Source organism: Thermostichus sp. MS-CIW-30 (assembly GCF_054058015.1).
In genome coordinates this window covers 1-57,218 of the sequence record NZ_JBSRZW010000016.1, presented here as the reverse complement: position 1 = coordinate 57,218, position 57,218 = coordinate 1, and the positions used below count along the sequence as shown (strand labels likewise).

The 57,218-nt window shown below is 58.3% G+C and carries 47 protein-coding genes, 1 rRNA gene, 3 pseudogenes and 1 CRISPR repeat array (1 of these 52 running past the window's edge); of the genes and pseudogenes, 17 read left to right on the top strand and 34 right to left on the bottom strand.

The window, feature by feature from the left end:
- Positions 1–658 carry the 3' portion of an SDR family oxidoreductase gene (locus ACVWXW_RS08615; RefSeq protein WP_457403544.1) on the top strand. Its footprint begins 71 nt before the window's first position, so the window shows 658 of its 729 coding nt (coding positions 72–729); the start codon falls outside the window, past its left edge; its stop codon occupies positions 656–658.
- A gap of 97 nt (positions 659–755) precedes the next feature.
- Here the strand turns inward: ACVWXW_RS08615 and ACVWXW_RS08610 are convergent, their stop codons facing one another.
- From ACVWXW_RS08610 to ACVWXW_RS08600, 3 genes are read right to left on the bottom strand one after another with little or no spacing between them, the layout of a single operon-like run.
- The gene (locus ACVWXW_RS08610; protein WP_457403543.1) at positions 756–1,040 is read right to left on the bottom strand and encodes a hypothetical protein; all 285 of its coding nucleotides are present in this window, start codon (positions 1,038–1,040) and stop codon (positions 756–758) included.
- Between the two features lie 24 nt (positions 1,041–1,064).
- Positions 1,065–1,355 carry a hypothetical protein gene (locus tag ACVWXW_RS08605; RefSeq protein ID WP_148202743.1) on the bottom strand — a complete coding sequence of 97 codons (291 nt, stop codon included), beginning with the start codon at positions 1,353–1,355 and terminating at the stop codon, positions 1,065–1,067.
- Positions 1,309–1,800 carry a hypothetical protein gene (locus ACVWXW_RS08600; RefSeq protein WP_414341729.1) on the bottom strand — a complete coding sequence of 164 codons (492 nt, stop codon included), beginning with the start codon at positions 1,798–1,800 and terminating at the stop codon, positions 1,309–1,311. Before ACVWXW_RS08600 ends, ACVWXW_RS08605 begins: the two co-directional genes overlap by 47 nt.
- Positions 1,801–2,121: 321 nt before the next feature.
- On the opposite strand from ACVWXW_RS08600, the gene ACVWXW_RS08595 reads away from it, so the two are divergent.
- From ACVWXW_RS08595 to ACVWXW_RS08585, 3 genes are all read left to right on the top strand, one after another.
- The gene (locus ACVWXW_RS08595; RefSeq protein ID WP_414341728.1) at positions 2,122–3,258 is read left to right on the top strand and encodes a citrate synthase; all 1,137 of its coding nucleotides are present in this window, start codon (positions 2,122–2,124) and stop codon (positions 3,256–3,258) included.
- Between the two features lie 79 nt (positions 3,259–3,337).
- The gene (locus ACVWXW_RS08590) at positions 3,338–4,393 is read left to right on the top strand and encodes a permease (RefSeq protein WP_457403550.1); all 1,056 of its coding nucleotides are present in this window, start codon (positions 3,338–3,340) and stop codon (positions 4,391–4,393) included.
- 355 nt (positions 4,394–4,748) lie between these two features.
- Complete coding sequence (locus ACVWXW_RS08585; protein WP_457403542.1) at positions 4,749–5,183, top strand: DUF29 domain-containing protein; 435 nt, start codon at positions 4,749–4,751, stop codon at positions 5,181–5,183.
- Positions 5,184–5,341: 158 nt separating this feature from the next.
- Here the strand turns inward: ACVWXW_RS08585 and ACVWXW_RS08580 are convergent, their stop codons facing one another.
- The 7 genes from ACVWXW_RS08580 to purB form a co-directional block, all read right to left on the bottom strand.
- A complete protein-coding gene (locus tag ACVWXW_RS08580; RefSeq protein WP_457403541.1) occupies positions 5,342–6,709 on the bottom strand; it encodes an FAD-binding oxidoreductase in 1,368 nt (455 codons plus the stop codon).
- 112 nt (positions 6,710–6,821) lie between these two features.
- Positions 6,822–7,619, bottom strand: a complete 798-nt coding sequence (gene pstB, locus ACVWXW_RS08575; protein WP_457403540.1) for a phosphate ABC transporter ATP-binding protein PstB — start codon at positions 7,617–7,619, stop codon at positions 6,822–6,824.
- 70 nt (positions 7,620–7,689) lie between these two features.
- Complete coding sequence (gene pstA, locus ACVWXW_RS08570; RefSeq protein WP_457403539.1) at positions 7,690–8,583, bottom strand: phosphate ABC transporter permease PstA; 894 nt, start codon at positions 8,581–8,583, stop codon at positions 7,690–7,692.
- A gap of 38 nt (positions 8,584–8,621) precedes the next feature.
- The gene (gene pstC / locus ACVWXW_RS08565; RefSeq protein ID WP_457403537.1) at positions 8,622–9,605 is read right to left on the bottom strand and encodes a phosphate ABC transporter permease subunit PstC; all 984 of its coding nucleotides are present in this window, start codon (positions 9,603–9,605) and stop codon (positions 8,622–8,624) included.
- Positions 9,606–9,753: 148 nt separating this feature from the next.
- Positions 9,754–10,815: a phosphate ABC transporter substrate-binding protein PstS gene (gene pstS, locus ACVWXW_RS08560; protein ID WP_457403536.1), complete on the bottom strand. Its 1,062-nt coding sequence runs from the start codon at positions 10,813–10,815 to the stop codon at positions 9,754–9,756.
- A gap of 508 nt (positions 10,816–11,323) precedes the next feature.
- Positions 11,324–12,304, bottom strand: a complete 981-nt coding sequence (locus ACVWXW_RS08555) for an aspartate carbamoyltransferase catalytic subunit (RefSeq protein WP_414355900.1) — start codon at positions 12,302–12,304, stop codon at positions 11,324–11,326.
- Positions 12,305–12,313: 9 nt separating this feature from the next.
- Positions 12,314–13,609, bottom strand: a complete 1,296-nt coding sequence (purB, locus tag ACVWXW_RS08550) for an adenylosuccinate lyase (RefSeq protein WP_414418723.1) — start codon at positions 13,607–13,609, stop codon at positions 12,314–12,316.
- A 133-nt stretch (positions 13,610–13,742) separates the two neighbouring features.
- Here purB and ACVWXW_RS08545 point away from each other — a divergent pair, with 133 nt between their 5' ends.
- The 3 genes and pseudogenes from ACVWXW_RS08545 (at position 13,743) to ACVWXW_RS08535 (ending at position 15,344) form a co-directional block, all read left to right on the top strand.
- Complete coding sequence (locus tag ACVWXW_RS08545) at positions 13,743–14,324, top strand: Uma2 family endonuclease (protein ID WP_011430559.1); 582 nt, start codon at positions 13,743–13,745, stop codon at positions 14,322–14,324.
- Between the two features lie 280 nt (positions 14,325–14,604).
- Positions 14,605–14,788 (top strand): annotated as a pseudogene (locus tag ACVWXW_RS08540) (hypothetical protein); the annotation flags it as partial.
- 106 nt (positions 14,789–14,894) lie between these two features.
- Entirely contained in the window at positions 14,895–15,344 is a 450-nt protein-coding gene (locus tag ACVWXW_RS08535; RefSeq protein ID WP_457403535.1) for a tetratricopeptide repeat protein, read from the top strand.
- Here ACVWXW_RS08535 and lipB read toward each other — a convergent pair.
- A complete protein-coding gene (gene lipB / locus ACVWXW_RS08530) occupies positions 15,341–16,096 on the bottom strand; it encodes a lipoyl(octanoyl) transferase LipB (RefSeq protein ID WP_457403534.1) in 756 nt (251 codons plus the stop codon). The genes ACVWXW_RS08535 and lipB overlap by 4 nt on opposite strands.
- A 13-nt stretch (positions 16,097–16,109) precedes the next feature.
- Positions 16,110–16,430 carry a thioredoxin gene (gene trxA / locus ACVWXW_RS08525; protein ID WP_011433516.1) on the bottom strand — a complete coding sequence of 107 codons (321 nt, stop codon included), beginning with the start codon at positions 16,428–16,430 and terminating at the stop codon, positions 16,110–16,112.
- A 226-nt stretch (positions 16,431–16,656) separates the two neighbouring features.
- On the opposite strand from trxA, the gene ACVWXW_RS08520 reads away from it, so the two are divergent.
- The gene (locus tag ACVWXW_RS08520) at positions 16,657–17,916 is read left to right on the top strand and encodes a hypothetical protein (protein WP_457403533.1); all 1,260 of its coding nucleotides are present in this window, start codon (positions 16,657–16,659) and stop codon (positions 17,914–17,916) included.
- Here the strand turns inward: ACVWXW_RS08520 and ACVWXW_RS08515 are convergent.
- The 4 genes from ACVWXW_RS08515 to ACVWXW_RS08500 form a co-directional block, all read right to left on the bottom strand.
- Positions 17,894–19,708 (bottom strand): SulP family inorganic anion transporter, encoded by a 1,815-nt coding sequence (locus ACVWXW_RS08515; RefSeq protein ID WP_457403531.1) that lies wholly within the window; start codon positions 19,706–19,708, stop codon positions 17,894–17,896. The genes ACVWXW_RS08520 and ACVWXW_RS08515 overlap by 23 nt on opposite strands.
- Positions 19,705–20,286: a rhodanese-like domain-containing protein gene (locus ACVWXW_RS08510; RefSeq protein WP_414330942.1), complete on the bottom strand. Its 582-nt coding sequence runs from the start codon at positions 20,284–20,286 to the stop codon at positions 19,705–19,707. Before ACVWXW_RS08510 ends, ACVWXW_RS08515 begins: the two co-directional genes overlap by 4 nt.
- A gap of 56 nt (positions 20,287–20,342) precedes the next feature.
- Positions 20,343–20,810: a DUF29 domain-containing protein gene (locus tag ACVWXW_RS08505; protein WP_414355907.1), complete on the bottom strand. Its 468-nt coding sequence runs from the start codon at positions 20,808–20,810 to the stop codon at positions 20,343–20,345.
- Between the two features lie 131 nt (positions 20,811–20,941).
- Positions 20,942–21,658, bottom strand: coding sequence for an MBL fold metallo-hydrolase (locus ACVWXW_RS08500; RefSeq protein ID WP_011433521.1), 717 nt, complete (start codon positions 21,656–21,658; stop codon positions 20,942–20,944).
- A gap of 129 nt (positions 21,659–21,787) precedes the next feature.
- Between ACVWXW_RS08500 and ACVWXW_RS08495 the strand changes: the two genes are divergently transcribed.
- The gene (locus tag ACVWXW_RS08495) at positions 21,788–22,168 is read left to right on the top strand and encodes an ArsR/SmtB family transcription factor (protein ID WP_457403529.1); all 381 of its coding nucleotides are present in this window, start codon (positions 21,788–21,790) and stop codon (positions 22,166–22,168) included.
- A 48-nt stretch (positions 22,169–22,216) separates the two neighbouring features.
- Here ACVWXW_RS08495 and ACVWXW_RS08490 read toward each other — a convergent pair whose 3' ends face one another.
- Both ACVWXW_RS08490 and ACVWXW_RS08485 read right to left on the bottom strand, forming a co-directional pair.
- The gene (locus tag ACVWXW_RS08490) at positions 22,217–23,164 is read right to left on the bottom strand and encodes a UDP-glucuronic acid decarboxylase family protein (RefSeq protein ID WP_457403527.1); all 948 of its coding nucleotides are present in this window, start codon (positions 23,162–23,164) and stop codon (positions 22,217–22,219) included.
- 24 nt (positions 23,165–23,188) lie between these two features.
- Complete coding sequence (locus tag ACVWXW_RS08485; protein WP_457403524.1) at positions 23,189–24,595, bottom strand: UDP-glucose dehydrogenase family protein; 1,407 nt, start codon at positions 24,593–24,595, stop codon at positions 23,189–23,191.
- A gap of 135 nt (positions 24,596–24,730) precedes the next feature.
- Between ACVWXW_RS08485 and ACVWXW_RS08480 the strand changes: the two genes are divergently transcribed.
- On the top strand, positions 24,731–25,636 hold the full coding sequence (locus ACVWXW_RS08480) for a cation diffusion facilitator family transporter (protein WP_457403523.1): 906 nt from the start codon (positions 24,731–24,733) through the stop codon (positions 25,634–25,636).
- 271 nt (positions 25,637–25,907) lie between these two features.
- Positions 25,908–27,123: a CRISPR direct-repeat array (repeat unit 36 nt; unit sequence GTTCCCCCTTCGGGGGGATTCCTAGAAATTGGAAAC).
- A 449-nt stretch (positions 27,124–27,572) separates the two neighbouring features.
- On the opposite strand, the pseudogene ACVWXW_RS08475 reads toward ACVWXW_RS08480, so the two are convergent.
- Positions 27,573–28,205 (bottom strand): annotated as a pseudogene (locus ACVWXW_RS08475) (metallophosphoesterase family protein); the annotation flags it as partial.
- Between the two features lie 135 nt (positions 28,206–28,340).
- Between ACVWXW_RS08475 and upp the strand changes: the two are divergent.
- A complete protein-coding gene (gene upp / locus ACVWXW_RS08470; protein WP_414329961.1) occupies positions 28,341–28,976 on the top strand; it encodes a uracil phosphoribosyltransferase in 636 nt (211 codons plus the stop codon).
- Positions 28,977–29,029: 53 nt separating this feature from the next.
- Here the strand turns inward: upp and ACVWXW_RS08465 are convergent, their stop codons facing one another.
- The 6 genes from ACVWXW_RS08465 to ACVWXW_RS08440 form a co-directional block, all read right to left on the bottom strand.
- A complete protein-coding gene (locus ACVWXW_RS08465) occupies positions 29,030–34,459 on the bottom strand; it encodes a response regulator (protein ID WP_457403522.1) in 5,430 nt (1,809 codons plus the stop codon).
- 192 nt (positions 34,460–34,651) lie between these two features.
- Entirely contained in the window at positions 34,652–37,144 is a 2,493-nt protein-coding gene (locus ACVWXW_RS08460; protein WP_457403521.1) for a methyl-accepting chemotaxis protein, read from the bottom strand.
- A 291-nt stretch (positions 37,145–37,435) separates the two neighbouring features.
- The gene (locus ACVWXW_RS08455; protein ID WP_011433530.1) at positions 37,436–37,954 is read right to left on the bottom strand and encodes a CheW domain-containing protein; all 519 of its coding nucleotides are present in this window, start codon (positions 37,952–37,954) and stop codon (positions 37,436–37,438) included.
- 115 nt (positions 37,955–38,069) lie between these two features.
- Positions 38,070–38,435 (bottom strand): response regulator transcription factor, encoded by a 366-nt coding sequence (locus tag ACVWXW_RS08450; RefSeq protein WP_011433531.1) that lies wholly within the window; start codon positions 38,433–38,435, stop codon positions 38,070–38,072.
- Positions 38,432–38,809 carry a response regulator gene (locus ACVWXW_RS08445; RefSeq protein ID WP_414328794.1) on the bottom strand — a complete coding sequence of 126 codons (378 nt, stop codon included), beginning with the start codon at positions 38,807–38,809 and terminating at the stop codon, positions 38,432–38,434. The genes ACVWXW_RS08450 and ACVWXW_RS08445 overlap by 4 nt, the downstream gene beginning before the upstream one ends.
- A gap of 188 nt (positions 38,810–38,997) precedes the next feature.
- Positions 38,998–40,140, bottom strand: coding sequence for a response regulator (locus tag ACVWXW_RS08440; protein ID WP_414350115.1), 1,143 nt, complete (start codon positions 40,138–40,140; stop codon positions 38,998–39,000).
- 238 nt (positions 40,141–40,378) lie between these two features.
- Between ACVWXW_RS08440 and ACVWXW_RS08435 the strand changes: the two genes are divergently transcribed.
- On the top strand, positions 40,379–40,663 hold the full coding sequence (locus tag ACVWXW_RS08435; protein ID WP_011433534.1) for a YggT family protein: 285 nt from the start codon (positions 40,379–40,381) through the stop codon (positions 40,661–40,663).
- A 22-nt stretch (positions 40,664–40,685) separates the two neighbouring features.
- On the opposite strand, the gene ACVWXW_RS08430 is transcribed toward ACVWXW_RS08435, so the two are convergent.
- The 3 genes from ACVWXW_RS08430 to ACVWXW_RS08420 all read right to left on the bottom strand — a co-directional run bounded on the left by ACVWXW_RS08430 (position 40,686) and on the right by ACVWXW_RS08420 (position 44,354).
- Entirely contained in the window at positions 40,686–41,804 is a 1,119-nt protein-coding gene (locus ACVWXW_RS08430) for an electron transfer flavoprotein subunit alpha/FixB family protein (RefSeq protein WP_457403519.1), read from the bottom strand.
- Between the two features lie 221 nt (positions 41,805–42,025).
- Positions 42,026–42,850: an electron transfer flavoprotein subunit beta/FixA family protein gene (locus tag ACVWXW_RS08425; RefSeq protein WP_414331223.1), complete on the bottom strand. Its 825-nt coding sequence runs from the start codon at positions 42,848–42,850 to the stop codon at positions 42,026–42,028.
- Between the two features lie 421 nt (positions 42,851–43,271).
- Positions 43,272–44,354, bottom strand: coding sequence for an ABC transporter substrate-binding protein (locus tag ACVWXW_RS08420; protein ID WP_457403517.1), 1,083 nt, complete (start codon positions 44,352–44,354; stop codon positions 43,272–43,274).
- A gap of 320 nt (positions 44,355–44,674) precedes the next feature.
- On the opposite strand from ACVWXW_RS08420, the gene argS reads away from it, so the two are divergent.
- Positions 44,675–46,471, top strand: a complete 1,797-nt coding sequence (gene argS / locus ACVWXW_RS08415; RefSeq protein ID WP_457403516.1) for an arginine--tRNA ligase — start codon at positions 44,675–44,677, stop codon at positions 46,469–46,471.
- A 283-nt stretch (positions 46,472–46,754) separates the two neighbouring features.
- Here the strand turns inward: argS and ACVWXW_RS08410 are convergent, their stop codons facing one another.
- The gene (locus tag ACVWXW_RS08410; RefSeq protein ID WP_011433539.1) at positions 46,755–47,120 is read right to left on the bottom strand and encodes a hypothetical protein; all 366 of its coding nucleotides are present in this window, start codon (positions 47,118–47,120) and stop codon (positions 46,755–46,757) included.
- Positions 47,121–47,157: 37 nt separating this feature from the next.
- A complete protein-coding gene (locus ACVWXW_RS08405) occupies positions 47,158–48,873 on the bottom strand; it encodes a hypothetical protein (RefSeq protein ID WP_457403515.1) in 1,716 nt (571 codons plus the stop codon).
- Between the two features lie 404 nt (positions 48,874–49,277).
- Between ACVWXW_RS08405 and ACVWXW_RS08400 the strand changes: the two genes are divergently transcribed.
- A complete protein-coding gene (locus ACVWXW_RS08400; RefSeq protein WP_457403513.1) occupies positions 49,278–50,306 on the top strand; it encodes a LysR substrate-binding domain-containing protein in 1,029 nt (342 codons plus the stop codon).
- On the opposite strand, the gene ACVWXW_RS08395 is transcribed toward ACVWXW_RS08400, so the two are convergent.
- Positions 50,188–52,602: a hypothetical protein gene (locus tag ACVWXW_RS08395; RefSeq protein WP_457403512.1), complete on the bottom strand. Its 2,415-nt coding sequence runs from the start codon at positions 52,600–52,602 to the stop codon at positions 50,188–50,190. The two genes, ACVWXW_RS08400 and ACVWXW_RS08395, sit on opposite strands and share 119 nt — an antisense overlap.
- Positions 52,603–52,731: 129 nt before the next feature.
- On the opposite strand from ACVWXW_RS08395, the gene ACVWXW_RS08390 reads away from it, so the two are divergent.
- The 3 genes from ACVWXW_RS08390 to ACVWXW_RS08380 all read left to right on the top strand — a co-directional run bounded on the left by ACVWXW_RS08390 (position 52,732) and on the right by ACVWXW_RS08380 (position 56,009).
- Positions 52,732–54,309: a cryptochrome/photolyase family protein gene (locus ACVWXW_RS08390; RefSeq protein ID WP_457403511.1), complete on the top strand. Its 1,578-nt coding sequence runs from the start codon at positions 52,732–52,734 to the stop codon at positions 54,307–54,309.
- 75 nt (positions 54,310–54,384) lie between these two features.
- Entirely contained in the window at positions 54,385–54,927 is a 543-nt protein-coding gene (gene nrdR, locus ACVWXW_RS08385) for a transcriptional regulator NrdR (protein WP_414374563.1), read from the top strand.
- Positions 54,928–55,190: 263 nt separating this feature from the next.
- On the top strand, positions 55,191–56,009 hold the full coding sequence (locus ACVWXW_RS08380) for a hypothetical protein (RefSeq protein ID WP_457403510.1): 819 nt from the start codon (positions 55,191–55,193) through the stop codon (positions 56,007–56,009).
- A 211-nt stretch (positions 56,010–56,220) separates the two neighbouring features.
- Here ACVWXW_RS08380 and ACVWXW_RS08375 read toward each other — a convergent pair whose 3' ends face one another.
- The 3 genes and pseudogenes from ACVWXW_RS08375 to rrf form a co-directional block, all read right to left on the bottom strand.
- Positions 56,221–56,442 (bottom strand): amidohydrolase family protein, encoded by a 222-nt coding sequence (locus tag ACVWXW_RS08375; protein WP_041436618.1) that lies wholly within the window; start codon positions 56,440–56,442, stop codon positions 56,221–56,223.
- A gap of 21 nt (positions 56,443–56,463) precedes the next feature.
- Positions 56,464–56,969: pseudogene (locus ACVWXW_RS08370) on the bottom strand (amidohydrolase family protein); the annotation flags it as partial.
- Between the two features lie 131 nt (positions 56,970–57,100).
- A 5S ribosomal RNA gene (rrf, locus tag ACVWXW_RS08365) occupies positions 57,101–57,217 on the bottom strand.
- Between the last annotated feature and the right edge of the window lies 1 nt (position 57,218).

Here is a 57,218-nt window from a genome sequence, read left to right as displayed (position 1 = left end):
GCCCATGCTGGCTCAGGCCGGATCCCATCTGGTGTTGGCCGCTCGGCGAGAAGAGCCCCTGCGAGCTCTGGTGGAGAAATCAGCCTCTTTGGGGGCTGCCTCTGGATTGGGGATCCCCACTGATGTGACGGACTATGCCCAGGTAGAGGCACTGGTCAACCAAACGGTGCAAAAGCATGGGCGCATTGACGTGTTGATCAACCTGGCCGGGGCCGGGATCCTGAAACCTGCTCCGCAACTAACCCCCGCAGACCTAGAGCGGATGATAGCGGTCAACCTGAAGGGCAGCTTCTACACCAGCCAACTGGCTGCCAACCCCATGCGGGAGCAAAAATCCGGCCACATCCTCAATTTCCCCGGCGTCCTTGGACGTCATCCCATGGCGATGGCCTCTGCTTACTGTGCGGCCAAGTTTGGGGTGGTCGGGTTTAGCAAGTGCATGGCCGATGAGCTGAAGCGCTTTGGGGTCAGATTTACGCTGTTTTACTTCGGGGGCATCGACTCACCCTTCTGGGATCCCATCAGCCTGAAGGTGCAACGAGACAAGATGCTCAGCCCTGCCACGGCTGCGGAAGCCATCTGCTTTGCCCTTACAGCGCCCGCCGGTGCTGTACCGAGCGAGATAGTGTTGCAGCCGGAAAGCCACCAATTCCTTTGACCAAGTGTTTTGCCGTCCTTTTGCTGGGGTTGAGGCAGCAGCAGCTTGTCTTTTGGTGAAACAAGCGCTCGAGTTTCTCTCCGAGGCTCCCCCCGTCTCAATTCTGCTCTCCGCAGCCCAAAGCGCCAGCGGGGATCCTCATTTCTCGACGGCAACGTTGGATCAGATCTCCCGACACCCCCACCAACCGTCCTAGCCATTCGTCCGGCACAGAAGCAAGCAACGCCGGCCCAAACTGCTGATGAAGATGCTGCCAGAGAAGGGTAGCCCGCCGCCGGCTGGGGTAAGCCTCTGTCAACTTTTGCAGGATCTCGGTGCTGCGAGCGCGACGACGATAGCCCCACTGACGCTCCAAAAAAGTGGCAGGGGCCTGCAGATACACTTGGCCAAAAGGACTCCGTCCCGCTTACGCGATCGGCAAAACCGCTCGGCAATCGCGATCGATGGCCAGGCCAACGGCTGCACCAAACTCCAGCAGCTCGACAATATGAGCTTTCTCCAGCAACAGCCCATGGGATCCCATTCCCTTAACCAGCCAAACCTGACCGCTGCGTACCTGCTCCAGAAGGGTAGAGGGATCCCGAAGCCTAGCCCAGAGTGGCGGTTCAACCTGCTTTCCAGGGCACGTCTGACCCGTACAGCCCAGTGAGTCAGAGCCGTTGATGGGTGTGGGGGTGCTGTTTGATGTTGTCGGCATCCTTCACCTCCACAACCGCGTTGAGGATCCGTCGGGGCTCAACGCTGTGATTGAGCTTAAACACCCCCCGCTCTGGAGTGCAGGTTTGGTGCAGGGGGATATGGCGAAACTGGGGCTTGCTGCGATAGGTGCGGGCCGCTGCTTGCACCCGTTCCACGAAGTCTTCTCCCAACAACACCCCTGGCGGGAAAACATCGGCAGGCAAAGTTGGGATCCCGTTGTTCACGATCTCGGCGTAGGTTGTGGCGTAGAGGAGAACATAGGAAGTGCTGCGGCGTTCTTGGGCTAGGCAGTCCAAATCGGCAGCAGGCACCGGCTCGGCCACCAAAACCTCTACCAGGCGACCTTCCTGATCCTGCTGGAAGCAAGTGGCCACTCCCAGCACCACGTACTCCAGTCCTTGCACTGGGCTGGAGCCAAGGTGAGTTTGAGCAGTATCGGACATCGATGCCGATCTCCAAGCGGGGGAGCGAACTTTCACGGCTCCGGCAGGCGCCAAGATCCCTCAAGCCGGGCGCAGTTCTCACCATAGCAACAATTTTTGCGTCGGGCAGCGGGAGCTGTTGCAAGATAGAAGGCGGATCCCAGCCTAGCTCTCTGTGAAGGATGACAGGGGCAGCATTTGGCTACAGGGATCCAAAATTTGCTTTACTGTAGCGAAGCGGGGTCAGTACTGCCCGAGGGGAGCAAGGGGTTGGGTTCCAGGCACCTTTGGCAACCCTTGATTCATCATTATCTAGGAAATACTTGCTCTAAGGATCCGACCATGGCGGATGGCGAATACAGACCAGGCTTGGAAGGCGTTCCGGCCACACGCTCCAACATTAGTTTTGTGGATGGCCAGGCGGGGATCCTGGAATATCGGGGCATCCCCATCGAGGAATTGACCGCCCACAGTACCTTTCTGGAGACAGCCTACTTGCTGATCTTTGGCAAGCTGCCGACCCAATCGGAGCTGGACAACTTTGATCAGGCAATCCGCAGTCATCGACGGGTGAAATACCGCATCCGCGACATGATCAAGTCGTTTCCAGAGTCGGGCAACCCGATGGATGCTCTGCAAACCTGTGTGGCGGGCTTGGGGCTGTTTTACCCGCTGCGGGAGATGGATCCCGACTATGTATTCGGCACCGTCACCCGCTTGCTCTCCAAGCTGCCGACCATGGTGGCCATGTTCCACCAGATGCGACAGGGCAATGATCCCATTCCCCCGGACGATAGTCTGGATCACGCTTCCAACTTTCTGTACATGCTCTCGGGCAAGAAGCCGGATCCCTGGTTGGCCCGCATTTTTGACATCTGCCTGATCCTGCACGCCGAGCACACAGTCAATGCCTCCACGTTTGCCCTTCTGGTGAGCGCTTCCACGCTGGCTAACCCTTACAGCAGCCTGGCCACGGCGGTGGGTACCCTTTCGGGGCTGTTGCACGGGGGGGCCAACCAACAGGTGATGATGCTGCTGCGGCAAATTGGCTCGGTGGAAAATGTGCGCTCGTTTATCGAGGAGAAACTGGCCAAAAAACAGCGCATCATGGGCATGGGTCACCGGGTTTATAAGGTGAAGGATCCGCGGGCCACTATCCTGCAGCGGCTGGCCGAAGAGCTATTTGAGCGCTACGGCCACGACAAGTACTACGACATTGCCCTGGAGGTGGAGCGGGTGTGTGAGGAGTTGCTAGGGCCGAAGGGGATCTACCCGAATGTGGACTTCTACTCAGGGTTGGTCTACGCCAAGCTGGGGATCCCAGAAGATTTGTTTACACCGGTGTTTGCCATTGCCCGAGCGGCGGGTTGGCTGGCCCATTGGCGGGAGCAGTTGTCCGATAATCGGCTTTTCCGACCCACCCAGGTGTACACAGGCGAACGCCAGCAACGCTACATCCCCATAGAAGAGCGGGGTTGAGAGCCGTTTGACAGGGCGCTGGGCCGAGATCCAAACTCAGTAAGGCCCAAGTCGTGCGTGAGGTGGTGTGTTGAGCCTCTTGGACTCTCCCCTTTGGCGAGACGGATTCACCCTGTTTCTGAGCCTTGTGGTGCAGGCCATGCCATTTCTGCTGCTGGGGGTGTTTCTATCGGGGCTGCTGGCGGTGTTTGTCGAGGGATCCCAGTTGGCCCGTTTCCTGCCCAAAGGCAAAATCGGCAGCGCGGTGGCCGGTGGCGCTTTAGGATTCTTTTTCCCGGTGTGCGAGTGCGGCAACCTGCCGGTGGCCCGTCAACTGGTGATCAAAGGGATCCCACCCCACGTGGCGGTGGCCTTTCTGTTGGCGGCGCCGGTGTTTAACCCGGTGGTGATCTTTTCCACTTGGATTGCCTTTCGCTCCATGCCGGAGCTGGTGATCTACCGAGTTCTCTTTTCCTTCGGCATTGCGGTTGTCGTCGGCTTGATCTTCAGCCTGCAAAAGGATTTCCAGCCTCTGTTGCAGCCGTCAGTCTGGCGGGAGCTGCAGCGCAATTGCTCCCAAGAAGCTGATCCGAAGAACATCTCCCGCTCGCCGTTGTTGCAGGGGGGCACCTTCTGGATTGGATCCCAGAGCCCTGCTCAAGGGGCCTCTGGCGGATCCCTGGCCACTTTACAAACGGCTGAAGACGTATATCGCTCTGCTCTGGCCGCTGCGCCTTCTCCCTCCAGGGGACAAAAAGGAGTTCTCCTGCTGCAGACCTGGGCCAGGGAGATCCGCGAATTGGGATCCGTGCTCATCTTGGGCTCGGCGATGGCGGCCCTGATTCAAACGGTGATCCCGCGTTCGTTTGTGCTGGATTATGGCCAAGATGCATTGCTCTCAATCCTGATCATGATGGCCCTGGCCGGGATCATCTCCATCTGCTCGACGGTGGATGCCTTTTTCGCCCTCTCCTTTGCCGCCACCTTCACGCCGGGATCCCTGTTGGCTTTTATGGTGTTTGGGCCGATGGTGGACTTGAAAGCCATAGGCTTGATACTCACTCTGTTCAAGCCCCGCGCCATTTTCTACTTCGTGATCTTGGTCTTTCAGCTTACTCTGGTGGGAGCTTTAGCCATCAACTACTATGGCAGTTAAAGCGTTTGTTTGAACCTTTCTCCACAGGGACACCCTCTCCATCCACTCTCCGTCAAATATTCGTCAAATATAGTTGCTTCAGTTTAGGGTAAGACGCCTGGGCTCCTGATCGCGCCAGCGGGACGGAGTCCTTGAAAAGCCTTCCGGCTCGGTGCACTTTAAGTGTGGGTGCAGTGTCCTGCTTTAAATCGAAATGACTATAGAAAGAGTTGCCTGGATAAGGTTTGTCACCAGAGGACTCTGCTCCCAGACGGTTGAGAACTCAGGTGTTACAGGTTTTATTGTAGTAAACTCAAGAAGGACGTAGTCTGGATTTCATAATTATCGCGACCCTATTTTTCAGCAGGACAAAGCTATGAGCAATCTATACTCGACAGACTTTAACTTGTGGATTGACCGAACAACCCGGCTATTGCGGGAAAGGCGCTGGCATGAAATTGACATAGCACACTTAATTGAAGAGGTTGAGAATTTGGGTAAGAGCGAACGACGAGGGATTGCCAGTCAATTAACTCGCCTTCTGCTGCATCTACTCAAGTGGCAGTATCAACCTCAGCGCCGTTCAGATAGCTGGCTAGATTCCATTACAGATGCGCGAACCCAAATCGGATTGGCCATAGAAGATAGCCCTAGCCTAAAAGGTTATCTGGTAGAGCAACTTGAAGAGAGTTATCAACGGGCGCGCCGCCAAGCAGCCAGGCAAACGGGGATAGAAATCTCGACATTTCCAGATGTCTGCCCCTACTCCCCAGAGTTGGTGCTTGCAGAGGACTGGCTGCCGGAAGTTTGACAGTCCACACCACAAAGCATTTAACGGTGGACAGCATTCCCACAGTACTGACTGTAGAGCTTTGGACTGGTGTTGTCCTGCCCAGACAATCCATCAGGGATTAAACATGGGCAATACAGATAGACCAAGGCCAATTGCTGTGCTACTGTTGCTATTCCTCAAGCAGAGGCGCGCTCCTGCCAGGTGCGCATCTTGCCCGGATTGAGCAGGCCATAGGGATCCACTTCTTCTTTAAAACGAATCTGGCGCGGATCCATCACTTTGCGCCCGCCGTCTTCGATGATGAAAGTGTGGGGGTTGGCAATAAATACTCCCTGCTCTTCGTGGTAGCGCATGATCTCGTTTAGACGCTCTTCGGTGGTAAAGCGGACAATTTGCAGGCCGACGGGGGTAGCTTGCCCGTTGATGCGAATCCACTCCAGGTGCATCAGCACTTCGTCGCCAAAATACTCGTACATGTGCTGCACCAGCTTCAGCTCCCGGTCGGCGGGAAAAGCCGATTGTAAATAAGTCAGGCTGGGATCCACGCTGCGGCAGTGCAAAGTGGTGTGGTTCCAAGAAAATTCCCCCAGCGAGATCCCCTTGCTGGCCTCCTGGGCCGTTTTGTTGTAAACCACTTGGCCCCCATGTTCCCGGACAAGCTCCAACAGCGGCTCCAGGCTGCATTCGGCCACCATCAACAGGGCCACAGCGGATCCTTCTGGCAAATGACCCCGCAGCGGCGCAAAGTAGCTGGGGATCGGCCAAGCGTGCAGGCTGACCAATTTCTTGATGATCCCATCCGCATCTCCCAGGGCTTGGCCAAAATGGGCACAGGGCATAAAGCCCACTTCAGTGGGAAAGGCCACCACCAGCTCCGCCCAAGGATAAGCAGGCGCCAGCGGGATCTCCACCTCGGTGATGATCCCATTGAGGCCCCAGGCATGGCTTACTTTGAATACCTCATCTCCCCGCAGCTCCAGCACCCGGGGCTCTTCCTCCAGGGTGACCACCCGCAGCCCCAAGATGTTGCCCCGATCCCGCAGTTGGCCGTAAGTCACAGAACCAATGCCACCACTGCCGCCGGCAATGAACCCCCCGATGGTGGCCGTGCGATAGGTGGAAGGAGCCATGCGGATCTCCCAGCCCATCTCCCGGGTGTGTTTGTCGATGGCCATCAACTTGGCCCCCGCCTGCACCCGCGCCAAGCCCGGCTTTGCCCAAAGCACCTGGTTGAGCTTGCCCATGTCCAGGATCACACCCCCGGCCAGCGGGATACATTGGCCGTAATTACCGGTACCGGCACCGCGCACCGTAACCGGGATCCGCAGCCTGGCACAGGCCGCTGCCACCCGCATCACCTCGGCCTCATCGGCGGGGCGCACCACCACATCTCCCCGCTTGTCGCTCAGTTGTCGGCTCAGCACGGGGCTGTAGTGGTAAAAATCCAACGACAACTTGGCCACCTGAGCCGGATCAGTGATGATCTCAATACCCTCTAAGTCAGAACGCAAAGCCTGCAGCTTGTCAGGAGCGGCAACGATCATAGGTATCCGTATTTGGGTGCAACGGTTCTTCAGACCCCATCATCGGCAGAAATTGCCTGCAAAAGGGTTTGCCGAGAACAGTATGGGAAGGATCCCTGTCCGGCCAGGTCGATTAGCCGAAGCGGCCCTCCACATAATCTCTTGTGGCTTGCTTGGTGGGGCTGTTGAAGATGACTTCAGTTCTGTCAAATTCAATCAGCTCGCCCACACGGTTGGATCCCACCAGCTCCACACTGAAGAAAGCCGTCATATCCGAGACGCGGCTGGCCTGCTGCATGTTGTGGGTGACGATGATGATGGTATATTCCTCCTCCAGCTCCTTCATCAGCTCCTCAATGCGGCGGGTGGAAATGGGATCCAGTGCCGAACAGGGCTCATCCATCAAAATCACATCCGGCTTCACCGCTAGAGCCCGGGCAATACACAGGCGCTGCTGCTGCCCTCCCGACAGCGACTGACCATTTTCTTTCAACTTGTCTTTGACTTCATCCCAGAGGGCAGCCCGTTTCAGCGAGGTTTCCACCACCTCGTCCAAGTCTACCTTCATCCCCAGCACCCGCGGGCCGTAGGCCACGTTGTCGTAAATGCTTTTGGGGAAGGGATTGGGTTTTTGGAAGACCATGCCGATACGCCGCCGCACCGCCACCGGATCGACTTCTTTGGCGTAGAGATCCTTGCCGTGGTAGGTGAGCTTGCCCTCTACACGAGCACCGGGGATCAAATCGTTGGTGCGGTTGAAGCAACGTAGGATCGTGCTTTTGCCACAGCCGGAAGGGCCGATAAACGCAGTAATCTGTCGGGCTGGGATGTCCAGAGTAACATTTTTTACCGCCAGATTGGAGCCATAGTAGACATTCAGGTTCTCGGTCCTGAAAACGTAAGAGGTCTGGTTAAGAGATTGAGTTTGCATGGCAGCACTCACAAAAAGAGCTAGAGTTCGACGAAGAGTTCGATTCAAGACTTTGTTGAGAATCCTCAGGCTATTTCCTGGTCTTGTACACCAAAAAGCGAGCGGTCAAGCTGGCCGCCAAAACAATGGCTAACAAAACCAAAGCGCCCGCCCAAGCCAGCTGCTGCTGCACCCTGTAGGGAATGATGGAGAAAAAGTAGACCATCACCGGCAAGGTAGCCACCGGGCCAAATAGATTAGTAGACCAGAAATTGTTGTTGAAGGCGGTAAAGAGCAGAGGTGCAGCCTCGCCTGCCGCTCGGGCCAAAGCCAGGATTAGCCCGGTTACGATGGCCGGTGCCGCTGCCGGCAAAACAACGCGCATTGTGGTCTGAAAGCGATTTGAGCCCAGGCCAAGGGAAGCCAAGCGCATGTCGGGCGAAACCAGCAGCAACGCCTCCTCGGTGGAGCGGATGACAATCGGCAGCATCAGCACGCCAAAAGCCACCCCTCCCGAGAAAGCCGAAAAGCCGGATCCCCTCACCACCACAGCATAGGCAAACAGGCCGCAGAGAATGGCCGGTACCCCCGTGAGCACATTGCAGGAAAACTTAACCAGATAAGCCAAGCGGGTGCCGCGACCGAATTCAGACAAGTACACTGCCGCCAAGATGCCGAAGGGAAAGCTCAAAGCCGCCCCCGTAGCCAGCACCATTAAATTGCCGACAATTGCGTGACCAAAGCCCCCTTCCGCCAGGCCAGGGGCAGGGTAGCGGGTCTGGGTGAGGACATCCCAATTTATCCGCTGGATGCCTTCCTTGCCCACATCCCACAGCACCCAAGATAGGGAAGCTATGATCACCGCCACAAAGAGGCCACTCAGCAGGGTTAGGACAATGCCTGTGTAATTGCGGACAGGGGCAATGGCGGCACGAGTAATGTCGATGTCAACCTTCTCAGGGGCAAGCTGTGCTGAGTCGGACATGATAACAGTGCTCCTTTATCTTCTTTCTGCTTCCCAAGTTACTGCTCCAAGTTTTGAAACTTGCGGATGATGATCTCGGCAACAATGTTGACCAATAACGTCAGCACCATCAGCACCACGCCGGCATACATGAGAGCCGAAACCTGCAAGCGTCCTGCCTCGCCAAACTGAGAGGCAATCAAGCCAGTAATGGTGGATCCCGGCTGCATTAGGGAGATATTAATGCGGTTGGCGTTGCCGGAAAGCATGGCCGCTACCATGGTCTCTCCCAGGGCCCGCCCCAGCGCCAGCATGATCGAGCTGACAATGCCCGACAGGCCGGCAGGGATCATCACCGTTAAGATGGTCTCCCAGCGGGTTGCCCCCAAAGCCAAAGCGCCCTCTTTTAGGCTGCGTGGTAGAGATTCAAAGGTACTGCGGGTAATGGAGATGATGATGGGAGAGATCATGATCCCCAGCACCATAGCCACAATCAACAAGCTGGGCCCCCGCGGAGCCGGGCCACCCAAGAAAGGGATCCAACCCAGCGTCTGGTTAATGGCTCGAAAGATGGGCCGCACTGCTGGAATCAGCACAAAGATCCCCCACAGCCCCAGCACCACACTGGGAGTGGCCACGATCAGCTCAATGGCAAAGCTAATCGGCTCCGTTACCCACTTGGGGGCAAAACCTTCCGTCAGGAAGATGGCAGTGCCAATGCCCAGAGGGATGGCAAAAATCAAAGCCACCAGAGAGGTTACCAAACTGCCATAAATCTGTGGTAGCACCCCGTAGATGTTTTCCACCGGGTTCCAGCGGGCAGTAACCAGGAAGCCCAAGCCAAACTGCTGAATCGCCGGCAGAGCCGCTTCGGTGGTTTGAAGAATCACCCAGATGAGGATAATGCCGGCAAACCCTGCCAAGGCCAGCGTCAGGCGGACAAAGCCCACATCAACAGCCCGAGACAGGCTCGCCTTTTTCTCAATGTCAACATCGATATCCGGGTTTGGTGGTGAACCATAACCCGTAGCCGCTGAAGTCATAGCCTCTCTCCCATGATCATCTTCGGTTCAAAATCTTTCCTAAAAATCCCACCGTGCAAGGTAAGCCCACCAGCCGACCGAGAAAGCCTCATCTGCCTCCTCAGCCGGCCACCAGCTCCACTCTAGTGGAGTTCAGGCTGCAACCCAGTCATCGCACCGCATTGGGGTTAACGGTGATGGCATCCAGCTCTGCAAAGATCCGCTGGATAGCCGCCTCAGGCATAGGGATGTAGTCCAGCTCCTTGGTGATGGCTTGACCCTCTGGCCCCTGGGTCCACTTCAGAGCCTCCACCAGCTTGGTCAGCTTCTGCTGATCGGGATACTCGCGGTACAGCATCACCCAGAACAAGCCCACGATTGGGTAGTCATTTGGCCCTTCAGGGTCGGGCACCAACAGCGCAAAGTTATCAGGAATGGGAGCATCAAGCGCCGAGGTAGCTGCCTCAGTCGAGAACTCAACAATGTTGCCCGCTTTGTTTTCCAAGCGAGCAGTGGTCATCTTTTCCAGCTTGGCATAGGACTGGTTCACGTAGCCAATTGCCCCTGGCTCCTGCTTGATGGTGGCGGCTACGCCCTCATTCCCTTGGGCTCCAATGCCAACAGGCCACTCGACAGAAGTACCAGCACCGGCTGTCCAATTAGGGCAGACAGTTCTGATGTGGTTGGTGAACACAAAGGTAGTCCCAGAACCATCAGAGCGGTGTACCCAGGTGATGTCCAGGGGTGGCAGCTTGTTTGCTATACGTGGGTTCTCGGCCTTGATGCGAATGTCGTCCCAGCGAGTGATCTCGCCGGTCACGATGCCGCAGTAGGTTTTCCGCTTCAGGATGAGCTCTCCGTCTTCAATGCCGGGCAGGTTATAGGCAAACTCGATGGACCCTCCCGCCAGAGGCAACTGTAGGGGCTCATAGCGGTATTTAGCTCGGAAGTTTTCCAGGCGAGCACCGGAGAAAGGCGCCTCGGAAGCGCCGAAGTCCACAGTGCCATTGATCACCTGCTCTAGGCCAGCACCACTACCGACAGACTGATAGCTGACTTGCACAGTGGGGTCTACGGTGCGGTTGTAGGCGTCAAACCAACGTTGCAGCAAAGGAGCCGCAAAGGTCGCGCCCGCCCCGGAGATTTGCACGGTTTGGGCTTGAGCCGAGGTCGCTGTTAGAAATCCTACTGTTAGAGCGGTGAGGGAGAAAGCAGAAAGCAGGGTTCGCATAGGTAATATCTGTGGCAAATCAACATCTTCAACCCTATAACCTCAAAGTTAACGGAGGGATATCTAAAGGTTAACTTTGGGTTAAGTCAAGAGAAAAATCGATATTTTTGAGTGTGCTGGCTCGTTTCCAAACCTCGATTTTCCATCTGGTGGTTTTGGCCAGTTTGGATTTCAGCAAAATCAGGATCCTGGAGCCCAGGATCCGCGAAAAGGCTTACACTGCTGAACTTCTATCTCATTTGACAACCAATCAAACGGACACAACTTGAATAAGAGCTAAGCTGGGACGGCTGCAAAAAAACTCGATCCAGATCCAAGATGTGTAAAATTTGAGACAAAGATGTTGCTCACCTCTCGGCAAGCTTGGACATGATTTCAGCAGGGCGGGAAAAGCCCCGCCCAGAGATTCTTTCGGCTTTTGGCAGAGAGAATTGGTTAGAAGATAGACTCCAACCTTCTAGACGTGGGGCAGCTCTACATGTTCCCCGAGCAGAGAAAGATCTGGGCTCTAAGCTGGGATCCGCCCGCCCCCCATGAGGTACAGCAGGGCCATGCGCACCGCCACGCCGTGGGTGACCTGCTGCTCAATCAGGTTCAAGCCGGGATCCTCCATCACCTCGGAGCTGAGTTCCACACCGCGATTGACCGGGCCGGGGTGCAGAAGCTTGACATCCGGGTGGCACAGGCGCAGTCGTTGCCGCGTGAGGCCGAAGAAGTGATGGTACTCCTGCAAGCTGGGGAGAAGGAACTCGCCCATGCGCTCCTGCTGCAGGCGTAGGGTGATAACAAAACGCGACCCTTCGAGGGCAGGCTCTAGCTGCCAATGGACAGGGAGCGTATGGCCGGGTACAAACTGGGCAAAATCCTTGGGCAACAGGGTGGGAGGGCCGGCTAAGTGAACCTCAGCTCCGGCGGCCACCAGGGCGTAGATATCGGAGCGGGCCACTCGCGAGTGGAGAATATCGCCGACAATGGCGATTTTGATCCCTTGCAGCAACTCCAGACGGGGACGCCGGGGATCCAGATGGCTGCAGAGGGTAAACAAATCCAGCAGGCCTTGAGTGGGATGTTCGTGCAGTCCATCCCCAGCATTGAGAACGCCCACAGGGGATCCGCGGCGGTCGATCTCGGCAGCTAATTGTTGGGGCACTCCTGCCTGGGCATGGCGAACGATTAAGAGATCGGATCCCATGGCCAGAAAGGTGCGGGCCGTATCCAAGAGCGTCTCCCCTTTGCTCAAGGAAGAAGTGCCAGGGGAAAAGTTGAGCACATCGGCCGAAAGGCGCTTGGCCGCCAGCTCAAAACTGGTACGGGTGCGGGTGGAAGGCTCGAAGAACAGCGTCACCACCACCTTCCCCTGCAAGGTGGGCACCTTGGGCAACCGCCGCGTCAACACCTCCTGGAAGCTGGCAGCGGTTTGCAAAACGATTTGATATTCTTCGGGGGTAAAGTCCGCCAAGCCCAGGACATGTTGCCGCTGCCAAGCCATAGGGGATCCTCAAATGCCCAGGCGGGCAAAGATCTCGTCCAAATGGGTTAGGTGGCGCCGCGGATCAAAACAAGCCTGCAGTTCTGCCTCGCTCAGGTGGGCCATCACTCGGGGATCCGCCAGCAGATTGGCGCGAAAGTCCCCCTGCGGCTGGTTCCAGGCGCGATGAGCATTTTCCTGCACCAGGCGGTAAGCTTCCTCCCGGCTCAAGCCCTTCTCCACCAAGGCTAGAAGCACCTGCTGGCTGAAGATGACGCCGCCGTAGAGGTTGAGATTGCGCTCCATGTTGCGAGCGTGAACCTGCAGCTGGCCCACCAGCTCCGCCATGTTGACCAACAGATAGTGGCAGAGGATGGAGGCATCCGGCAGGATGACCCGCTCTACGGAGCTGTGGGAGATGTCCCGCTCATGCCAAAGGGGAATGTTTTCTAGGGCCGAGACGGCATACCCGCGCAGGAGACGGGCCAGCCCCGTCAGTTGTTCCGCCTTGATGGGGTTGCGCTTGTGGGGCATGGCAGAGGATCCCTTTTGGCCGGGGGCAAAGTACTCCTCAGCCTCCAGTACCTCTGTTCGCTGCAGGTGGCGGATTTCAGTAGCAAAGCGCTCTAGGGAAGAGCCAATCAAAGCCAAGGTTTGCACGTATTCAGCGTGGCGATCCCGCGAGATTACCTGTGTCGAGGCTGTATCGGGCTTCAGGCCCAGGCGAGCGCAGGCCAACTGCTCCACCTGGGGAGGCACGTTGGCGTAGGTGCCCACGGCGCCAGAGATCTTGCCCACCGCCACCACTTCCCGCAGGCGAGCTAGGCGCTCTTGGTGGCGCAGGCACTCGGCCAGCCACCCTGCCAGCTTAAAGCCAAAGGTAATCGGCTCGGCGTGAACACCGTGGGTGCGGCCGATCATGAGGGTGTAGCGGTGCTGCCGAGCTTGGTCGCGGATAGCAGCGATGAGGTCGGCCAGGCGGGCTTGCAAGATCTCCACCGAGGCCACAAGCTGCACGGCCAGAGCGGTATCCAACACGTCCGAGCTGGTCAGGCCCAGGTGGATGTAGCGCCCTGCCTCGCCCACGTGCTCGTTGAGGTTGGTTAAGAAGGCAATAACATCGTGCTTCACTTCCGCCTCAATTTCCAAAACCCGCGCCGGGTCAAAGGCGGCTTTGGCTCTGATCTCCTGCAGGGCTTCTTGCGGGATCCGCCCCAGCTCCGCTTGCGCTTCACAGACAGCCAGCTCCACCTGCAGCCAGGTCTGGAGCTTGTGGGCAGTGGACCAAATCTGGCCCATTTCGGGCAGAGTGTAGCGCTCGATCAAGGTGCCTTTTCCGTCGGTACAGTAGGATGAGCTAGGCTATTTTAGCCTTTGGCGTCCCCCCTCGAGGAAAAGCCGCTGGGGGATCCCTGCGGGCTTGGCTTGCGGTGTCGAAGGAGCAGCAAGGAGTTTGCAGATGACCGTCGGAGCTGTGCCAACTCAGGGAAAAAGAGCTTGGACAGCCGAAGAATTCATGGCGTTGTCCAGGGAGGGACATCGCTACGAGATTGTTGATGGGAAGCCAATTGATATGGGAAGCGCGGGGGCACTCCATGGTTATGTCTGCAGCCTCCTATTGGCAGCTTTGACCCCCTACGTTTTGTCCAACAAGCTGGGGATCGTTTTAGATTCCAGCACTGCTTTTAAGATGAAGAGTGGAAATTGGCGCTCCCCTGACATCTCTTTTTTTGCTAAAGAACGCTTGCAGGGCATGGCTGAACTGCCCACAGGATTTTTGGAAGGCGCTCCAGATCTGGCTGTTGAAGTGCTTTCCCCCCGCAATACGGTTGAAGAAATTCATGACAAGCTGGTGGAGTACTTTGAAAATGGCAGCCGCCTGGTTTGGCTGGTTCACCCCAGCGAGCACTACGTCCTGGTGTATCGCAGCTCTCAAGAGCCTGACCGCCTCCTGAAATCGGTTGATCTTCTAGAAGGTGAAGAGGTTATTCCAGGATTTGCCCTGCCGGTGGCTCATCTATTCCAGAAGCTTTCCTTGTAACATCCCCCCGCCCTCACTCTAGCCAATAGAGCTTGGGCCTCCCAACCTTGCCATTGGGCATTCCTGCCCCGCGTCACAGAACGACTTGGCAGAGGAGTCGGTATCTCGACCCTGACTTTCTCGCCAGAGCGCGGAACTTGTAGCTCCCCGCACCCCTTGCAAGTTAAGTGCAGGGGGTTGCCCCTCTCGCCGACGGTCTATATTGAACTAGTTCGGGATCCGAAGAGCATGACTCTAGTCAATAATAAGCTCAACTATACTGAAAATAATGTATAATATGTTCAGTACGGATTACTACCAGTTGATCTTTCTGTTTACTTTCGAGTCTGCCAACATGGTAGCCAAAGCAAAGCAGAAAATTGGTAGTAAGACGACACGGAAACTGCGCTTTGGGTATTCTACTCAAAGCTTTGCGGGATACCGCCATTCTGGTTGGAAACAAACAGAATGCTATCGCTGCATAGTTGAACAGTGATGTTCAGCAGTGTTCAGCGTAAATGTATCAGGACGTCATTAGCGGTGCGGAGCACAATCAAGTGTCGATGGGGAAGGATAGCTCTGATAGGTTTCTTGGCAGCATTCCTCGCTCCTGCCCCTGCCACCTCTTTGCCTGCCTTCCCACCTCCTCCTGAGAAGACCTCGGCCCCAAACACCGCTTCCGAGTTCAACTGGCAGGGATCCCTCAAGTTGCTGCGGGGGGATCCCGTGGCTGCCCTGGCGGATCTGGATCGGGCGGTGCAGTTGGATCCCAGCTATGCGCCAGCCTATGTGAACCGCAGCTACGTCTACAACCAGTTGCGCCAGCCCCAAGAGGCGTTGGCCGATGCGGAGCGGGCCATTCAGTTGGATCCGCGAATTCCAGAAGCCTACTTTAGCCGCGGGGTGGCCTATCTTCAGTTGGGGGATCGAGAAGCGGCGATGGCCGACTTTCGCCAGGCCTTGGCTCTCTTTTCCAAGAGCGGCAACTTTGCCAACCAGGCCATCCTGCAGCAACTGCTGCGCCAGTTGGGGGTGGATTAGCCTTGAGTCTTTAGAGACTTGCGTTCTCCCAACCACTCTGATAAGGAAACTTCCTGAGCTTGCAGCCCAAAGACCTGACAAAAGGACTTCACCACCACCGGGGCCACTGCCGCCATCGTTACTCGGGGACAAAACTGAACCAGGGATCCCACCGGGCGATCAGGGATCCCACAGGGCACGATGGCCTCGAAGGCAGCTAGATCCGGGCAGACGTTGAGGGCAAAGCCATGGTAGGTCACCCAGCGGGAGACCTTGATGCCGATGGCCGCCACTTTGCGCCCCTCCACCCAAACTCCTGTCAAGCCAGGGATCCGCTCCCCCTGTAGGCCGAAGTGGGCCAAGGTCTGGATGACCACCTCTTCTAGCTGGCGTAGGTACTCGTGGAGATCTGGGCGGTGGCGCTTTAGGTTCAGCATCGCATAGCCCACCCACTGCCCCGGCCCATGGTAGGTCACTTCGCCGCCGCGCTCCACCCGTAGGATTTCCGGCTCTTGTTCAGAAGGAGATTCCGGGTGGATAGCCGGGGATCCTATCGGCTGAGAAAGGCTCTTGAGAAACTTGGGATCGGCTCCTGCCCCCAAGGTGTAAACCGCAGGATGGGTGAGCAGCAGTAATCCGTCCGGCAACTGGGGATCCCGGATCATATGGGCCAGTCTTGCCTGCTGCCAAGCCCAGGCAGTGCGGTAGGGCACTTCACCCGGCAGGTGAACCTGCAGAAGCGGCAGTTGCACGGGGGATCCAGAAAAGTTCACCTAGCTTACAGGTTTAGTTAACCTGCGCCCGCAACCGCTCCAACAGGGCCCGCGGCTGCAACAGCCCCTCAATGCGGTCAATCGGCTTCCCATCTTTGAAGAGGATCAGCGTTGGCACCGCTTGAATGCCCCAGCGAGCAGCGATGGTTGGGTACTTTTCGGTGTCAACCTTCACAAAAGTAACCGCATCCCCCACCTGAGGTTTTACCTGCTCCAACACTTGCGCCATAACCTGACAAGGGCCGCACCAGGAAGCATAAAAATCCACCAGGATGGGGGTTTTGGATCCCTGAATCATGTCGGCAAAACTTTTGAATTGCTGTTTGTGCGCCATAGGAAACTCCCAGAGTGTTCTGAAAAGCCTGAAATGAAATCTATTTGTAAGCTAACTGTTTGAGACTAAAAATTAGGTAGGGATCCCGCTACGGCCTGCTTCGGTTTCCCGGTAGGATGGCTAGGGTTTGGGAGAAGAGCTAGAGCGTACCCGTAGTCTAGGGTGTTGTGGTGGACAAAGGGGCAGACTTTAGCAGGGTTTAAGGACTTGGAGGAGTGGGATCCCGATGGCAACAAGTAGCAGCATGGTGAATCGTGGCGTGTTGGCTGCAGTGCTGGCTGGGGTAGGACTCAGCCTATGGGGGGCTTGGCGTTGGCTGTGGGATCCCTGGGGCTGGGCTCAGGTAGTGGCCGGGTTGCTGCTGAGTTTGGGCAGCTTGCTCTACTGGCTCAAGACCCGCCCCGCCGATCACCTGGTGGTGGAGCCCCAAGGCTGGCGCATCAGCCGCCACACCCCCGAGCACTGGGTCATTCAAGCGGAGTTTGTGGCTCGCAACCTCAACCCCCTTTTGGAAGTCACCTTGGCCCAGGTGGAGCCGCGACTGCATTTGCTCAGCGCCGGATCCCTAGAAGGCATTCACACCCGCCTACGCCTGCGCTCTCGCCATCCGGATCTTCCCCCCCGCCAAGACAACTACTGGCAGGCCTACATCATCACCCCCCAGAACCAGACTGGCCTAGAGGTTGAGATCGAGCTGAAGGGGAAAGGGCTAGCGGATCTGCGCTCGGCCTGGCTCCAGCTGGACTACATTCAGTACGGGCGGCAGCGGCGCACCCTCAAGACCAGCCATCTCATCCTGCCGTTGCAGGAGGTGGATCCCTTGCCGGAGCTGAACTGGCAGCAGCAGGGATCCCTCCTTTGGGCCGCCGTTCCCACCCATCTGCTGACCCCCAGCGATGACTTGGCCGAGGTGCTACGGCGGTATGTAGGCCCTCACATCCAGCCCGGCGATATGGTGGCCATCTCGGAAAGCGCCGTGGCTATTGTCCAGGGCAACTTCCGCCATCCCCTGCAGGTGCAGCCCGGCTGGCTGGCCCGCACCCTGTGCTACTTCTTCCCCTCCAAGACCAGTCTTTCAAGCTGCTACGGGATGCAGACTTTGATTGACTGCTCCGGGGCCTGGCGGGTGGTGTGGGCTTTTGTGGTGGGATCCCTGGCCAAGCTGCTGGGGATCCCGGGGGTCTTTTATGCCCTGGCGGGGGAGCAGGCCGATCTCATCGACGACGTTACTGGCACCCTGCCTCCCTATGACCAGTTCATCGTGCTGGGGCCGCGGGATCCGGCCAAGTTGGTGGGGGATCTGCATCGGCAGACGGGCTACGAAGTGGCCATCGTGGATGCCAACGATCTGGGGCAGGTCAAGATCCTGGCAGCCAGCCCCGGCGTAGAGCGGGAGCTGGTGGAGCAAGCCCTGGGCAAGAACCCCGCCGGCAATGCCGCTGAACAAACCCCCCTTGTGCTGATCAGGAAGATGCCACCTGACTGAGGCTCTGCTGGGATCCGAGGGCTTGCATCGCCTGGTGAGTGGAGAGGAAGAAGCGCTCAGCGCCCACTTTCTCCACAAACCCAGCCTTTTGGAGGCGATCCATTACCGGCCCCTTCACCTCGGCCATGGCAAAGCCCACCCCTGCCTGCTGCAAACGTTCCACCAACTGGGTCAGCACTTCCAAAGCGCTGCCGTCGATGAAGTTGATGGCGCTGGCAACGAGCAGCACCTGCTCCACTGTGGGTCGCGCCGCCACCTCTCGCAGCAGATACTCCTGCAAGTAGGCTGCGTTGGCAAAAAACAGGCTCTCGTCCACCCGCACTGCCAAGATACGGGGATCGGTAATCACCTCATGGCGCTGCACGTTGCGGTAGTGCTCCGTACCGGGCACCTGACCCACGATGGCAATGTGAGGACGGCTAGCCCGCCAAAGAAAGAGCAGGATGGAGACTAACACCCCTATTCCGATCCCCTGCTCCACCCCGATCCCCAAAACACTGGCAAAGGTTACCAACCAAACCAGGGCATCGCCGCGGTCGTAGCGCCAGCTTTGCAGCAGGGGGTGAAAATCCACCAGTGCCAGCACTGCTACCAGAACGATGGCCGCCAGGGTGGTCTGGGGCAAGAAGGTGAACAGGGGCATCAGCCAGATGACCGTCAAAGCCACCAACAGGCCGGTGATTAGGGAGGCCAGGCCACTGTTGGCGCCTGCTTGAAAGTTCACCACCGACCGGCTGATGCCTCCCGTTACCGGATAGCCGCCACTGCAGGCTGCTGCCAAGTTGGCTGCCCCCAAAGCCACCAGATCTTGGTTGGGATCCACCTTCTGCCGCCGCTGGCTAGCCAAGGACTGCCCCACGGCATAGCTCTCCGTGAAGCCCACCAAGCTAATGGCCAAGGCGGTGGGCAGAAGCGCTGTCCACTGTCCCCAGCTCAACGAGGGAAAGCCCAAGGGGGGCAACCCGGAAGGAATGGAGCCAACAACGGATACCCCTGCCCTCTCCGAGAGGTTTAGGCCCCAGACCAACAGGCTGGTCACGAGCACAGCCGCTAGCGGTGCCCCCTTGGTCAAAATCAAGGCCCAACCTGGAGGCACACCCCAACGCCGCAGTTGGTGGGGCAGCTTGTGCTGGGCGTACACCAGCAGGGATATGGCCATCAGCCCCAAGCCAAAGGTTACCCAGTTTACCTTATCCAGGCTCTGCCACAGCCGCTGCACCAACAGCAAGAAGGACTCCGTGTTGGCGATCTTGACCCCCAGGAGGTGGCGGAGCTGGCTGAAGCCGATGATCAAGGCCGCCGCGCTGCCAAAGGCAGTCACCACCGTGTGGCTTAAGAAATTGGCCAAAAACCCCAGCCGCAACAACCCCATGGCCCCCTGGACCAGACCCACCTCCAAGGCCAGCCCCAAAGCCAACTGTCCATACTCCGGGCTGCCCGGCAAGGACTCCGTCCCGCTGACGCGACCGGCCAGCGGCTCTAACCCTGCCGCCACCAAGAGGGAGATGATGGCCACTGGCCCTACCGCCAAGGCGCGGCTGGATCCCAGTAGTCCATATACGATCACCGGCAAAATACTGGCGTACAGGCCCACTTGGGGGGGCAACCCGGCCAACAGGGCATAGGCCATGCTCTGAGGCACCAGCAGAATGGCCACCACAAGGCCGGCGATCAGATCTCCCGGCAAATCTGATCGTTGATAGTGGAAGACCCAAAGAGACTCCTTAGCAAAGGGCAGGTACCGCGCCAGGATCCCTTGCCCCCCAGAGGAAGCAGAAGGGATCCCACTCATAGCGCCTGACCTCGGTTCCAGGGCATGCGAGCCAAGAGCAGAGCCATGCCACAGGTGTTGGTTACACCCGCAAACACCAGCCCAGCGCCCACAAAGCCACTCAGCAGCAGCCACCAGGGGTTGACAAAGGCCCCCAGAAGGGTTCCGGTGAGCACCAGGGATCCCGCCGCAATCTGCACCTGCCGCATGATGGAGATGGGCGCATTTTGGGTGCGGGTAACGGGCAGCTTGGCCGCTTTCCAAGCCTCGATCCCGCCCTTGAGGCTAATGACCTCCGGCCAGCCGCGGTCTAGCAACTGACAACCGGCGCGGATGGAGCGGCTGCCCATGCGGCAGTGCAACACCACCGGCTTCTCTGGCGTGGAAGCAGGCACTTTGGCCGGGTCAAAGGTAGATAGGGGCATGTTGATGGCCCCCGGGATCCGCTCATCGGCATATTCTCCCGGCTCCCGCACATCAATGAGCTGGACTCGCCCCTGATCCAGCCACTGTTTTAAGGTCAGGGCATCGATCTCCTTGAGACGGGGATCCCGTTCTTGCGAAGCGGAAGGGATAGGGTTTTGTTGGGTTACGGTCATGGTTGTCTCCTTGCTTCTAGCGTTGTCTAAAATGCAAAATGCAGCGATTTTTGGGATTAATCCCCCTCCTCAAGCAAATGACTGGGCTCACCGGGGTAAAACCGGCTATCCAGGATTTGCTCTGAGGAATAAGGGCAGGTTTTGGGGAAAATCTTTCTGGGCAGCTTGGTCTCCTCCAGGGCCAGCTTCAGCGCTCCCAAGTAAGACTTGGAGATGGCCTCTGGCAAATAGGGCTTGAGACTTGGGCTTTCTTCAAGAAGCTCCAGAACTTCCTGCCGCTGCAGCTGGAGGGTGAGGAGCCAGCTTGCGGATCTCCCCTCTGGCTGGTACTCCCACTTGAGGAGATGCCCAACCAAAACTGCAAGTCGGTTTCGCAGTTCCTGCCGCTGTTGCCTGCCCAACGATTCAATCTCCTCGACTAAATTGGGCAGATCCAGCTTCTCCCAGGCCCGATCCCGCAGAAATTGAGCTTGTTGCTGGATCCAAGCGTAGAAATCGCTCTCATAGAGACTTTCTCGATCCACGCTCAAACTCTCCATTTCTGGCAAGCCAATTGAGAGAAGGTTACCCAGAGCAGCGGGCCCTCACCATCGGAGTTTCACATGGGCTCCCCAGCCGGCGGGGGCTTACCCTGCACCTCGCTGCCCAGAAGGAATTAAACCGCTGCTGCCACTTGGCCGCACTGCTCGTTGGCCGGCACCGCTTCCTGGATCTTCTTCGGCTGGGGCAGGTTGAGGCTGTTCATCAGGGCAATGAAGCTCTCACGGGAACGCAGGTTGCCCGTTTCCGGATCCACAAAGCGCGGGTTCCAGCGCTTCTCCTCGCCAATGGTGGAGACGGTGTGCCCGCGATAGTCGTGGCCGGGGTAGACCAAAGTCTCGTCGGGCAGCGTAAACAAGTGCTGGGTAACATGGTCGTACATCAGGCCGGGATCCCCGCTTTGGAAATCCGTGCGCCCACAGCCGCGGATCAGCAGGGCATCTCCGGTAAGGACGCGATCCCCATTGACGCGGTAGGTCATGTGGCTGTCGGTGTGGCCCAGGGTAGCGATGGCTTCAATGACGACGGATCCCACTTGCAGCGTTTCCCCATGACCGATGAAACGATCTGCACATTGAGCCTTGGCCTGTACTGGCACCACCCCTTGGCAACCGGTCAGTTCCCGCAGCTTCCCGGTTCCCGTAATGTGATCCGCGTGAACGTGGGTTTCCAGGCAGTACTTCAAGGTTAGACCCAATTCCCGAATCAACTTCAAATCCCGCTCCACCTGCTCCAGTACCGGATCCACCAGCGCGGCCTCGCGGGTTGCCGGATCCGCGATTAAATAGGTGTAGGTGCTTGTTTCTGCGTCGAACAGTTGGCGAAATAGCATAGTGCCCTCCTGTCTGGTATCGAAAGCCCGACGTGAACTTGGACTTTCTAGGAACACTATATAACTATCTAGTGTTAAAATCAAGTTGCATGGACGGCGCAAGCAGGTTTGTTGATTGGGGAAAAGCCGGTGAGCAGAGCGGATGTGAATGAGTGTCGCACAATCCTGACGCCGCAGGTTCTCGACAGCGTGGCAGAGTACTTCAAGGTTTTGGCGGAACCCAACCGCCTGCAGATCCTGTGTCAGTTGCGCTCGGGGCCCAAGAACGTCACCCAAATCTTGGAAGCTACGGGTATGGGCCAGGCCAATGTTTCCAAGCACCTCAAGATCCTGACCCAGGCAGGGATCGTCAGCCGTCAGCCCAAGGGGGTGAGTGTTTATTACCAAATTGCGGATCCCATGTGCTTTGAGCTGTGTGAAGTGGTATGTCGGCAGTTGGTGAGTCGGCTGCAACAGCAAGCCCGCCAACTGGAGCCGCTGGCAGCCATTCACCCAGGTCAACCGAGCTGAGGCGAAAATGGTTCTCAAATGGGTTGGGATTTCGCGAGCACCTGATGATTAGTCCAGCCCCAGCCGCCGACGAAAGTAAGGGATGGTCTGTTGCAGCCCAACTTGCAGCGGGATCCGAGGCTCCCAACCCAAGAGGGCGCGGGCTTTGCCAATATCCGGCTGCCGTTGTCTGGGATCGTCCGTCGGCAGAGGCCGGTAAACGATGGGAGAAGGGCTGCCGGTGAGGGCGAGCACCTGCTGGGCCAGCTCCAGGATCGTGAACTCCTCGGGGTTGCCCAAGTTAAAGGGGCCAGGGTAGGGGCTGTTCATCAGCCGGATCAAGCCCTCTACCAAGTCGGAGATGTAGCAAAAGCTGCGGGTCTGGGATCCATCCCCATAGACCGTCAGGGGATCCCCGCGTAGGGCCTGGACGATAAAGTTGCTCACCACGCGGCCATCGTCCTCCCGCATGGCGGGGCCGTAGGTGTTGAAGATGCGGGCCACCCGGATCTCCGTCTGGTATTGCCGCTGCCAGTCGAAGGTGAGGGTTTCCGCCAAGCGCTTGGATTCGTCGTAGCAGGCCCGCGGGCCGATGGGGTTGACGTGGCCCCAGTAGTCTTCCGGTTGGGGATGCACTTGGGGATCCCCGTACACTTCTGAAGTCGAGGCCAGCAGGAACCTCGCTCCCGTTTTCTGGGCCAGTTGCAGCAGGTGGTAGGTGCCCCAGAGGCTGGTGCGGATGGTGCGGATGGGATCCGCTTGGTAGTGGGGGGGGGAAGCGGGGCAAGCCAGGTGGTAGATCTGCTGGATCCCGGCCTCTTCCAAAGCGGGCGGCAAGGGATCCGCCACGTCGTGCCAAATGAACTGAAAGGCGGGGTTGTCCAGATGGGCCTGGACATTGAGCTGCCGGCCTGTGGAGCCATTGTCCAGGCAAATGACCCAGTGGCCTTCTTGCAGAAGGCGGGTTACCAAGTGGGATCCGATAAATCCGAGGCCACCCGTAACCAGGATCTTCATGATTTCCCCTGATTTCCCCAGCACCTACCAGCCCACTCCAATGAGGGTTATGCCCGCCTGCCGCACCGCCTCCCGATCCAGACAGTTACGGCCATCGATGAGCAAGGGCCGCCGCATCAGCTCTGCAATCCGTCGGTAATCCAGCGACAAAAACTCCGGCCACTCCGTCACCAACACCAGGGCATCGCAGTCCTGGGCCAGGCGAAACACATCCGTTTCCACCACCACATGGGCCAACCCCTCCCGCATCCCCGAGGCGGATACAATTGGATCATATGCCTTGACCTTGGCCCCCAGACGGTGGAGTTGTTCGATCAAAGTCAGGGAAGAGGCATCCCGCAGGTCGTCGGTGTGGGGTTTAAACGTGAGGCCCAAAAGGCCAACGGTTTTACCCTTGAGCACCTTGAGGGCTTGCTGCAGCTTTTCCACCAAACGTTGCCGCTGTTCTCGGTTGACCTCCACCGTGGCCCGCAACAGCTTGGCCTCATAGCCGTAGTCAGCAGCGGTTTGAATGAGAGCCGCCAGATCTTTGGGGAAGCAGCTTCCGCCCCACCCTATGCCAGCGTTGAGAAAGGCGCGGCCAATGCGCCTATCTAGGCCGATCCCTTCTGCCACCTGGGTGATGTCGGCACCGGTGCGCTCGCAGATGTTGGCCATTTCGTTGATAAAGCTAATCTTGGTGGCCAGGAAGGCGTTGGCGGCATACTTGATCATCTCGGCAGAAGCCAGGTCGGTCACCAGCAAAGGCACGGGATCCCCTTGCAGGCCCTGCTGGCGGTTGAGGATGGGTTCATACAGCTGCCGCATGATTTCAATGGCGCGGGGGCTGTTGGAGCCAATCACAATGCGATCCGGGTAGAAGGTATCTTGGATGGCACTGCCCTCCCGTAGGAACTCGGGGTTGCTCACCACGTCAAACTGCGGCGTCCAAGGCGAGAGCTCCAAGGTCAGGGATCTGGCCTCTGGATCTCTCCCCACTTCTCGGCTGCTCAGCCGCTGCTTGGCGGCTTCGGCGGCCCCGTCCAAAATGAGCATGCGCACCCAGTCCCCAGAGCCAATGGGCACAGTGGATTTGTTGACAATGACTCGATATTGCTCGTCCAGATGCTGGCCAATTTCCCGCGCCACTGCTTCCACGTAGCGCAGATCGGGATCCCCGCTGGGCAGGGCCGGGGTGCCCACGGCAATAAACACCACCTCGCTGGCCTGGATCCCAGAGCCCAGATCGGTGCTAAAGTGCAGCCGACCCGCCGCAGTTCCCTCCCGCACCAGCTCTTCCAGGCCGGGCTCGTAGATGGGCAGGCGACCCCGCTGCAGCCCTTCAATCTTGGCGGAGTTGTTGTCCACACAGATAACGCTATTTCCTAGGTGAGCCAGGCAAGCCCCTGTTACCAGGCCCACATAGCCAGCGCCTACCACAGCAACGTGCATACTCAGAGTTCGCTCCCCAATCGGCGGCCACTTGACTAAGCCTTAGCAGCTTGCTTTTAGGGTACCCTCCCTTACCCCTATTGAGGTCGGTGACAGAATAAAGCAGGATATCTGTGGATCCCCGCTCGAGCTGCAGTGAGCTTTCTGGATTCTGCTGCCATAGCCAGCCGCCGCCAGCGCCAAGTGCAGAGGGTGCTGTACGTCACGCTAGGGCTAAATGTCCTGGTGTTTCTGATCAAGTTAATCCTGGGGCTGACGACGGGATCCCTAAGCCTAATTGCCGATGCCCTGCACAGCTCCACCGACAGCGCCAGCAACATTTTGGGCTTGGTGGCCGTGCGCTTTTCTTCGCCAGAGCCCGATGACGACCATCCCTACGGCCATCCCAAGTTTGAAGCCATTGGAGCGCTGGGGATCGCCGCCTTTTTGGGGATGGCCAGCCTGGAGATCCTGCGCACAGCCGTGGAGCGGTTTTGGGAGCCCCAGCCCCACTTGCAGATCGATGAGCTGACCTTGGGGATGATGGTGGGCGTGCTGGGCATTAATGTCTTTGTCACCCTCTACGAGCACCGCTGGGGCAAAGCTCTGTCCAGCTCGCTGCTGTTGGCCGATGCGCGCCATACCCTCAGCGACGTTGGGGTGACGCTGACGGTGTTGCTGGGGTTGGCCGGCATGCATTATTGGGGGATCCCTTGGCTGGATCAAGCCCTGGCTTTGCCGGTGGCGCTGCTGGTGCTCCGAAGCGGCTGGGAGGTGCTGCAGGAGAATCTTCCCTACCTCACCGACCGGGTGGCGATCCCCTCTGAGGCCCTGCGGGATCTGATCCTGAGCGTGCCAGGCGTGCTCGACTGCCATGACATCACTTCCCGCGGGATCCCAGGGGAAATGGTCTTTATCGAGATGCACCTGGTGGTGGAGCCACAGGACATTGAGTCCGCCCACCGCCTCACTGAGGAAGTCGAACACCTCCTGCAAGGGCGCTACGGGCCGGCGCGGATCCTCATCCACCTGGAGCCTCGCTCCCATATCGAGCAACCCTAGCAGGAGCTCGCCACCTGCCAACAGATAGCCTAGCCAAACCTCAGGGATCCTGATGTTTCCAAAAGAACACCAAAACGGTATCAACGCCTCTGCGAGCGTCCCTCAAAATCTCGGAAAAGCCCATTCTTTCGTCGGATCCCTCGACGCCTTGTGCCACAAGGCTTTCCGGCCCCAAAACCCCCTCGCCGAAACTCTTTTTGCCCCCTTTTTTCCGGATCCCTCGCAAACGGGTCTTGCATCCCTTGCCCTGCTTGGCTTTAATAGGGGTGGAGTTCCCCCTTCGGGGGGATTCCTAGAAATTGGAAACAGCTTACTACCTTTTCAGCGATAGACTTGGGACAGTTAATGTTCCCCCTTCGGGGGGATTCCTAGAAATTGGAAACTACGTTCCCAGGGGTCCTACACGTCGACCTGAGTGACCCCGTTCCCCCTTCGGGGGGATTCCTAGAAATTGGAAACTGCTTGGCAGGCGTTGTTTGGTGAAAAGCCCTTCAAGTTCCCCCTTCGGGGGGATTCCTAGAAATTGGAAACAGTAATGTTGTTCGAAAGAACCAGGGCAACAGTCCGGTGTTCCCCCTTCGGGGGGATTCCTAGAAATTGGAAACTTCTAGCCCTGGTGGGCAGTCGAGGATAACGATTTCAGTTCCCCCTTCGGGGGGATTCCTAGAAATTGGAAACCCGGCAACTTGCAGGTTGGCGTCCTCGTATTCGACTGTTCCCCCTTCGGGGGGATTCCTAGAAATTGGAAACACTTGTAAAGCAATATGAGGGTACTTAGTATAAACAGAGTTCCCCCTTCGGGGGGATTCCTAGAAATTGGAAACATCCAGCCCAGTGCCCCAACACTCCCCGATCCGTTTAGATGTTCCCCCTTCGGGGGGATTCCTAGAAATTGGAAACAGCCGACAGTAGGCTGGACGCCAACAATACGAACGCCGTTCCCCCTTCGGGGGGATTCCTAGAAATTGGAAACGGTATAGCTGAGGCGGTTGCCCGCTTTGCACGACAGGTTCCCCCTTCGGGGGGATCCCTAGAAATTGGAAACGGCAGAGGGTTATGGATCCCTCATACCCAGGATCGATGTTCCCCCTTCGGGGGGATCCCTAGAAATTGGAAACTACGACTAGGTAAACTAACTCAGGATCTTCTTCAGGATATTTGTTCCCCCTTCGGGGGGATCCCTAGAAATTGGAAACACAGGAAACAAACTTCCCTGCGTGGAAGATCTGCAGTGTTCCCCCTTCGGGGGGATCCCTAGAAATTGGAAACTCAAAAATCATGCACTGGTGTAGGCACTCAGCAATCGTTCCCCCTTCGGGGGGATCCCTAGAAATTGGAAACTTCACCCACTTCTGGGACTGGTGGTTCCAGTAATACTGTTCCCCCTTCGGGGGGATCCCTAGAAATTGGAAACATCTAGCTACATGCAGTTCCAAGGTGCTGTTAGTGACGTTCCCCCTTCGGGGGGATCCCTAGAAATTGGAAAAGAATTGGAAAAGAAATTGGAAGCGAACTGAAGCTGGGCCTGGTTATCAGGCGGGCAGCGAAAACAACGGCTGAAACGCTCCAGAAATCGGCCTGCTGGCTGGGGAAAGTCTGGGAAAGTGAGGTCTGGATCCCCGGCAGCCACCGCTGCCCAAAAGTAGCGCAATTGTGGGGCCAAGGCTTGTGCCTGTTCCAAAGGCAAATTCAGCGGTGCGGAGGTTAAAAACTTAACCACCGCTGGTTCGCTGCGCTGGGCCATCCACTCCCGGGAGAACGCTTGCAAATCGGGCCAATCGGGCAGGGATCCCACCCGGTAGCTCTGGATATGGACTTGGATTCCGGTCTCTCGATCCGACCGGATCTCGACAAGGCGGTAGGGGTGGGGAAAGCTGACCAAAGAGCCGGTGGTAATGTCGTAAACCCCCCCTCGTCGGGCGATGTGCTGGATGTGCAGATGTCCGGTGAACACCAGTTGCACCCCATAAGCTTGCAGCAGCCGCCGCAACTGAGAGGCATTCTCCAGCATGTAGCGACGCCCCCAGGGATGGAGAGACTGGCCGCGCAGATGCTCGACCACATTATGGTGCACCATCAGCAGCACCAGCTCTTCCTCGGCTGCCGCCAATTCTTTCTCCAGCCAGGTCAGTTGTTCTGGGGTTAGACACCCCACCAATTGACCCTGAGCATCAAAATGGTTGGAATTGAGGCCGATCAAACGGATCCCTGGCCGCAGAACCCGGCTGTAATCCAAAGACTGCCCATCCTCGTAGCCAAAAGCTCGGTAGTAGCGGGGAAAATCCGCCAAACCAATAGAGCGCCCGCTGGCCTCGGGCTGGGGCACATCGTGGTTGCCGGGCACCACAAAAGCCGGAAAGGGCAGTCGAGCCAGCCGCTCTGCCAGCCATGCATGGTTTTCCGGCTCCCCATGCTGGGTCAGATCCCCCGGCAACAGCAGAAAATCCAGAGGCAACTGCACCAGATGCTGCAAAACCTGTTCCAGAGCCGGGATGCTCACCTCTACCAGGTGAAATCGGCTGGGGTGATCCCAAAGGGTGGAAGGGAGGGTGACGTGGGGATCGCTCACCACAGCAAAGCGGATCTGCACGGATTACTCCCCTTGACAACAGCAAGCAGACAAAGCCTTCGGCCCACCGGGGGGACAAGCGCTTCTGCTATTCTGGCATCCATCACGGGATCCCGATTATCTCAGGAGCACAGCATGGTGGCCCAGGTGATTACCATCGATCACCCTCTGGTGCAGCACAAGCTCAGCCTCATGCGCCGTGTTGAAACTACAACCGCCGACTTCCGAGCGCTGATGCGGGAGATCAGCCTCTTGATGGCCTACGAGGTGACCCGCGATCTGCCCCTCAAGCTACAGCCCATTCAAACCCCGATGGCCCCAATGTTGGCGCCGATGTTGGCGGCAGAGAAAAAGTTGGTGCTTGTCTCCATCCTGCGGGCCGGCCAAGGGCTCCTCGACGGCATGCTGGAGCTGATCCCATCAGCACGGGTGGGGCATATCGGCCTATATCGGGATCCCCATACCCTGATCCCCATCGAGTACTACTTCAAGGTGCCCACCGATATCGAAGATCGTGAGGTGCTGGTGGTGGATCCAATGTTGGCCACCGGCCATTCGGCAGCAGCGGCTGTAGCGCGCCTACGCCAAACCCGACCCCAGTCGATCCGCTTCATCTGCCTGGTGGCCGCCCCAGAAGGGATCCGGTATTTCCACGAACAGAACCCAGATGTGCCAATCTATACCGCTGCTGTAGACGATGGCCTAGACGAGCACGGCTACATCCTCCCCGGCCTAGGAGATGCAGGGGATCGCCTGTTCGGCACCCGCTGATGGGAGAGTGCCATGCCTACAGCACCCCGTCCAGAACTGCACTACTGTTGTGATTAGGAAGTTGGGTTGGGCGCCAACAACTGTTCCCCCCTCAACATGCGGGCAGCAGCGCTGAGCAGCTCCTCTTCCAGATAGGGCTTGGTGAAGTAGGCAGTTGCTCCCAGCTCCCGTGCTGTTTGCCGGTGCCGTTCTGCCCCCCGCGAGGTGAGCATGGCAACCGGGAGATGCTTGAAGTTGCTGTCTTCCCGCAGGCGGGTGAGCAGTTCTAGGCCGTCCATCCGCGGCATCTCGATGTCGCAGAAGATGAGGTCGCAGGGCAGGCCGCCGCGCAGCTTTTCCCAGGCATCCTGGCCATCCCGCGCCTGTTCCACCCGGTAGCCCACCTTCTGGAAAGACATCGAGAGCAGCTCCCGAACGGTGATCGAGTCGTCCACGATCAACACGGTGGTCTGGCGCACCTCTTCTGGGGTTGGCTCCTCATCCCGGTGATCCAGCCAGAAGCGGTTGAGATCCCGACGGCGACCGTGGGCTATGTCCACCAGCTCGATGATGTCGGCAATCGGCAGCACCCGCCCGTTCCCCAACACCGTTGCCCCAGAAATGCCCAGTGGCTTGGGCACAGGCCCGCGCAGTTGCTTGATCACGATTTCCTGCTCTTCCACGAAGCTGTCCACCTGCAGGGCAACATACTGGCCGGCACTTTGCAGGATGACAATGGGAATAATGCCCTCATCCTGGGTGATGCTGTACACCTCGGAACGGCTGCGGCTGTGGCTGCGGCTGTAGGCCAGCAGATTTGAGAGGGGCTGGAAGTGAAGACGCTGATCCCGCCAGAGAATCGAGGGCCGCCCCTGCTCATCCGGCTGAACTTCGTCGGCAGGAACATCCAGCATCTCCTCCACGCCATCCAGGGGGAAGGCGATCAGGGCTTTGTCGCTGACACACACCATGGCCTTGGAAATGCTCAGGGTGAGGGGGAGGCGGATGGTAAAGGTGGTTCCTTTGCCCCGCGCAGAATCCACTTGAATGCTGCCGCGCAGCTCGGTGATGTTGCGGCGCACCACATCCAAGCCAACCCCCCGCCCGGCCAGATCGTCCACCTCGCTGGCCTCGCGAACGCTGAAGCCAGGGTGGAAGAGAACGTTGAACACTTCGTCTTCGTCGGCTTGCTCCGACAGCAGCCCCAGCCTTTGGGCCTTGGCCTTGACCTTCTCCACCGGGATCCCGGCGCCATCGTCCGATACGATGATGATGGTTTGGTTGCCCTGATAGAAGGCCTTGACGGTGATCTTGCCCTCAGGGGGCTTGCCCGCCCGCCGCCGCTCCTCAGGGGTCTCGATCCCGTGTACCAGGGCGTTGTTCACCAGGTGGGTCATGGGGTCATAGAGCTCCTCCAGGATGGCCTTGTCGATGAGCGTGTCACGGCCTTCCACCACCAGGCTGGCCTGCTTGCCCGTTTTGATGGAGAGATCCCGAATGGCGCGGGGCAAGCGGTCGGCAACTTGCGAGAAGGGCACCATGCGCGCCCGGTTCAGGCCCTCTTGCAGTTGGGTGGTTACCTGCCGGAATTGGCGGGTAATCTGCTCGGCCTCATCTACGGCAAACTCGATGTCGGAGGAGGACTCGCGCACCCGCACGATGAGCTCAATGATCTCCTGGGCCAGAGCGTGGAAGGCCGTAAACTGGTCCATCTCCAGCTTGTCGAACTCTTGGCCGGAGGAATGACTCCGCCTTCCTCGGCTGGACCCCTCCCCATTTCGACCGAAGCCCACCGTTACCGTGCCGCCATAGGCTGAGCTGCTGCGGCTGGAGAACAAAGCCAATTCCAGCAAGGAGCGGTCATACTGATCCCGCATGCGCTGGCCCAGATCCCCTAGCTGTTGCACACGGCCCAACAGGCCATCCAGAAACTGGCGCAGACGGGTTTGGTTTTGCTCCATGCTGTTGCGGATGACCACCAACTCTCCCACCAGGTTGTTGATGGAGTCGAGGTGGCGCACCTCCACCCGCATCACAGGGTTGCTGAGGGCAGCAGTTCGCCGTGAAGTCGGCCCAGTTGCCGCCGGGGCAGCTGCTGCTGGGGTGGGGGTTGCTGGAGCAGCAGCGGCAACTGGCGGCGAAGGTGCTGGCGCCGCAGCAGGTGCTTGGGCAGGAACCTCGAGATCGCCCAGGAGCGATTCCAGCTGGGCTGCAAAGTCGTCAGCAGCCTCGCCGCTCGCGGCTGCAGGGGATCCCACAAGGGGGGCGATAGCCTTTTCTAGCTCAGGGGTTACCGCCGGCTCGGCAGCGTCGAAGAGGGCGGCCAAATCGTCCAAACGGGGAGCCGGAGCAGCTTCCAGCGCCTCTTCCTCTGGGGTCTCGGCCTCGCCAACAGGAACGGCTAAGGATTCATCCTCTGCAAACAGGCTGGCCAACTGGCTTTCCAGATCGTCCTCCGCAGGCTGGAGGGCATTTTCTTCCTCCAGTGCGGCAACCGGCGGCTCTGGCTCAGACACGGGCACTTCCGCCAGGCTGCTCGCTTGCAAAGCTTCTGTGTCCTCCAGGAAGGTGGCAAGATCCAAGGGGGGTTCTTCTTGGGGCGCTTCCCCTTCTGCAAAGAACTGGCTCAACTCATCCAGATCCACCTGGCTGTCGCTATCCATGGCCGAGAGGGATCCCCTGGCCCCCAGGCTCAGTTCTTCTGGGTCGGATTCCTGGGTGAATAGGGCATCGAGACGGTCGAAGGAGAGCTCGGGGGAAGGGGCGACTGCCTCCTCAGCCGTGGGTTGCAGGTCTGCGAAAGACTCCTCCTGCACCGGGAACAGCTCCTCCAGAAGCGCCCACTCCTGGGCTTCTGCTGTGTCCCCAGCTGCTGATTGGGTCAGGGGGATGGAGTCCCCATCGGACGCCTCCTCGAGGGTCTCGCCGGCGAAGAGATCCCCTAGGCTCAGCTCGGCTCCGAAGTCTGGAATTGGCGATTCCCTCGGCTCATTGGCCATGTCGGGTAGAGAGGCAAGCTCGTCCAACGTGGGGAAGGGTTCGCCAACAGCGAGATCCCCAAGCTGCTCAGCCTCGGCAATGTCCAAAGAAAATACGGAAGGTTCACCGACTTCGGGCATCGACCAAGCCGGATCGGCTTCTGCCGCAGGGGTGGAAAAAAAGCTCTCCAGGCTGTCTTCGGCAGTATCGAAGGCAGCAGAGTCAGCGGACTCTAAGGATCCCACCTCGTCGGATCCCGACTCTGCCAGATAATCTGCTGGGATGGAAAAATCCTCCGGCTGGATATCCGCGGAAAATTCAGCCCAGAGATCTGCTGCGATTTCCCCGTCCTCAAGGGCTTCCTGAAGGGGTGGGGACGGTTCAGCCGCCCAAGGATCGGCCTCCAGCTCACCAGCGGGAACGGCCTCCAAGTCCGGAAGCTGAGACCCTTCCTGCCGGAAAGCACTCTCTACGGGAAGTTCCTCCAGCTCAAATAGGGCCTCTACCCCGGCACTTGCGGCTTCGTCTGGGACAAAGCCGGATCCCTCGCCCATTTCCGCAGCAACGCTCTGGGCAGTCGGCTCCTGTTCAGCATCCCAGGCAGGCTCAGCAGAGACAAACCCCTCTGCCCCTTCACCCACCACTTCGGCAAACAGCTCCGCCAGATCGGCCTCGGCTCTCTCCTCGTCCAACCTTGGGCTCAGATCCTCAAAGGTCTGCAAGAGGGGCTCAGGAGAGGAGGGGATCAGCTCTGTTGGGAACTCTTCAATATCAGACAGCGCTTCTGCGTTGGCGAACAGCTCGTCAAAGGCCGAGGTGGCTTCTTCCTCCAGATCCAAGGGAGTGGCATAGAGCTCCGCTCCGCTAACGCGACCGAAGTCGTCCGCAACAGAGGCCAAGCCAGCTCCCTGCCCGTCCTCTTCTGGGCTTTCTGCCGGCACGGCAGCTGTCCTCCAGTCTTCCTCCCAAGCCGCTTCGGCTCGGATCCCTGGCCAACTCAGATCCAGATCCCCCTCTTCCGCGGGAGCAGATCGGTGCTCTGAATCTGTTCCCGCCAGCGGGACGGAGTCCTCAGCAGTGCCCACTTCCCATAGGGATGAGAGCTGTTCCGCCGCCAGATCTCCGCTTGCCTCTGCGCTCTCCTGCTCCGGCGACAGGGCAGCTCCGGGCTCATCCTCTTGAAAGGATGTCTCAGCGAGGGTTACCGCTTCCCAGCTCAGATCGGGGGTAGCGCCTTCCTCCGCAGGGATCCCAGCAGCCACAGCCCAATCCTCGGAGGCACCCTCCTCGGGTTGGGGGAACAGCGGCTCTGCCTCAGACTCCCAAGCCAGACCAAGCTCGAAGGGCTCGCAGACTTCTGGCTCTTCAGGGGCTGCCGGAACAGGGCGGAAAGCCAGCAGCTCAGCCGAGGGCTGAATGGTGTTTGCCGCTCCATTGGCCAGAGCCTGGTGGGCTTGCTTCAGATCTCGCAGCACCGGCAGGGCCAACTGCCGCAAATCCTGGCCGGGATCCGCCAAAATCTCGCCCACCAAGCGGGTCAAGTCTGTCCAGCCTCCCAGTTCCAGAGCCGAAGATTGCCCCAAATCCTGCAAAGATTGGGCCAGAGCTTGCAGAGCCGGTCGAGTGGCCGGGTCGTCAGGACGTTTGAACAGCTCCAGCATCTGGCGCAACAGGGCCGGGATCTGCTGATGCACCACCACCTCAAGAGGATCCGGTGGGGCAGGGGGGGCAGCAGGGCGAGCCAATTGTTGCAATTCTGAAGAAGGGGCAACCTGTTCGGCCTTGCCGGCTAGGATGAGCTGCTGTCCCTGCTTCAAATCCCGCAGGGCGACCAAAGCCAGAGCACGCAGGTCGGCATCGGGGTTGCCCAGAGCTTGCTCGAAAGTTTCCGTCAACTGTTGCCAGCCCGCCAGATGATGGACTTGCCCGATCTCCTTGAGAACGGCATTCGCCGCTGCCAAGCGCTCTCGGACATCTGGCTGATCCCGTTGTTTAAACAGCTCCAGCATCTGGCGCAACTGCTGCGGCACCACCTCCGCCATGTCCTGCTGTAGGGTGCGAACCGCCGGCGGCGAGACGGGAGCTGAGACAGGGCCCTCGCCGAGAAGATTTTGAATGTGCCTTTCGGTCTCTTGAAAAACCGGCTCCAATTCCGCCAGGGTGGTGTTGCTGACTTCTTGGGTGAGGCCGCGGGGGCTCTGCAGCTCCTCCAACAACATCGAAAGCCCATCAAAAGCCCGCAGCAGCAGGGTTTCCAGGTGCTGGTCGACAGGCACTCCGCCTGGACGGGAGCGAAAGATGTTGAAAAAATCTTCCATGCGGTGGGCCGTCCGTTGGATGCTGGTGAGGCCCAGCATGGCAGCTCCCCCCTTGATGGAGTGAGCAGCTCGAAACAGCTCGTTGATCAGCTCGGGATCGCTCATGCTGTCCCGCAGGCTGAGGAGCACTTGTTCAATCGTTGCCAAGTGGTCGCGGGCTTCTTCGATGAAATAACTGAGGATCCGCTTCTGTGCTTCTTCATTCATGGCAGGAGGCCCTTCCTACAGCCCACAAGTTTTCATTCAGTAATAACAGACCGGACAGGGTGAGGCTCGCCTGGGCGAAAAGTCCGGCCAACAGTTGCAACAGGGGGATCCCGGTGCCATTTGCTAAGGATCGATAACGTCTCCTGCATGGGGATCCTTGTCCCTAGAATGCCCTCAAAACAGCAGATTTGCTCATTCATCCCCAACCCGGAAGCGACCGACAGAAGTTTGCAACTCGCGGGCGATGCTCACCAACTGTTGGAGCGAAGCTGCCACCTTCTGCGCCTCCTTAGAGGTCTCGTTGGCGGTCAACTCCACCGATTGCATCACCTGCGCCACAGAGCGAGAGGTTTCCGTTTGTTGCACGGTGGCCTGAGAGATCGCCCGCACCAACTCGTCGATCCGGCGACTGACCTCGATAATCTCGTCCAGGCTGTTCTTGGCCTGCTCGGCCCGCCGCGTCCCCTCGATCACCAGTTGGGTGCCTTCTTCCATAGCCGTCATCACGTTGCCGGTTTCCGATTGAATCTGCAACACGATCTGCTCGATCTCCTTCGAGGCTTTGGCAGCTCGGTCGGCCAGTTGTCGCACCTCATCGGCCACGATGGCAAAGCCCCGTCCCGATTCCCCGGCTCGTGCCGCCTCGATGCTGGCGTTGAGGGCAAGCAGGTTGGTGCGCGAGGCAATTTGAGAGATCAAAGCCACAATTTTGGAAATTTCCTGCGAGGATTCCGCCAATCGCTTCACTTTGCGGGTGGTTTCTGCCACGGTTTCGCGAATTTCCAGGATGCCACTTACCGTGCGATCCACAGCTTCTCCACCCCGAGCGGCTGCTTCTGTGGCTTGGGCAGTCACGTTGGCCGCTTCGCGGGCGTTGCTGGCCACCTCTTGAATGGAGTCCGTCATCTCCTGAATGGAGTTGAGGGAGTTGGAAATCTCCTCCGCCTGGCGCAAGGCGTCGGCAGAGAGGCTGCGGGCAAAGTCCTCGTTCTGCAAGGCGGCATCGTTCACGGCGGCGGCGGCCCGCTTCACCTGGCTGACAATGTCTCGCAGACTGCGAATGGTCAGGTTAAAGGAGTCGGCCACAGCCCCCAGCACGTCGGCAGTCACCTCTGCCCGCACCGTCAGGTCTCCACGGGCAGCCCCTTCCACGTCGTCCAGCAGGCGAATCACCTGGCGCTGTAGGTCTTCCTTAGCTTGCCCTTGCTCGGCAGCCCGCTGGCTCAGTTCGGCGAAGTTGGCTTCAAGGGCAGCCGCCATCTGGTTAAAGCTGTCGGCCAAGCGCCCCAGCTCATCGTGGGTGTTGGCTGTGGCTCGTACTGAATAATTCCCCTGGGCCAAGGCGGCAAAGTGGCCGGCCAGCTCTTGGGCGGTGGAGCGAATTTGTTTGGCACTGCTGGCCCCGAGGATAACCCCTGCTCCTGTGCCGATCAGCCCGCCTCCAATCACCCCGGCAATCAAGCGAGCTCCCCCATTGGCCTGGATCCCAAGGCCAATCGCCAAGCCGGCAGCCAAACTCACAGCTCCTTGGATAAGCGCTATGGCCAATTGCCGATCCCCAATCGGTCGGTTGGCGATCCCAGCAGAGGTTCTTGCCCCTTGTTCACCTACACTAAGAATAGGGAGGGAGGCCGTGGGCAGCAGAACTTGGGCCGCTCCGCTGCCGGTCTCCGCCATTGGGCTCATCCCCCCAATCGCCCCCTCATCTGGGCGGAAGGCCCCCACCGGCTCGCCGCCATCCATGCCGGCAAGTTCGCGATCCAGGCTGTCTAGCTCGTCAAGCTCGAAGAGGGCAGAGCCGGGACTGGCAGTATCTTCGTCGGGAGCAGGGATCGGCTCACTCATGGGGGCAGCCAATTCGGTCGGCAGGCTTTCTTCCAGGGATCCCCCCTCCTCTTCCTCAAAACCAGGCAGGGAGAAGCCCATCTCATCGGGAAAATCGGCATCGCCGGCCAACTGCGTAATGGAGTCGAAGTCGCCTTCTAGGGCTTCCAGATGCTCTCGATCGAACTCGTTGAGGAAGGCAAAGTCATCTTCGACCACCGGATCGGTTTGAGGCCCGCCCTCTTCCGAGCCTACCCGTCGCGAGGTGGCCGGTGGTGTTACCCGAGAATGGGTCGGCATCGGGTGAGATAAACCCAGCGGATCAGCCTCCGGCATTTGCAGCCCGGTCTCCAAGGGATCCCTGAATCTCTCTTCCCCCATGAAATCGCTGCCAAGGCTGTCTGCCTCCAGTGGAAAGGGATCCTGAGCAAAGGGATCCGCCTCCTCTTCCCCCATCTCCTCGAACTGCAAGAAGGGATCGGGAGCAGAGAAAGCCTCTTCCGAAAAGGCATCCGACCCAGGTGCAAACTCATCTGGAGAGCGAAACTCGTCCGCTTCTGGGGAATCGGGAAGATCCGCCAGCTCCGGTGCCATTTGCAACAGCTCTTCTAGACCCTTCCGGGCCGACTCCAGCTCATCGGGATCACTGGCTGTTTGTAAAATGGTGTTGTAGGTTTGGCGAGCTTCCAACAACTGCCCAGCTTGTTTTTGTGCCAAAGCCAGCAGCAGCTTGACAGCAGTATCTTGCGGTTCAGCAGCGGCCACTTGGTTGAACAACCGCACCGCCCGGACGTAGTCTCCCTGCCAAAAGGCGGCCATCGCATCGGTGTAGTCTCTCTGACTGTTCGCGCTCGGAACCATGGATCCTCCCTTCACTGCTTGCCTACCTCTGTTCACGCGTCAACACAGATGCAAACGGAACGCCCCCAACACCTCAAAACCCCATGGATGCAGGCTATCCCCCCTTTTCCACATTCAGTCAAGCAAGAGTGGGCCTTTCTGCCGCCGTCTCAGGGCTTACCCTCAACAGCCTCGACACGCATCGGTAGGGGATAGATTTGGTCCAACTTTCCCCATTGTGGCTGGAGTTAGCTTGGATCTTTGATAGGAACTATACACTTTCCTCCCGCTGAGCTCCCAGGGGGCCGTCTGTCAACCCCAACGATTGGATCGCAGGATGGCCGACTGATCCAGCAATGGCAAGCGCGATCCCGTTCCGGGCACCACCCATTCCCCTCGCAAAAAAGGAGCCATGGACTCAGGAGCCGTGAGGGCAGGCCGCACCAATTCAGTCTTCAGCCACTCCATGCCTACAATTAAATCCACAGCCAAGCCCATGAGCAAATCCTGTTGATCCATCACGGCCACCACAGGAATCTCGGCTCGGTCGATGTTCAGGGGCGGGCTGATCCCCAAAAATTGCCCCAGGTCTGCAACCCAGATGATCTCGCCCCGCAAATTCAGCGTGCCCAGCAAAACTGGGGCCACATTGGGCATGGGGGTGATTTTCTCTGGGCCAATGCTCATCACCTCCACAACCGATACCGCTGGCAGCGCAAATTCCTCCCCGGTGGCAATCTTGAACTTTAGGAATAGCTCACCTTCGGGAGCCTCCATCTCCCGCAACTCTTGGGTCTCATCCCCCATCAATAAATCCAGATCCCCCAGCATGATGCTCCCCCGCATGGATAGTCTTGTGGACTGTTGATCCCGCCCCCCTCCCTGCTTAAAACGCAGAGTCGTTCTCAGGACCTACCGAAAGGCGTGGAAGCAGAAGGGGCAGCTCTCAGCCTCTCAGTAATTGCTTAATCGTACCCACCAGTTCCTGGGGCTGGAAAGGCTTGGCAATGTAGGCATCCGCTCCCTGGCGGATCCCCCAGTAGCGGTCAAATTCTTCGCCCTTGGAAGAACACATGACGATGGGCGTTTTTTGGGTGAGAGGGTCGGCCTTGAGAAGACGGCACACCTCATAGCCGTTCATGCGCGGCATGACGATGTCCAGCACGATCAGGTCGGGTTTGTTTTGCTTCACCGCCTCTACGGCCTCCACCCCGTCTTCCACAGTCATCACCTCGAAGCCGTTTTCCTGCAGCAGCTTGCTGATCATCTCCCGCTGGGATTGGCTATCTTCCACCACCAAAACGCGACTCATTTCCGATTCATCTCCCGCAATTGATGTTTGATGGTCGCCAGGAGCTCTTGGGGCTTAAAGGGCTTGGTTACATAGGCATCCGCCTGGTTGCGCCTGGCCCACTCGATATCAAAGGTCTGGTCTTTGGTGGAACACATGACGATGCGAATGTGTTTGGTACTTTCATCCCCCTTCACTTCCCGGCATACCTCGTAGCCGTTCATGCGCGGCATGACAATATCCAGCACCACCACATCAGGCTTCTGCTGGCGAATGCACTCCATTGCCTCTACGCCGTCTGTTGCTGTGGAGACTTCCAAACCGTTCTCGGAAAGCAAGCTGGAAATGGTCTCCAGGTAGGTACGGTTGTCATCCACCACCAGCACTTTGCTCATCGCCGTCTTGCTCCTTTTGCACTCCCGCGCAACCGTCGGGCTGCTTTGACTGAGGTTTGCTCTTGTAACCTCACCCGGCTCCCTGGCTCCGGGCCGGCCATGCTACCCCTATTGTTTCGGTGAGGCCACTCTTCTGTCCAGTACTTCGCCTATAGTCTTCTGTGCCAACATTTTGGCTACCCCAACGCCTATTCGCCACCGCCCCGTTTGGGGGGAGGGCCCACGTAGGATTCGACAATGGTCAACAACTCCTTTTCCGCAAAGGGTTTGCTCAAAAATTCGTTCGCTCCGGCCATGCGGGCCTTAATCCGGTCGGTAAAACCATCCTTGCCGGTCAGCATAATCATGGGGGTTTCGCGGAACTGGCTGGATTTGCGCAACATGGCGCACAGCTCATACCCATCCAACTTGGGCATGGCCACATCGCAGAGAATCATGTCGGGGTTGAGAAGAAACACCTGTCCCAGCGCTTTGAGAGGATTGCCGATGGTGGTAACCTGGTAGCCCTCGTTTTGCAGGATGAACTCTACGGTTTTTTGGATGGCCATGGAGTCGTCGATGCAAAGGATGTGGCTGGGCTTATCGCTGGGTTTGAGGGGACGGCTGGGCTTGGGCTCCGCGATCAAGACGGGCTCGGACAGTTGAATGGCCCCTTGGCGGACGTAGGGATAGATGGCCTTGGCCACCGCCAGGGTGTCTCGACCCAGGTAGCGACCCATCTGGCGAATGCTGGTTTTGCCGTCTGACCACTCGCTCAGGGCTTTGAAGACGGGGGCGGGCAGGTTTTGCTGGAGCGGCAGGGGGTTGACGATGGTGGGAGCTTGGTTGGGAGCTTGGATGTAGGGGTGCAGTTTTTTCCACTCCTGCACTTGGGCTACGATCTCGGTGAGCAGGGGGGTGACGGGGAAGGTGGTCAACTGGGGGGCCAGGGGGGATCCGGCCTCAAAAATGAAGGAACCCTGGTGGAGGCTAAGCAGGTCGAAGAGGACTTCCCGCACCATGCCCAGCAGGATTTGCTTGCCTTGGTTGGGGTTGAGCTTGTGGCTTTCCAGCAAAGACCAGAGGCGGTTGTATTCGGGGGCGTTGACCGCGGCTTTGTGGGGAATTTGAATTTCCTCCAGGGCGGCTTCCAGCTTGAAGCGGTGCAGATAGTCTCTGAGGCGGGCAATGTTCCCTTCCGTTTCAGAGGCGTAGATAATCCGCCCATTCAGGAAGAAGACAAACCAGTAGACAGAGGGGCTGGCCTCTACAAAAAGCTCACCGGTGCGCTGGCCCAGCTCGATGAGCTGAAGGATGCTGCGGATATCGATCTCTTGTAGTTTTCCTTGCATGGGATCCCTGCCTGCAGTCCAGCAAGATACGTCTATTATGACGCTAGTCTTTAACTGTTGCTGCCCCGCCGGTAAGGCCATTTTCGGGAAGAGGGTTAAATTAAAGTTTAAAAAAGTTGGGGTTTGACTTGGGCCGAGCGCCTGCATTCCCCGAGGTATCTCTGGACTCCAGCAGACCCTCCCAATTAGAGCAGAATGGAGAGAACTGCCACCAGTAAACCTGTTCTTTGAGTAACCTATGCTGCCAATTCTCACCTCTTGGGTGCTTGGCCCACTGTTGGCGCTCTACACCCTCCTGTTTGTGCTGCGCATCTTTCTGTCGTGGTATCCGCAACTGGATACTTCTCGGTTGCCCTACTCGTTGGTGGTCGGCCTGACGGAGTTTCTGTTGCGCCCGACCCGCCGCCTGATCCCGCCTCTGGGAGGTGTGGACATGGCCCCTGTGGTTTGGGTGGGCCTGGTTACCCTGTTGCGGGAGGTGTTGCTGGGGCAGCAGGGGCTGCTGACAATGGCCCTGCACTGAGAGCGTTTTTGCCAACCATCTCTCATCGACTCTGCAAAATTGGGATCCGCTCGCCGAGGCTCTGGAAAGGCTGGCCCTCGGCGCCTTCTCGGAGCTCCTCCTGTCTCTGTCGCAGTTGCCGGATCAGCTCCGGCACCACCTGGTAGAGATCCCCGACAATGCCGTAGTGGGCAAATTTGAAGATAGGAGCGGCGCTGTCTTTGTTGATGGCAATGATCGTCTGGGATTTGTCCATGCCCACGCGATGTTGAATGGCCCCAGAAATGCCGCAGGCGATGTAGAGCTGGGGGCGGACGGTCTTGCCGGTTTGGCCCACCTGGTGGGCATAGGGGATCCACCCAGAATCCACGGCCTTGCGGGAGGAGCCGACAGCGCTGTTGGGAAAACAAGCGGCCAACTCCCTCAACAGCTCAAATCCCTCTGGGGATCCCAGCCCGTAGCCGCCGGAAACAATTACCTTGGCGCGGGTGAGATCTACCGCCTGGGACAGGTTGCGCACCGTTTCCACAATCTGCAGGCGCAGATCGCCGGGATCCAAGTTGACCGGCACCGGGATCACGTCCCCCTGGCGGGATCCATCCCAGGGCAGAGGCACCATCACCCCTGGGCGCACCGTAGCCATTTGCGGGTTTTTCCAGGGGCCAAGGATGCGAGCCTTGAGAGATTCGCCGAAGCTGGGCCGGATGGCATAAAGGCAGTCGGGGAAGAGGCCGGACTTGCTGGGATCTTTGCTGTTGGTGTACTCGAAGGGGCCAATGTCCAGCTCGGTGCAGTCAGCGGTCAGGCCGGTCTCCAGGTGGGCGGCCAAGCGGGGGGCCAGATCTCGCCCGGTGGTGGTGGATCCCAGCAGGATGGTGTGGGGTGGTTGGGGCCAGCTTTTGATCAAGTCTGTGATCACCCGGCGGTAGGGCAGGGTGCGGTATTCGGCCAACTCGGGGTGATCGGCGATGAAGACTTGATCTGCCCCGTGGCCGATCAGAATTGGGGGCAAGTGGGCAATGTTGTATCCAAGCACAAGAGCACTCAGGGTGGCTCCCAGCTTATCGGCCAGCCGCCGCCCGGCTCCCAACAACTCTAAGCCAATGGGCTGCAATTCCCCATTCACCTGCTCCGCGAAGACCAATATCCGCTTGCGATCCATAGAACCGTGACTCCTAAGTTGAGATCGGGATTGAATCGGGTCGAGGGCAATCTTGGGTGTTGCAATTGCGACGAGGTCAGCAGAGTCTTTCTGAGTTAACTTTTCACTGCCCAAAACCGGGAGCTTTCGCCGGCTAGCCACCCTGGGATCGATAGATGAGACGATGAGGATTGAAAGGTGATGGAGATAAGAATTGGCCAGAGGGATGCAAGGCAGAAGATCTAGGAAGTTGCCGCGTAGCGGAAGAGGTCAACGGCCTGAGTTAGTTGGTTGACCAGTTGGGGTACGGACTGCCCTTGAAAGATCTGACAGTTGCCACCAATTTCCCCCACTTTTTCGGTGGCAGCCACGATGGTTGGGGATCCCTTGAGACCGCAGCGCTCCGGGTCTGCCCCCACATCGTCCAAGTTGAGGATCTGGATCGCCTCGGCCCGTGCCGCCTCATCCCGCATCAGCCGCTGCACCCGCTGCACACCCCGTAGGGTGGGGTAGGCCAAACGCCGAGCGGAATTGGCCACCGTGATCAAAACCGGCAGGGGCACCATCACGATCTGGGATCCCCCTTCAATGGCCCGCCGCGCCACCAGGATCCCATCCCGAATCTCGAAGGCTTCGCAATAGGTGACCTGAGGGATCCCCAACCGCTCCGCCAACTGCGGCCCCACCTGGGCCGTATCGCCGTCGGTGGTCTGGAGCCCGCAGAAGATCACATCGGGCCGGCCAGCATAGCGAACCGTCTGGGCCAGAGTATAGGCAGTGGCTAGGGTATCGGAAGCGGCCAAGCGGCGGTCGGTCATCAAAATACCCCGATCCACCCCGTGGGCAATGGCCTCGTAGAGCACCTCAATGGCCGGGGGTGGCCCCATTGTAATTGCCGTTACTCTCGCCCCGTGTTGCCGTTTGGTTTGCAGAGCTGCTTCCAGTGCATAGCGATCAAAAGGGTTTAACATCCGCTTGGCCTTGGCGCGATCGATCGTGCCGTCACTGTTGATGCCGGCCTTGGCGTTTTGATCGGGAACTTGCTTAATCAGAACAAAAGTTTCCAAGGGCCTAAACTCCCTAGTGATCCCCTCCAGGTTAAAAGGGATCCCTGGGCGCCACACACTTATTCAGCTTTTTTTCGGGATCGGAAAAGCCACCCCGGCATTAAACCCTCATAAGCTGCCTTTCCCAGCACATTGGTTTCCCAAGTTTAAGTAACCTTAAACAAAGTTTGAGATATTTCCTCACTGCTCTGGGTCGCTTGCGGTTCTCCCCTCAAGAGAAATTTGGGCTCCCTCCTGTGAACAGGACAAGCTTTGGGAATATCTCGCTTGGATGACAGAGCCAATCGCGACAGCGGGCCGTAGGCCTTTGAGCTACGTCTCTCACCGGTCATCGAGAAAAGTTGACCAGCTGGCAGGAAGGGCTAGCTGTCTGCAAAAGTCAACAGACAGAGGCCTCAAAGTTGGTACCGGATCATCCAGATCAGCCGATCATCCGCTCGGATTTTGGGGGAAGCAGGCTGTTGTCAAACACTTTCTTCAAAGGGGGCTTGCTAGACAAGCCAAAGCCATCCACCACCTGAGCAATTGAGGTTTCCATACGCGCGGGCACCACATCCCCCAAGCCAATTTCTCGCACCTCATCGGTAACAAACAGGCGCGGCATGGCCAGGGCGAGGCGCAATTTCTCAGTTGCCATATCCAGCACCTGCCCCTCGGCTTTGGCTTTGTCCAGAAGGGCCAACATGTTGCCATCGGTGTCGCGGATGGTGTCTTGCCAACCCTTAACATACGCCCGCAAAAAAGCTTTGAGCTGCTCCGGTTTTTCCTGCAGCAATTGCACACGAGTGATGAGCGCATTGCCGTACAGCTCAAGGCCATAGTCGTTGTAAAGGAAAGCCGTGATGTCCTCCAAGCTGACGCCGCCCCGCACCAGATTGGGCATGGCCGAGGTCATAAAGCCGCTGATGGCATCCACCCGACCTTGGATGAGGAAAGGTTCGCGCAACTGCGGCTCCATAGTTACCCACTCCACCGAGCCCGGATCGATGCCGACTTGCTTGGCAAAGACCGGCCAGAGCCGACGCGGCGCATCCCCTGCCGGTGCTCCTAGCTTCTTGCCCGCCAGTTGGGCCGGCTCCCCAATGCCCTTATCTTTCAAGGTGTAGATGCCAAAGGGAGAGCGATTGAAGTGGACATAAATCGCTACCAAGGGCACGTCCGGATTTTTGGCATTGAACTCGATCATGGAGTAGGGATCCCCTTCCCCCAGGTCGTACTGGCCAGCGGCAATCTTGGTGATGGAATCGGCGGAGCCATAGCCGCGCTCGTAGGTGACCTCCAGCCCCTCTTCGGCGAAGTAGCCCTTCAAGATCGCCGTTACAAGGGGGGTATCCATCGAAGAGGGCAACCAAGAGAGGGTAAACTTCAGGGGCGTCAGTCCCTGGGAAACCAGAAGCGGCCCGCGGCTCTGAGCCCTCGCCTTTAGCCCTCCAACGGCAACCCAAGAGGCAGCCGCAGCAGCAGATTGAAGGAATTGACGACGCGACGATTTCGGGATGGACATACTAGTAAACTCCACAGCAGCTGTCTCAGCAGAAATCCGCAAGCGGGAAGGCGAGCATTACCGCCAAACAACTTAGCAAAGCAGAGTTAAACTTTTGTATTCGGTGATACTTTGTACCCAAAAGCTTGGCCTAAAGCTCTGTCCCGTCAATTTGTCAGAGCCATCTTCGCAAAGCAGGCGAGCAAAAGCAAAGTTTGGCTGGAGGAGCATCTATTCTTTTGTCAGATTTTGTCAGAGCCGGTTGGCTGTCGATATGATGATGCTTTTACTGCCCCAGGCATCCCTGGAACCTCTCTCGACGTCTGCCGACACGAACAGCCATGGCCACTCAACCCGTATCCACCTCGCTGATTCGGTTTCTCACCGCCGCCGTAGCCGAGAGCATTCGACGGGCCTCAGAGGCGGGGCAACTGGGATCCCTGGCTCCCCCACAAGCCGCAGCCATTGCCCCCGTGATCCAGATCCCCAGCGACCCTCGCTACGGCGATTACGCCTGTCCCACCCCCCTGGGCATGGCCAAGCTCTGCCGCCTAGCACCGGCCCAGATCGCCCAAACCCTGCAAAAACACTTGGATCTGCCGGACATCGAAACTCAGGTGGCGGGAGGAGGGTATCTCAACTTCCGGCTGGGGGATCCCTTTTTGGCCAAGCGCTTGCAAGAGCTGCTGCATCTGGGAGAAAACTTCGGCAAAACAGCCATTCCCCATCCTGAGCGCATTCTGCTGGAGTTTGTCTCCGCCAACCCGACGGGGCCTTTGCACGTCGGCCATGGGCGCTGGGCTGCCGTTGGCTCTACGTTGGCCAACTTGCTGCACTGGACGGGCCACCAGGTGGAGCGGGAGTTTTACATCAACGATGCCGGCAACCAGATGCGGCTCTTGGGCCAGTCTCTGGAGGTGCGGGTGCGGCAACTGCAGGGGGAAGACATCGCTTTGCCGGAAGATGCCTATCACGGCACCTACTTGATCGAGATGGCCCAACGTCTCTTGGAGCAGGTGAAAGCCGGGATCCGCCCTCTGCCCACCACCCTAGAGGAGTACACCGATTTTGCCTATGGGGAAATGCTGGCCTGGCAAAAGCAGACCCTGCAACAACTACGCACCGAGTTTGATCACTGGTTTAGCGAGCGCCGCCTGCACACCCCCGATCCCCAGACAGGCCTGAGCGCCATCCAGCAAGCTTTGCAGGAGCTGCAAGAGCGCGGCTTTCTCTACAAAGCCAAAGCGCCGCGGGGTGAGGATCCCAAGCCAGGGGCCGAAGAGGCCGTCTATTTCAAAACCCAAGAATTTGGCGACGACAAGGATCGGGTGGTGCAAAAGGCCGATGGTTCGTTCACTTATCTAGCCGCCGATATTGCCTACCACCGGGATAAAGTGCAGCGGGGATATCACCGGCTGATCAACATTCTTGGCTCGGATCACCATGGCTATATCGGCCGCTTAAAGGCGGCGGTGGGTGCCTTCAGCCCAGATGTCAAGCTGGAAATCTTGATTGGACAATTTGTCAAATTGTTCAAAACCGACCCGCAAACCGGTGAGAAAACCGAAGTGCGCATGTCCAAGCGCACCGGCAACTTTGTCTCACTCAATGACCTGATCGAAGATCCAGAAATTGGCGTGGGGGTCGATGCAGCCCGCTGGTTTTTGCTTAGCAGCAGCATGGACAGCCCCATCAACTTCGATTTGGATTTGGCCGTCAAGCAAACTTTCGATAACCCGGTCGTGTATGTTCACTACAGCCATGCCCGCTGTTGCACTCTGCTGCGGCGGCTACAGGAAGAAGAAAAGGTTGAACTGACCAACAAAGTCCCTTTGACGGAGCAACAAAAACTGCCCTACAAAGAGCCAGAAGAGCGGGCCCTGCTGCTGCGCTTGTTGGCCTTGCCGGATGAGCTGATCGCCGCTGCCGAAGAGCGCGCTCCCCACAAGATCATCCGCTATGCAGAAGCCATCGCCGCCGATTTCAACAAGTTTTACGACAACTGCCGTATTTTGCCGCTCTTGAAAGAGGATCCCCTTTTGGCCCAAGCCCGCATCCAATTGGTGCAGGCCACGCAGCAGGTTTTGTTTAACGTCCTCACCGGCATTCTCGGCCTGAGCGCGCCGGAGTCTATGTGATTTACGAAGGAGTGCCGTAAGGCCCCCAGCTCACGCTCTGGGCGGAAGCCAGCTATAGCGGTCGCGAGTAGGTCAATTGCAATAAACCGTTCCACAACGCATAGTCATTTATCTCACCGTCAAGGTGAAACAAACGACCGGTTGCTTCCTGCTAAGGCCTCTGGCCCGCTAGCGCGATCAGTTGAAATAGATGGTAATAAAAACCACGACTGCTATCAGCCCCTTTGATTCCGGTAACGCCGATCCCCGTCTCGATGAGGGAGAGGAGATAGGGCTCAAGCGCCTAAGTTTCGACTCTGTGGGCGCGCAAGAGCAAGTTGGTTCCCAAGTCCTCTTGGGCTGCCCAAAAGGCGCAAATCCACCACGAAACCTCGTCTTGGCGATAAATGCCACAGGTGAAAGGATAAGGTTGCAAAATATTCGCCATCTGCGCTAAGGCCGGAACTTCCGCCATGTAGTCGGCCCACACTTGGGGATCCAAGGCTTCGTAGGTGAAATCGGAAGGAAAGAATGTGCAACTGGATTCCAGGCTGGGCCGGTTGGTCAGCAACAATTGAGCAGGATCTGAGGATTCACAGCCCAAGCGATCCCCGATCTGAAAGGTCAGTTGAAACAGGCGGTTAATCAGATCAAATTGCTCAGGGCTCATAAGTTCAGAATTCCTAACTTTCAGATTGGGATGGGCGTTAGAGTTGACAGGTGCGACGGCTGCGCTCCAGCTCCGGCTCGATCCAGGAGAGGGCGAAGTGACTCACACAGGGCAACTGCGGGAAGCGGCGGGCCAGCTCTGCTGTTTGGGTTTCCAGGCTGGGGCGTTGCCGCTGGGCTTGTCCCCATAGACCGGCAATGGCCGGGCAGACAAAGGTTTGGGGAGAGGCCACAGCCAGGACCTGCTCCACCTGCTGCGCCACACAGGAGCTATCCTCGCACTTGGCATAGGCCATTGGGTGCCATTCCATACCCGGATCAAAGCGGTCCCAGGGTTGCAGACGAGCGTCAAACCCTTCTCCTACTGCTTGGTTGCCTTCTGGGAAGAAGACAGCCCCCACCGGGATCCCCAGCCTCTGGGCGGGTTGGGCGGCCTGCTGTAGATAATCGAGAACGCCGTAGCGGGCAAACTCGACGCTCAGCTGCCAAAGCTGCTGCTGCCAACGTTCTTGGCGAACGGCGGCGCTGGGGGTGGGGGAAGGGGCAGGAGTTGGTGCTGCTGCCTCAGAACTGGAATCCGCCGGTTTCTCCAGACTCTCTGGTAAATCTTTTGCAGAGGAAAGCTGATCCCCCTGCCAATTCCTGCTGGCCATGTCTTGGGCAGCCCAGTCCAGTAACTCTGGGGAAAGCGCCCATTTCTCGGTCGGGCTGGGCCAGGGATCCCCTGGCTGCCGCCACCTGGGCTCTTCGGCATAGGTGGCATCCAGATGGAGAACATCTGCCACTGCAATGTAGCCCTGGCTCAAATAGCGCTCCAGCAATGCCCGACCCGCCGGGTTTTCTGCCAAATCGAGGTAGGCTTTCCGAGCGGCCTCTCCATGAATCCACAAGTCTCGGACGGTGGCTGCCACGCTGGATCCCCCTGAGCCACGCGGATAGCGAATGTAGTCGAAAAGGATCCCATCTGGCTGTCGCTGTAGAATGCGGCGGACCAACTCGGCAAAATCCCGCCGTGCCAGGGGATGAAAGGGATCCACAAATACCTCGCCAGGACTGCCCAGGTCTTCCGAAAGGGCTGTAGCGGGATCCAAGACGGTGGTGATGCCGCGACCGTTGCGGGCCAGGGCCACCTGTCGATCGGGCCGTTGTCCGTAGCTGTAACCGAAATTGAGGGAAAACACCCAAGCATAAGCAGACAAACCGCGGCGTCGCGCCGCCTTCAGAGCCAGATCCAACAAGTCGGCGTTGGGCTGTAAGCTGGGCCAGATCCCCCCTGCGCCATCCGGCAAAATAGAGCGGCCATCGTAAAAGGTCTCGATAAAGACGCGGTTGTAGCCCAGGTTTACCACTTGGTCGAACACCTGATCCAACACGCCCGGATTGGCATCACAGGGATGCAGACGTACCCAGATGGCCTGGATCTGGGGCCAGCGTTGGCTGCGGCAGGCAATCAAGGCGGCACGATGCTCGTCCAAAATCTGCGCGTATTCGGCCCAGGCGACATCTGACCGGTTGGCCTGTTGGCGCAGTTGAGACTTGCGGGCCACTTCCGCAGGCGGTTGCTGACAGAAGGCATTGAGCAGGGATCCCGCCGGTTCCTGGCTGCCCTGAAGCCGAGAACCAGAGCCCGGGAAAAGAAAACGGCCCGGCCCCAGAAATTGGGCATGGGCTGCGATCCCCCATCCCAGCAATATCAGTGCGCCCAGCACACCCGCAAGCCAGCGGATCCCTTGGTTTTTCGGCAGTCTCAGCACCCTCAACCTCCACCGAGAATGGCCCCGATCGTACTCTTCTCCTGCCCAGAGAGCGGCTATTGGAAAAAAACAGCCGCCTGTGCCCAGACCGGCGCAATCCCTTGGCCAATCCCTATAGTTATTTCAATCTAGATTGAGACACCTTCTCAGCGCTCTGCGCCGCTTCTACAGCCACCTCTAATCCCTCTCCATCGGGGAGAGGGGAGTTGGGGAGTAGTGCAACAGAAATGTTTCATTCCTGTTTAGAATGACTAGACCTCCGATCCCAGTGGCAGGGGTTTGCTCTTCGGTTTTGCCCCTTTCGCCACTGTGACCGTTAGCCAGGTTCTCCTAGGGATCTCGCCAAAAGGCATAGATTAGCGCTTATGATTTAGTAGTAAACCTTTAGCTTTTCTTGATTGTCCATGAAGGCCATTACCCTGCATCAACTGCAAATCTTCGAGGTTGCCGCCCGCCACCTGAGCTTTACCCGCGCTGCCGAAGAGCTCTACCTGACCCAACCCACGATTTCCATGCAGATCAAGCAATTGAGCAAAGCTGTAGGGTTGCCGCTGTTTGAACAGGTGGGCAAGCGGCTGTATCTCACCGAAGCGGGGCGAGCTTTACACCAAACCTGCGAGAAGATTTTTGAACAATTGAATCAATTCGAGATGACCCTTGCCGACCTGAAGGGGTTAAAGCAGGGACGGCTGAGCATTGGAGTGGTCACCACTGCCAAATACTTTATTCCCCGTCTTCTGGGGCCATTTTGTCAGCAGTATCCCGGCATCGACGTAGCTCTCAAGGTGATCAACCGCCAGCAGGTTTTGGAGCGGATGAGCAACAACATGGACGATCTCTACGTGATGGGGATGCCGCCAGAAGATCTGGACGTGGTGGCGCAACCTTTTCTGGAAAATCCCTTGGTGGTGATGGCCCCCATTCATCATCCGCTGGTGGGCCAAAAGGGGATCCCTCTGGCGCGGATTGCCCAAGAACCTTTTTTAGCCCGTGAACCCGGCTCCGGCACCCGCATGGCTGTAGAGCGGCTTTTTGAGAAGCATAACCTAAAGCTCAACATTCGCATGGAGATAGGCAGCAGCGAAGCTATCCGCCAAGGCATTGTGGGTGGATTGGGCATTTCGGTTTTGTCTCAGCATGTGTTGGCCTTGGGGGGGTGGCAGCATCATCTGGCTATTTTGGATGTGGAAGAGTTTCCCATTCGGGGGTTCTGGCATTTGGTCTATTTGCGCTCTAAACGTCTTTCGGTGGTGGCCAAAGCTTTTGCCGACTTTCTTCTTTCCCAGGTTTCTCAAATGGAGCTGGACTTTGTGGCTAAAGAGCAGCACAAATCCAATTCAAATCCCAATCCTGAACTGTTTTCTGGCAAAGAGGCTGAAGCACAGCCGAGAGCTCTTGTCGCAACCCCCGGATCCCCTCAAAGTCGTGAGTGAACAATACTCGCAAAAACCCCAGGTAAGCCCGCGCCCACTCGTCTTCCGGATCCAGCTCGACGATCTGTTGAAAATGCAACTGAGCTGCTTCTGGTTGTAACAGCGCCGCCAACATCAAGCCCAGTTGGTAGTGGCTTTGGATTTGCTGGCTCGGTTGGCCTTGGGCAGCAGCCTGTTGCCATTCCCTCTCCAGCAATTGCCGAGCCAAGACGCGATCTGGATCTGTTAAAAAAGTCGGGTATTGCAGGGTTGTCCAGGCATTGAGATAAAGGGAGAGGGCCTGCAGATCCCCAGCGGCAGCAGCTCTGGCCGCCTCGCGGAGAGGAAATAAGGGATCCGTTACAAGGGGGGATCCCTCCTTCGGGAAGCTCGACAGGGATCCTCTCCAGGATTGGTGTAGGGAATGGCGGATCCCTTTGGGCGACTGCCATTCCAGGTGGAGAAGGCCACCTCTTGGGAAGTCGGTTGTGGGCAGCGTCAAGATCTCTTCCACCAGCCAGCCGCCTGTTGAGTTGAGCTGCAGGCGATTCTGCCCCAGCACCCAGGCCCGCTTCTCCAAAACCCGTCCTTGCCCATCTTCCAGCCGCGCCCAAACCAGCGTCTGGGCCAAGTTCTGAGCTGGGCCTTGCCAGCGCAACTTCCAGGCCGGGATCCCCAGCTCCAACAGCGTCTCAACCTCCACCAGCTCCACCTCCCCAGCTTCCAGAGGCCACTTCTGCACCGTCACTCTTGGCATGCGAGGGAAGTAGGTGTGCAGCCGACCCACCGTAGGCAACTCCACCGCCGGATCTTGTCGCCAGTCTGGGCTGCTGCGCAGGTGCTGCCGGATCTGCTCCTTAGTCGGGCCATAAGGGCCAATAATTCCCTGTTCCCCTTCGGCATCCACAAACCCATCCAGCAAGGATAGCTCCAGCTCCGGCCAGGGGGTTTGCCCAGCAGCGCGGAATGTAACCGGCCAGCGCTGAAGAGCCGCCAAGTAGGTGAGGGTTTCGGAAGAGATCAGCTCTGTGTTGGGGAGAACCCCCAGCGTGGTGGTCAAACCTGGCTGGATCAAGGATTGGATCCACTGGGTCAGCTCCTGCGTGGGGTGCTTCCCCTGCCAGCGCATCTGGATCCCCGTCCACAGAGGGGCCACCCCTGGGGTGAGGGGCCGACCCAAATTGGCCAAGGCCAAGCAGCCCAGAACTAGCCCTGCACAGACTCCCCTTTGCAAAGCCCACGCACCCCAGCGTTCCTCCAACCACCGGCAAGCCTTTTGGATCCCGCCTGCTGATAACACGGCCAAGAGGGGCAGCAAAGGTAGGGTGAAGCGCACATCTTTGATGTCCACCAGGGTGTAGAGAAGGTAGCCCGAACCGTAGGTGGCCCACAAGACTGCCTCTCGCCTGTCCAGGGATCCCCACAACGTCAGCAGCGGCAACCCACACAAAAAAGGGCTCATCTGCAGGGGCAAAAGGCGCAAGTAGGCAGTCCACCAGCACAGGGATCCCGCTGGGCAAGTGATGTAGTAGTGGGCAGTCTCGGCGTAAGCCCAGCCATTGCTGAGCACAAACAGCCAATTGGCCCCATACCAGGGCCAGCACAAAAGCAGCATCACACCCATCCCCAAGGCCAAGTGGGCCAGCCGCGCCGGCCAAGGGATCCCTTTCCACCACCCCACCGCTTTCCCAGAGCGCCAGAGGGCCTGACCTGCAACTCCCACCAAAGGCAGCAGCAAAAACAGCACCCCTGTCCACTTGGTGAGCAGCACCGCCGCCACCCCCGCCCCCACCCCCACCGCCCCCCACCAGGAAGGCTTCTCCCCATAGGCCCACAGCGCCCAAAACGCCAGCGTCACCGCCACCACCAGCGGCAACTCCAACATGTACACGTGGGCCAAAGCCGTGATCCCCGGATAGAGGAGCACCAACGCCGCCGCCAGCCAGCCCACTTCCCAGGAGCGATAGACCCGCTGTCCCAGCCGCTGCGTTGCCAGAACCAGCACCCCCAGCAACCCCAAGTTGAGCAACTGCCCGTCCGCCCGGCTGAACGGATGTAGAACTGCCAAGGGGATCCCCAGCCAATAGGCCAAAGGGGGGTAGCGCTGGTTCAAATGCAAAAACTGCTGCCCCCACAGCCCATCCCAGCGAAACCGCTGCAGGTGAAGCCCAAACGCCTGCGCCTGCAACAAATGCTGCGCCTCATCCCAGGCTGGCGGCAAGGGATCCGTCCAATTCCAGATCACCAGCAGCAGCAGGGCCACCATCCCCAGCCCGGCCCACCACCGCAGGCAAGGGATCCCTGTCTGCCGCATCATCCTCTCTCCTCAGCTGTCCCGCCGAGATTCAGCAAACATTTGGGTGCCACCTGGCCTTGCCCCCCAGAGCTAAACTCAACCTGTGTCATTCTCAGCGCTCCTCCCATAGACCGAGAGCTTCAGCATCCCATGATCGCTCCATCTGCCGGCCCAGAAGGGGTTTGGATCCTTGCGGATCAACTCCACCCACAGCAATCCGCCCTCGCTTCCCTCTCGACCCTATCCCCAGACCGAGTTCCCGTCATTCTCATCGAATCTCACCGGTGGGCCAGCTCCCGCAACCACCATCAGCAGAAATTGGTGCTGGTCTGGTCGGCCATGCGTCACTTTGCCCAAGAACTGCAACAGCGGGGCTACCCGGTCACCTACGTGGAAGCCGACAGCTATGCCGAGCCCCTGCAAACCTGGGCCAAGCAACATCAACTGCAGCAGATCCGCCTCATGCAGCCAGCTGATATTCCCATCCGGGAGGAGGTGGAAAATCTGAGATCCACCCTCCCCTGCCCCCTCTTGGTTGTGGAAAACAACCACTTCCTCTGGAGTACTCGTCAATTTATCGACTGGGCCTCAGGTCGCAAGCGCCTGCTCCTGGAAGACTTTTACCGCGAAGGGCGCAAACGCTTTCGCATTCTCATGGACGGCCCCAAGCCCCTGGGGGGGCGCTGGAACTACGACCGGGAGAACCGCCATCCTCCCAAACCGGGAATGCGCTATCCTCGGCCCCTCACCTTTTCCCCCGATGCCATTACCCAGGCTGTCATCGCAAAAGTTAGGCAACACTACGGCCATCACTTCGGATCCTTAGAAGGATTTGGCTGGGCCGTCACCCGCGCCCAAGCCCTGCAAGTGCTTGATCATTTCATTCACGAGCGCCTGCCCCACTTCGGCCCCTGGCAAGACGCCATGCAAGCCGGGGAAGACTTCCTTTTCCACTCGCTGCTTTCTCCCTACCTCAACTTGGGCCTGCTCACCCCCCACGAAGTCATCGCTGCCGTCGAACAAGCCTACCATCGCGGCGGGATCCCCCTGTCCTCCGCCGAAGGCTTCATCCGACAAATCCTGGGCTGGCGAGAGTACATGCGCGGCTTCTACGAATACCAAATGCCCAACGGCTATGCCCAGAAGAACTTTTTTGACCACCGCCGACCCCTGCCCCACTTCTTCTGGACCGGCGACACCGACATGGCCTGTCTGCAGCACACCCTGGATCAGATTCGCCGTCATGGTTATGCCCACCACATCCAGCGGCTAATGGTGCTCAGCAATTTCGCCCTCATCAGTGGCATTCAGCCCCAGGCAGTAGAAGCGTGGTTTCAGGATGTGTTTATCGACAGCTACGACTGGGTGATGCAGCCCAACGTCATCGGCATGGGCCTTTTTGCCGATGGGGGCATGCTCTCCACCAAACCCTATGCCGCCTCCGCTCAGTACATCCGCAAAATGAGTGACTACTGCCGCCATTGCCGCTACAATCCCAGCGAAAAGGTTGGCAAACAAGCCTGCCCCATCAATACGTTGTATTGGGACTTCCTGTTGCGTCAGCGATCCCTCTTAGCCCCCTTGGGCAGAATGAAATGGGTATTGATCCATTTGGATCGCATGGAACCGGAGCTGAAGGCCCAGATCCAGGCGCAAGCCGCTGCTTGGTGGGATCCCTTGCAATCTGCACTCGACGAACAGAGTCCATCTCATTTGCAATCTGTCTAAGCACCAGAAGATTAAGCATCCGGTAAAATTGAGGCACCCTCCTACCCACCTGTCGCTTTGTAAGGACTGCAAGCCATGAAATGTCCCCGCTGCAGCAAACAAGAAATCCGAGTTTTGGAATCTCGTTCGGCAGAAGGTGGCCAGAGTGTGCGGCGGCGGCGAGAATGCATGTCCTGTGGCTACCGCTTCACCACCTATGAGCGCATCGAGTTCATGCCCATCATGGTCATTAAACGGGATGGATCCCGCGAAAGTTTCAACCGCAACAAGATCCTGCAAGGGGTGATGCGTGCCTGCCAAAAAACCCCCGTCACCGTCAGACAGATGGAAGAGCTGGTCAATGAGATCGAAGAAAAACTGCAATTGGAAGATGCCCAAGAGGTAACCAGCCTGCGCATCGGCGAGATGGTGCTGGAGCGCCTGCAACACCTAAGTGAGGTGGCCTACGTGCGCTTTGCCTCCGTTTATCGCCAGTTTCAGGGTATAAAAGACTTTGTCAATGAGCTGGAACAGTTGGAACCACCTCTGCGACGGGATCTGGAGCGGCTGCTGCGGGACTCCTCTGCCTCAGATTCCGAATCTTCAGGCTCCCCGGACTTGGTGGGGGAGTATTCGTGACGTGGGAACGACAGCGCAAGCCGGCCCTCCCTGGAAGCAGCGGGGAAATGACGCTTGTGGGCGGGAAAAATTGCTGTGAAGAGATCGCCCATTCCAAAGGCTTAGCGGTATGCTTGGGGTAGCAATCGCGGCTTACACTAAAGCTAGAGCTGCACGCCTTTAGATTGCCGGTGTTCAGCACTATCCTTGGAGATCCCTGATATCTTGGATCCCTCTGTGTCAAGCTGTTCCAGCCCCCCGTCCTTCCGAGTCGATCCCAATTTATGCAATACGATTTTCGGGGTTCTAACCCCTCTGGCGCTCGCAACAGCAACGGTAACCCCGGTGGTTTGCCCCGCAGTGGCTTTCGCTCCCCTGCCGCAATGGAGACCGGGCCAGGGGTGGTGCCAATTCAGGTGTATCAACAAGTGGCCGAAGAGTTGGAGTCTGCCCGTCAGCAGGTAAGCCTGCTCTCCTCCGAAAACCAGCGCCTGCGTGCTCTGCATCAGCAGTTGTCCGGAGAGATCGCTGCCATCACCCAAGAGTTCCAGGGGCAATTGGGCCACACCCTGAAGCGCCTGCAGCAAATCAGCCTACGGCTTGCTGACGCAAATGGCCAGGCTGCCCAAGTTGCTGCAGCTTCTGAAGCCTCTTTCCAACAGAACAGCCCGACTGCCAATCCCGGCCAACCGGAAGCCCCTCCCAGCTACGATTTTTTGAATCGCCTCAAGCGCCGACAGGCCCGCAACGAGACCCCCTCCTTCTCATCCAACGGCTTTGTCCCGTCCTCCTTTGATTCCCTTCGCCACCCTTCCACCCACACCTCTGCCGAGCCCTACCCCCGCACTGGCTACCAGGTTCCTTCCCTGGACGAGTTGATGCAGGATATGAGCGGCCCGGATCCCTATCTCGGTGAAGCAGACTCCTCGGCCTATTCCGCCGGCATTTATCAGCGGGTACGGGAGCAACATCACGGATCCCAGGGCTCTGCCGTACTTTGGATGGCCGCTGCAGTCGTCTTAGTCATTGGATCGTTTGGGTTGGGATTTGTAGCCGTACAGCCGTTTTTGCGCAACAACCCACCGCCCGTGCAAGCACCCTGAGAGCTATTCACAGGATGCTCCAAAAGCCCGCTGGCGGGGTTAGGATGCCCCCAATGCGCTCCGCACCACTGACGAATGACCAGGGGTTATATCTGTGATCCAGGCTGTCGCTGCTCCTCTGACGCCTAACACATTCTTCGAGCATATGCCCGGACGAGGGCCGCTTTGAGCTGTGCAATAGAGTCACGGTCAAAATGCAGCCCACAGGTTCTCACAAGCAGGTGGCGAGCTTTTTGGCATAGCGGTTAGCGGTGCCCACGCGCAAATCCAGCAAGATCAAATCCGCTTTTTTGCCCACCTCCAAGCTGCCGATTTCCCCTTCCAGACCCAGACAGGCGGCACTGCCTTGTGTAGCCATCCACAAAGCCTGTTGCGCCGGCAGAGCAGCTCCATCCCCCGATCCCAACCGCTGCAGAAACACCGCCAACCGCATCTCCTCGATTCGATTTCTTCAGCCCCCACATGCACACAGTGGGCGGCCAAGGTCTGAGCACTCAGGGATCCCCAGCGTTTCAAACACTGCACCGGGGTCAATCCATAGCGAGCCTGTAGAGTTTCCACTCCCCGGCGAGTTTCCGCCAAGTGGGTGTGCAGCCCCACTCCATACCTTTGGGCTAGAGCGGATCCCTGGACAAAACTCTCAGGATGGCCAGAATAAGGAGCATGGAACCTGACCCAGATGTAAATTTGCCCCTCCCCGCGTCCATGCCAAACCTGGATCAAAGCCTCCGTGTCCGCCAGGGATCCTCCCACTCCCCTCGGTTCGTCGATCACCTGTGGGCTGAGGATCCCTCGTAACCCCGACTGCAAGCTCACTGCTGCTGCTAGATGTCGATAGATGCCAAGAGTAACTACGGATAGGGATCGTGAAGTTGGATTACATCCCCCCCTCTCCCATGCCGTACACGAAGACCGCTCTGGCAGAACGAGCCAACTGGTGTAGAGCAGGTAACATGGCAAGCTAATGGTCGACAAAACTGTTACCTCACTAGCTTGCCTTCACCCAATGGTGTCAGCTTTCAGGTAGAGAGGCTTGACGGAAGCCAACCCCCCTATTGATTGGGTTCCTCTTGATTGGGTTAGGGTGGTGGGCCTGGCACCGAGCTAGGTTGCCAGCAGGTCGCCCTGCCAGTAGGTTCGCCGCTGATGCGTTTCACGTCCGAGTTCGGGATGGGTCGGCGTGGTTCCACATCGCCATAGGCACCAGGA

Coding starts and splice junctions, on each gene's coding strand:
- pstS (WP_457403536.1), bottom strand. CDS start 10,815: ATGCGAACCCTGCTTTCTGCTTTCTCCCTCACCGCTCTAACAGTAGGA.
- ACVWXW_RS08605 (WP_148202743.1), bottom strand. CDS start 1,355: ATGCCGACAACATCAAACAGCACCCCCACACCCATCAACGGCTCTGAC.
- ACVWXW_RS08515 (WP_457403531.1), bottom strand. CDS start 19,708: ATGAGTGGGATCCCTTCTGCTTCCTCTGGGGGGCAAGGGATCCTGGCG.
- ACVWXW_RS08410 (WP_011433539.1), bottom strand. CDS start 47,120: ATGAGCCCTGAGCAATTTGATCTGATTAACCGCCTGTTTCAACTGACC.
- ACVWXW_RS08450 (WP_011433531.1), bottom strand. CDS start 38,435: ATGAGTCGCGTTTTGGTGGTGGAAGATAGCCAATCCCAGCGGGAGATG.
- ACVWXW_RS08395 (WP_457403512.1), bottom strand. CDS start 52,602: ATGATGCGGCAGACAGGGATCCCTTGCCTGCGGTGGTGGGCCGGGCTG.
- ACVWXW_RS08600 (WP_414341729.1), bottom strand. CDS start 1,800: ATGTCCGATACTGCTCAAACTCACCTTGGCTCCAGCCCAGTGCAAGGA.
- upp (WP_414329961.1), top strand. CDS start 28,341: ATGGTGGCCCAGGTGATTACCATCGATCACCCTCTGGTGCAGCACAAG.
- argS (WP_457403516.1), top strand. CDS start 44,675: ATGGCCACTCAACCCGTATCCACCTCGCTGATTCGGTTTCTCACCGCC.
- ACVWXW_RS08510 (WP_414330942.1), bottom strand. CDS start 20,286: ATGACCGTAACCCAACAAAACCCTATCCCTTCCGCTTCGCAAGAACGG.
- ACVWXW_RS08555 (WP_414355900.1), bottom strand. CDS start 12,304: ATGGCTTGGCAGCGGCAACATGTCCTGGGCTTGGCGGACTTTACCCCC.
- ACVWXW_RS08520 (WP_457403533.1), top strand. CDS start 16,657: ATGGCAACAAGTAGCAGCATGGTGAATCGTGGCGTGTTGGCTGCAGTG.
- ACVWXW_RS08465 (WP_457403522.1), bottom strand. CDS start 34,459: ATGAATGAAGAAGCACAGAAGCGGATCCTCAGTTATTTCATCGAAGAA.
- ACVWXW_RS08400 (WP_457403513.1), top strand. CDS start 49,278: ATGAAGGCCATTACCCTGCATCAACTGCAAATCTTCGAGGTTGCCGCC.
- ACVWXW_RS08390 (WP_457403511.1), top strand. CDS start 52,732: ATGATCGCTCCATCTGCCGGCCCAGAAGGGGTTTGGATCCTTGCGGAT.
- ACVWXW_RS08455 (WP_011433530.1), bottom strand. CDS start 37,954: ATGCTGGGGGATCTGGATTTATTGATGGGGGATGAGACCCAAGAGTTG.
- ACVWXW_RS08485 (WP_457403524.1), bottom strand. CDS start 24,595: ATGCACGTTGCTGTGGTAGGCGCTGGCTATGTGGGCCTGGTAACAGGG.
- trxA (WP_011433516.1), bottom strand. CDS start 16,430: ATGGCGCACAAACAGCAATTCAAAAGTTTTGCCGACATGATTCAGGGA.
- pstC (WP_457403537.1), bottom strand. CDS start 9,605: ATGACTTCAGCGGCTACGGGTTATGGTTCACCACCAAACCCGGATATC.
- ACVWXW_RS08375 (WP_041436618.1), bottom strand. CDS start 56,442: ATGCGGTTGGCGGTGTTTCTGCAGCGGTTGGGATCGGGGGATGGAGCT.
- ACVWXW_RS08430 (WP_457403519.1), bottom strand. CDS start 41,804: ATGGATCGCAAGCGGATATTGGTCTTCGCGGAGCAGGTGAATGGGGAA.
- ACVWXW_RS08580 (WP_457403541.1), bottom strand. CDS start 6,709: ATGATCGTTGCCGCTCCTGACAAGCTGCAGGCTTTGCGTTCTGACTTA.
- ACVWXW_RS08420 (WP_457403517.1), bottom strand. CDS start 44,354: ATGTCCATCCCGAAATCGTCGCGTCGTCAATTCCTTCAATCTGCTGCT.
- ACVWXW_RS08500 (WP_011433521.1), bottom strand. CDS start 21,658: ATGCTATTTCGCCAACTGTTCGACGCAGAAACAAGCACCTACACCTAT.
- ACVWXW_RS08595 (WP_414341728.1), top strand. CDS start 2,122: ATGGCGGATGGCGAATACAGACCAGGCTTGGAAGGCGTTCCGGCCACA.
- pstB (WP_457403540.1), bottom strand. CDS start 7,619: ATGCAAACTCAATCTCTTAACCAGACCTCTTACGTTTTCAGGACCGAG.
- nrdR (WP_414374563.1), top strand. CDS start 54,385: ATGAAATGTCCCCGCTGCAGCAAACAAGAAATCCGAGTTTTGGAATCT.
- ACVWXW_RS08380 (WP_457403510.1), top strand. CDS start 55,191: ATGCAATACGATTTTCGGGGTTCTAACCCCTCTGGCGCTCGCAACAGC.
- ACVWXW_RS08460 (WP_457403521.1), bottom strand. CDS start 37,144: ATGGTTCCGAGCGCGAACAGTCAGAGAGACTACACCGATGCGATGGCC.
- ACVWXW_RS08585 (WP_457403542.1), top strand. CDS start 4,749: ATGAGCAATCTATACTCGACAGACTTTAACTTGTGGATTGACCGAACA.
- ACVWXW_RS08440 (WP_414350115.1), bottom strand. CDS start 40,140: ATGCAAGGAAAACTACAAGAGATCGATATCCGCAGCATCCTTCAGCTC.
- ACVWXW_RS08435 (WP_011433534.1), top strand. CDS start 40,379: ATGCTGCCAATTCTCACCTCTTGGGTGCTTGGCCCACTGTTGGCGCTC.
- ACVWXW_RS08545 (WP_011430559.1), top strand. CDS start 13,743: ATGACCGTCGGAGCTGTGCCAACTCAGGGAAAAAGAGCTTGGACAGCC.
- pstA (WP_457403539.1), bottom strand. CDS start 8,583: ATGTCCGACTCAGCACAGCTTGCCCCTGAGAAGGTTGACATCGACATT.
- ACVWXW_RS08490 (WP_457403527.1), bottom strand. CDS start 23,164: ATGAAGATCCTGGTTACGGGTGGCCTCGGATTTATCGGATCCCACTTG.
- ACVWXW_RS08445 (WP_414328794.1), bottom strand. CDS start 38,809: ATGAGCAAAGTGCTGGTGGTGGATGACAACCGTACCTACCTGGAGACC.